Source organism: Paenibacillus sp. Y412MC10, assembly GCF_000024685.1.
Classification (GTDB): domain Bacteria; phylum Bacillota; class Bacilli; order Paenibacillales; family Paenibacillaceae; genus Paenibacillus_AQ; species Paenibacillus_AQ lautus_A.
In genome coordinates this window covers 2,128,358-2,186,028 of the sequence record NC_013406.1, presented here as the reverse complement: position 1 = coordinate 2,186,028, position 57,671 = coordinate 2,128,358, and the positions used below count along the sequence as shown (strand labels likewise).

At 52.2% G+C, this 57,671-nt stretch carries 55 protein-coding genes and 2 tRNA genes (2 of these 57 running past the window's edge); 4 read left to right on the top strand and 53 right to left on the bottom strand.

Annotated features, from left to right (window positions below; genetic code table 11):
* Positions 1-530, top strand: the 3' portion of a protein-coding gene (locus tag GYMC10_RS09330; RefSeq protein ID WP_009589588.1) for a TetR/AcrR family transcriptional regulator. Its footprint begins 70 nt before the window's first position; only the last 530 of its 600 coding nucleotides appear in the window; its start codon lies beyond the left edge, outside the window; it ends in the stop codon at positions 528-530.
* Positions 531-633: 103 nt separating this feature from the next.
* A complete protein-coding gene (locus GYMC10_RS09325; protein WP_015734266.1) occupies positions 634-1,839 on the top strand; it encodes an MFS transporter in 1,206 nt (401 codons plus the stop codon).
* Positions 1,840-1,937: 98 nt separating this feature from the next.
* On the opposite strand, the gene GYMC10_RS09320 is transcribed toward GYMC10_RS09325, so the two are convergent.
* Positions 1,938-2,126 (bottom strand): hypothetical protein, encoded by a 189-nt coding sequence (locus GYMC10_RS09320; RefSeq protein WP_228468767.1) that lies wholly within the window; start codon positions 2,124-2,126, stop codon positions 1,938-1,940.
* Positions 2,127-2,387: 261 nt separating this feature from the next.
* On the opposite strand from GYMC10_RS09320, the gene GYMC10_RS09315 reads away from it, so the two are divergent.
* Positions 2,388-3,998 (top strand): GMC family oxidoreductase, encoded by a 1,611-nt coding sequence (locus GYMC10_RS09315; RefSeq protein WP_015734264.1) that lies wholly within the window; start codon positions 2,388-2,390, stop codon positions 3,996-3,998.
* Between the two features lie 110 nt (positions 3,999-4,108).
* Here the strand turns inward: GYMC10_RS09315 and GYMC10_RS09310 are convergent, their stop codons facing one another.
* The 24 genes from GYMC10_RS09310 to lspA form a co-directional block, all read right to left on the bottom strand.
* Complete coding sequence (locus tag GYMC10_RS09310) at positions 4,109-4,696, bottom strand: hypothetical protein (protein WP_015734263.1); 588 nt, start codon at positions 4,694-4,696, stop codon at positions 4,109-4,111.
* Between the two features lie 394 nt (positions 4,697-5,090).
* On the bottom strand, positions 5,091-5,195 hold the full coding sequence (locus GYMC10_RS33270) for a YjcZ family sporulation protein (RefSeq protein WP_374705851.1): 105 nt from the start codon (positions 5,193-5,195) through the stop codon (positions 5,091-5,093).
* Between the two features lie 228 nt (positions 5,196-5,423).
* A complete protein-coding gene (locus tag GYMC10_RS09300; protein WP_015734261.1) occupies positions 5,424-6,134 on the bottom strand; it encodes a DUF421 domain-containing protein in 711 nt (236 codons plus the stop codon).
* Positions 6,135-6,313: 179 nt separating this feature from the next.
* Positions 6,314-6,387: transfer RNA gene (locus GYMC10_RS09295), tRNA-Ile, on the bottom strand.
* A gap of 55 nt (positions 6,388-6,442) precedes the next feature.
* Positions 6,443-6,519: transfer RNA gene (locus tag GYMC10_RS09290), tRNA-Met, on the bottom strand.
* A gap of 82 nt (positions 6,520-6,601) precedes the next feature.
* Positions 6,602-6,766 carry a hypothetical protein gene (locus tag GYMC10_RS32500; RefSeq protein ID WP_009589607.1) on the bottom strand — a complete coding sequence of 55 codons (165 nt, stop codon included), beginning with the start codon at positions 6,764-6,766 and terminating at the stop codon, positions 6,602-6,604.
* 182 nt (positions 6,767-6,948) lie between these two features.
* Positions 6,949-7,221: a WXG100 family type VII secretion target gene (locus tag GYMC10_RS09285; RefSeq protein ID WP_009589633.1), complete on the bottom strand. Its 273-nt coding sequence runs from the start codon at positions 7,219-7,221 to the stop codon at positions 6,949-6,951.
* A 37-nt stretch (positions 7,222-7,258) separates the two neighbouring features.
* Positions 7,259-7,534 carry a DUF4176 domain-containing protein gene (locus GYMC10_RS09280; protein WP_009589601.1) on the bottom strand — a complete coding sequence of 92 codons (276 nt, stop codon included), beginning with the start codon at positions 7,532-7,534 and terminating at the stop codon, positions 7,259-7,261.
* Complete coding sequence (locus tag GYMC10_RS09275; protein ID WP_015734260.1) at positions 7,534-8,301, bottom strand: membrane protein; 768 nt, start codon at positions 8,299-8,301, stop codon at positions 7,534-7,536. Before GYMC10_RS09275 ends, GYMC10_RS09280 begins: the two co-directional genes overlap by 1 nt.
* Positions 8,302-8,315: 14 nt before the next feature.
* Positions 8,316-9,389 (bottom strand): WXG100 family type VII secretion target, encoded by a 1,074-nt coding sequence (locus GYMC10_RS09270; protein ID WP_009589658.1) that lies wholly within the window; start codon positions 9,387-9,389, stop codon positions 8,316-8,318.
* 72 nt (positions 9,390-9,461) lie between these two features.
* Positions 9,462-10,247 carry a hypothetical protein gene (locus tag GYMC10_RS09265; RefSeq protein ID WP_015734259.1) on the bottom strand — a complete coding sequence of 262 codons (786 nt, stop codon included), beginning with the start codon at positions 10,245-10,247 and terminating at the stop codon, positions 9,462-9,464.
* Between the two features lie 217 nt (positions 10,248-10,464).
* Positions 10,465-11,049 carry a TetR/AcrR family transcriptional regulator gene (locus tag GYMC10_RS09260; protein WP_015734258.1) on the bottom strand — a complete coding sequence of 195 codons (585 nt, stop codon included), beginning with the start codon at positions 11,047-11,049 and terminating at the stop codon, positions 10,465-10,467.
* Positions 11,050-11,239: 190 nt separating this feature from the next.
* Positions 11,240-11,881 carry an orotate phosphoribosyltransferase gene (gene pyrE, locus GYMC10_RS09255; protein ID WP_015734257.1) on the bottom strand — a complete coding sequence of 214 codons (642 nt, stop codon included), beginning with the start codon at positions 11,879-11,881 and terminating at the stop codon, positions 11,240-11,242.
* Positions 11,878-12,615 carry an orotidine-5'-phosphate decarboxylase gene (gene pyrF, locus GYMC10_RS09250; protein WP_009589605.1) on the bottom strand — a complete coding sequence of 246 codons (738 nt, stop codon included), beginning with the start codon at positions 12,613-12,615 and terminating at the stop codon, positions 11,878-11,880. Before pyrF ends, pyrE begins: the two co-directional genes overlap by 4 nt.
* Before the next feature lie 21 nt (positions 12,616-12,636).
* Positions 12,637-15,843: a carbamoyl-phosphate synthase large subunit gene (gene carB / locus GYMC10_RS09245; protein ID WP_015734256.1), complete on the bottom strand. Its 3,207-nt coding sequence runs from the start codon at positions 15,841-15,843 to the stop codon at positions 12,637-12,639.
* Between the two features lies 1 nt (position 15,844).
* On the bottom strand, positions 15,845-16,981 hold the full coding sequence (locus GYMC10_RS09240) for a carbamoyl phosphate synthase small subunit (protein WP_015734255.1): 1,137 nt from the start codon (positions 16,979-16,981) through the stop codon (positions 15,845-15,847).
* A gap of 60 nt (positions 16,982-17,041) precedes the next feature.
* Complete coding sequence (locus tag GYMC10_RS09235) at positions 17,042-18,343, bottom strand: dihydroorotase (RefSeq protein ID WP_009589657.1); 1,302 nt, start codon at positions 18,341-18,343, stop codon at positions 17,042-17,044.
* A gap of 122 nt (positions 18,344-18,465) precedes the next feature.
* The gene (locus GYMC10_RS09230) at positions 18,466-19,377 is read right to left on the bottom strand and encodes an aspartate carbamoyltransferase catalytic subunit (RefSeq protein WP_315971980.1); all 912 of its coding nucleotides are present in this window, start codon (positions 19,375-19,377) and stop codon (positions 18,466-18,468) included.
* Positions 19,377-19,937: a bifunctional pyr operon transcriptional regulator/uracil phosphoribosyltransferase PyrR gene (pyrR, locus tag GYMC10_RS09225; protein ID WP_015734253.1), complete on the bottom strand. Its 561-nt coding sequence runs from the start codon at positions 19,935-19,937 to the stop codon at positions 19,377-19,379. The genes GYMC10_RS09230 and pyrR overlap by 1 nt, the downstream gene beginning before the upstream one ends.
* A 317-nt stretch (positions 19,938-20,254) precedes the next feature.
* On the bottom strand, positions 20,255-21,508 hold the full coding sequence (locus GYMC10_RS09220; RefSeq protein WP_015734252.1) for an LL-diaminopimelate aminotransferase: 1,254 nt from the start codon (positions 21,506-21,508) through the stop codon (positions 20,255-20,257).
* A 151-nt stretch (positions 21,509-21,659) separates the two neighbouring features.
* Positions 21,660-23,621 (bottom strand): ribosomal protection-like ABC-F family protein, encoded by a 1,962-nt coding sequence (abc-f, locus tag GYMC10_RS09215; RefSeq protein WP_015734251.1) that lies wholly within the window; start codon positions 23,619-23,621, stop codon positions 21,660-21,662.
* Positions 23,622-23,763: 142 nt separating this feature from the next.
* On the bottom strand, positions 23,764-23,919 hold the full coding sequence (locus tag GYMC10_RS32495; protein ID WP_015734250.1) for an RAxF-45 family protein: 156 nt from the start codon (positions 23,917-23,919) through the stop codon (positions 23,764-23,766).
* 152 nt (positions 23,920-24,071) lie between these two features.
* Positions 24,072-25,043: an RluA family pseudouridine synthase gene (locus GYMC10_RS09210; RefSeq protein WP_041621956.1), complete on the bottom strand. Its 972-nt coding sequence runs from the start codon at positions 25,041-25,043 to the stop codon at positions 24,072-24,074.
* Positions 25,043-25,543: a signal peptidase II gene (gene lspA, locus GYMC10_RS09205; protein ID WP_015734248.1), complete on the bottom strand. Its 501-nt coding sequence runs from the start codon at positions 25,541-25,543 to the stop codon at positions 25,043-25,045. The genes GYMC10_RS09210 and lspA overlap by 1 nt, the downstream gene beginning before the upstream one ends.
* A gap of 212 nt (positions 25,544-25,755) precedes the next feature.
* On the opposite strand from lspA, the gene GYMC10_RS09200 reads away from it, so the two are divergent.
* Positions 25,756-26,496, top strand: a complete 741-nt coding sequence (locus tag GYMC10_RS09200; RefSeq protein WP_015734247.1) for a TraR/DksA C4-type zinc finger protein — start codon at positions 25,756-25,758, stop codon at positions 26,494-26,496.
* Between the two features lie 60 nt (positions 26,497-26,556).
* Here GYMC10_RS09200 and GYMC10_RS09195 read toward each other — a convergent pair whose 3' ends face one another.
* From GYMC10_RS09195 to mraZ, 28 genes are all read right to left on the bottom strand, one after another.
* A complete protein-coding gene (locus tag GYMC10_RS09195) occupies positions 26,557-26,907 on the bottom strand; it encodes a DUF5665 domain-containing protein (RefSeq protein WP_015734246.1) in 351 nt (116 codons plus the stop codon).
* Positions 26,908-27,133: 226 nt separating this feature from the next.
* Entirely contained in the window at positions 27,134-30,223 is a 3,090-nt protein-coding gene (gene ileS, locus GYMC10_RS09190) for an isoleucine--tRNA ligase (RefSeq protein WP_015734245.1), read from the bottom strand.
* Positions 30,224-30,628: 405 nt separating this feature from the next.
* On the bottom strand, positions 30,629-31,123 hold the full coding sequence (locus tag GYMC10_RS09185) for a DivIVA domain-containing protein (RefSeq protein ID WP_009589591.1): 495 nt from the start codon (positions 31,121-31,123) through the stop codon (positions 30,629-30,631).
* 170 nt (positions 31,124-31,293) lie between these two features.
* Positions 31,294-32,079 (bottom strand): RNA-binding protein, encoded by a 786-nt coding sequence (locus tag GYMC10_RS09180; RefSeq protein WP_015734244.1) that lies wholly within the window; start codon positions 32,077-32,079, stop codon positions 31,294-31,296.
* A gap of 11 nt (positions 32,080-32,090) precedes the next feature.
* The gene (locus tag GYMC10_RS09175; protein WP_009589590.1) at positions 32,091-32,360 is read right to left on the bottom strand and encodes a YggT family protein; all 270 of its coding nucleotides are present in this window, start codon (positions 32,358-32,360) and stop codon (positions 32,091-32,093) included.
* Between the two features lie 8 nt (positions 32,361-32,368).
* On the bottom strand, positions 32,369-32,815 hold the full coding sequence (locus GYMC10_RS09170; protein WP_009589651.1) for a cell division protein SepF: 447 nt from the start codon (positions 32,813-32,815) through the stop codon (positions 32,369-32,371).
* Between the two features lie 2 nt (positions 32,816-32,817).
* Positions 32,818-33,507 carry a YggS family pyridoxal phosphate-dependent enzyme gene (locus tag GYMC10_RS09165; RefSeq protein ID WP_041621955.1) on the bottom strand — a complete coding sequence of 230 codons (690 nt, stop codon included), beginning with the start codon at positions 33,505-33,507 and terminating at the stop codon, positions 32,818-32,820.
* Positions 33,508-33,515: 8 nt separating this feature from the next.
* Positions 33,516-34,370 (bottom strand): peptidoglycan editing factor PgeF, encoded by an 855-nt coding sequence (pgeF, locus tag GYMC10_RS09160; protein ID WP_015734242.1) that lies wholly within the window; start codon positions 34,368-34,370, stop codon positions 33,516-33,518.
* Between the two features lie 67 nt (positions 34,371-34,437).
* Positions 34,438-34,770 (bottom strand): YlmC/YmxH family sporulation protein, encoded by a 333-nt coding sequence (locus GYMC10_RS09155; protein ID WP_009589579.1) that lies wholly within the window; start codon positions 34,768-34,770, stop codon positions 34,438-34,440.
* A gap of 163 nt (positions 34,771-34,933) precedes the next feature.
* On the bottom strand, positions 34,934-35,716 hold the full coding sequence (sigG, locus tag GYMC10_RS09150; RefSeq protein ID WP_006209087.1) for an RNA polymerase sporulation sigma factor SigG: 783 nt from the start codon (positions 35,714-35,716) through the stop codon (positions 34,934-34,936).
* A gap of 77 nt (positions 35,717-35,793) precedes the next feature.
* Positions 35,794-36,516: an RNA polymerase sporulation sigma factor SigE gene (gene sigE / locus GYMC10_RS09145; protein WP_009589674.1), complete on the bottom strand. Its 723-nt coding sequence runs from the start codon at positions 36,514-36,516 to the stop codon at positions 35,794-35,796.
* Positions 36,517-36,685: 169 nt separating this feature from the next.
* Positions 36,686-37,699, bottom strand: coding sequence for a sigma-E processing peptidase SpoIIGA (gene spoIIGA, locus GYMC10_RS09140; protein ID WP_049788794.1), 1,014 nt, complete (start codon positions 37,697-37,699; stop codon positions 36,686-36,688).
* A gap of 388 nt (positions 37,700-38,087) precedes the next feature.
* The gene (ftsZ, locus tag GYMC10_RS09135) at positions 38,088-39,215 is read right to left on the bottom strand and encodes a cell division protein FtsZ (protein WP_009589569.1); all 1,128 of its coding nucleotides are present in this window, start codon (positions 39,213-39,215) and stop codon (positions 38,088-38,090) included.
* Positions 39,216-39,272: 57 nt separating this feature from the next.
* Complete coding sequence (gene ftsA / locus GYMC10_RS09130) at positions 39,273-40,556, bottom strand: cell division protein FtsA (protein ID WP_009589690.1); 1,284 nt, start codon at positions 40,554-40,556, stop codon at positions 39,273-39,275.
* Positions 40,557-40,771: 215 nt separating this feature from the next.
* A complete protein-coding gene (locus GYMC10_RS09125; RefSeq protein WP_015734239.1) occupies positions 40,772-41,527 on the bottom strand; it encodes a cell division protein FtsQ/DivIB in 756 nt (251 codons plus the stop codon).
* 58 nt (positions 41,528-41,585) lie between these two features.
* Entirely contained in the window at positions 41,586-42,869 is a 1,284-nt protein-coding gene (gene murA, locus GYMC10_RS09120; protein ID WP_015734238.1) for a UDP-N-acetylglucosamine 1-carboxyvinyltransferase, read from the bottom strand.
* 16 nt (positions 42,870-42,885) lie between these two features.
* A complete protein-coding gene (gene murB, locus GYMC10_RS09115) occupies positions 42,886-43,791 on the bottom strand; it encodes a UDP-N-acetylmuramate dehydrogenase (RefSeq protein WP_015734237.1) in 906 nt (301 codons plus the stop codon).
* Positions 43,792-43,948: 157 nt separating this feature from the next.
* Entirely contained in the window at positions 43,949-45,058 is a 1,110-nt protein-coding gene (gene murG / locus GYMC10_RS09110) for an undecaprenyldiphospho-muramoylpentapeptide beta-N-acetylglucosaminyltransferase (protein ID WP_015734236.1), read from the bottom strand.
* A gap of 5 nt (positions 45,059-45,063) precedes the next feature.
* Positions 45,064-46,161, bottom strand: coding sequence for a stage V sporulation protein E (gene spoVE, locus GYMC10_RS09105; RefSeq protein WP_009589659.1), 1,098 nt, complete (start codon positions 46,159-46,161; stop codon positions 45,064-45,066).
* Positions 46,162-46,210: 49 nt separating this feature from the next.
* Positions 46,211-47,644 (bottom strand): UDP-N-acetylmuramoyl-L-alanine--D-glutamate ligase, encoded by a 1,434-nt coding sequence (gene murD / locus GYMC10_RS09100; RefSeq protein ID WP_015734235.1) that lies wholly within the window; start codon positions 47,642-47,644, stop codon positions 46,211-46,213.
* A gap of 3 nt (positions 47,645-47,647) precedes the next feature.
* Positions 47,648-48,613: a phospho-N-acetylmuramoyl-pentapeptide-transferase gene (gene mraY, locus GYMC10_RS09095; protein WP_009590845.1), complete on the bottom strand. Its 966-nt coding sequence runs from the start codon at positions 48,611-48,613 to the stop codon at positions 47,648-47,650.
* Positions 48,614-48,617: 4 nt separating this feature from the next.
* Positions 48,618-50,039 (bottom strand): UDP-N-acetylmuramoyl-tripeptide--D-alanyl-D-alanine ligase, encoded by a 1,422-nt coding sequence (gene murF, locus GYMC10_RS09090; protein ID WP_015734234.1) that lies wholly within the window; start codon positions 50,037-50,039, stop codon positions 48,618-48,620.
* Positions 50,039-51,523 carry a UDP-N-acetylmuramoyl-L-alanyl-D-glutamate--2,6-diaminopimelate ligase gene (locus GYMC10_RS09085; protein ID WP_015734233.1) on the bottom strand — a complete coding sequence of 495 codons (1,485 nt, stop codon included), beginning with the start codon at positions 51,521-51,523 and terminating at the stop codon, positions 50,039-50,041. Before GYMC10_RS09085 ends, murF begins: the two co-directional genes overlap by 1 nt.
* A gap of 61 nt (positions 51,524-51,584) precedes the next feature.
* On the bottom strand, positions 51,585-53,528 hold the full coding sequence (locus GYMC10_RS09080; RefSeq protein WP_015734232.1) for a stage V sporulation protein D: 1,944 nt from the start codon (positions 53,526-53,528) through the stop codon (positions 51,585-51,587).
* Positions 53,529-53,614: 86 nt separating this feature from the next.
* The gene (locus GYMC10_RS09075) at positions 53,615-55,921 is read right to left on the bottom strand and encodes a penicillin-binding transpeptidase domain-containing protein (RefSeq protein ID WP_015734231.1); all 2,307 of its coding nucleotides are present in this window, start codon (positions 55,919-55,921) and stop codon (positions 53,615-53,617) included.
* A gap of 18 nt (positions 55,922-55,939) precedes the next feature.
* Positions 55,940-56,353 carry a hypothetical protein gene (locus GYMC10_RS09070; RefSeq protein ID WP_015734230.1) on the bottom strand — a complete coding sequence of 138 codons (414 nt, stop codon included), beginning with the start codon at positions 56,351-56,353 and terminating at the stop codon, positions 55,940-55,942.
* Positions 56,354-56,386: 33 nt separating this feature from the next.
* On the bottom strand, positions 56,387-57,340 hold the full coding sequence (gene rsmH, locus GYMC10_RS09065; protein ID WP_015734229.1) for a 16S rRNA (cytosine(1402)-N(4))-methyltransferase RsmH: 954 nt from the start codon (positions 57,338-57,340) through the stop codon (positions 56,387-56,389).
* 79 nt (positions 57,341-57,419) lie between these two features.
* On the bottom strand, positions 57,420-57,671 hold the 3' portion of the coding sequence (gene mraZ / locus GYMC10_RS09060; RefSeq protein ID WP_009590832.1) for a division/cell wall cluster transcriptional repressor MraZ. 186 nt of this gene lie beyond the right edge of the window; the window shows 252 of its 438 coding nt (coding positions 187-438); the start codon falls outside the window, past its right edge — the gene reads right to left on this strand; its stop codon occupies positions 57,420-57,422.

Here is a 57,671-nt window from a genome sequence, read left to right as displayed (position 1 = left end):
TGCAGAAGGGATACAAATCAACGTCGATCGAGGAAATCGTGGAAGCCACCGGCAGCAGCAAAGGGAATATCTATTATCACTTTAAAAGCAAGGAAGGGCTGTTTCTGTATTTGATCGAGGAATGGGACCTCGAGTGGGAACAGAAATGGAGCAGTAAGGAGCAGCAATACACCACAACCGTTGATAAATTGTACGGAATTGCCGACCAACTGGTGTTTGATGATCTGAACCACCCCTTCTCCAAAGCTCTGGACGAATTCATGAACAACAATGGAGACGTGTCCGAGGAAGTAGAGCAGCGAATCGTCCGGATTATCCGAAGCCACCTGGAATTCAATCAGAAGTTGCTGCAGCAAGGGATTGATCAAGGGGAGTTTGAGAATCATAACGTGGAGCAGCTCTCCCTCATTTTTGAAAGCCTCATCGTAGGCTTAAGCCAGATGTCCCGCATTACGAAGGTAAAAAATCCGCTTGCCCTTTATCATACGGCCATTCAAGTATTCCTGCACGGCATCGAAAAGAAATCGTAAACGACCCGTTCTCTTTTTTATGCTCTATTATAAACCGAACGTTCAGTATAGAAAGAAAACCGTACAACATCATTAATCGTTTTTTATCTTTGGAGGAATCATCATGTCATTACTATTGCGAAACAATGGAGCCATTCTGCTCCTCATGTTCAATATATTCTTAGTTTTCACCGGCATCGGGCTTGTCATCCCCATTATGCCTACCTATATGACGGAGCTGCATATCAGCGGAAGCACCGTGGGCATGCTGGTTGCCGCCTTTTCATTAACGCAGCTGCTATTCTCGCCGCTTGCGGGAAGATTGTCCGATATCATGGGCCGCAAAAAAATCATCATCTCCGGCATGATTGTATTCGCCATATCGGAATGGTTATTCGGAGCGGCCAGCACGCCGACGCTGCTGTTCGCGGCAAGAATGCTGGGCGGCATCGGCGCCGCCCTCATCATGCCCGCCGTCATGGCCTACACGGCTGACGTCACTTCCAATGAGGAACGTGCCCGGGGGATGGGATTCATTAATGCAGCGATTACGACAGGCTTCATTATCGGACCCGGCATCGGGGGTTTCATTGCCGAGTTTGGCATTCGTGTTCCTTTCTACGCCGCAGCCGTAGCCGGGGGCATTGCCGCTCTAGTGACGCTGCTGCTGCTTCCGGAATCATCCGCCAAGCAAGAAGCACCTACCGTGCTGGGACGGAAACAGGAGAGCCTGGCAGTCCAGCTGGTCCGTTCGTTCAGGGAGCCGTATTTCCTTAGTCTGATCATCGTATTTGTTCTGTCGTTCGGTCTTGCCAATTATGAAACGGTGTTCGGCCTGTTCGTGGATCATAAATTCGGATTCACCCCTAAAGATATCGCCATGATCATTACGTTTGGCTCCATTGCGGGCGCTGTCGTGCAGGCAACGATATTCGGCTGGATCCTGAACCGGTTCGGCGAGAAAAGGGTCATTACGCTCAGCTTGCTCACAGCGGGAATCTGCATTCTGTTAACGCTGTTTGTGCATAAATATTGGCTAATCTTCCTTGTGACGTTCCTTGTCTTCCTGTCGATCGACATCCTGCGTCCTGCCATCGGCACGCAAATGTCCAAGCTGGCAAAGGATCAGCAAGGCTACGTCGCCGGCCTGAACTCGGCTTATACCAGTCTGGGGAACATCGCGGGGCCCCTTGTCGCAGGTTATCTGTTTGATTTGGACATCAACTTCCCATACATCTCTGCATCGATCGTCCTCATCCTCTGCTTTTTCTTGGCCATGCGTGCCGGCAGAGCCTGGGCTGCTACGGAAGCTGTCACGAATGAGCGGTAATCATACGCTGAAACAACATACTCTCTCGTCTTTGACAATGACAGAACAAGACCCTGCCGGAAACTTCCGGCAGGGTCTTTAGGTTTCGTTGTTATGTATTAATAAGCCACCAGGACAATAATCGCCAATAAAGCCACAAGCGCAAACAATAGGGCCCATCCCAGTTCAAAACGTCTTTTTTCTTGATATGCCTTAAAAGCCTTCCTTGACTCGAATACGAATACGATCACTAAGAAGGCAAGCAACACGGGCAGTCCCCAGGACTGATTCAATACCCACTCTGACACCTTGATCCCCCATCCTATGTACGAAAATGAGCTGCATCCCACCAGCCTCGGCGTTTGGAAGTACATGTCCCTAACGACTCCATTAAAATGTACCGTAAGTTGTTCCCGATTACAAATCTCGCTGATCGGGTCTTCTGATGGATCTTTTAGGCTCCTCTGGATTTGAGCATCACTTGAATCATGATCATATTGCAGAGTTAAGCACAGTTGTCAGAGCAAATTAATATTCTGAATTAGTTCATTTCCAAAAGGAGTGCTTTAATGGAGAAAAAATCAACTTATGATTACATCGTTGTAGGCACAGGTCCGGCTGGGGCCGTGATTGCGAAGACACTTACTGACGACATGCGAACCTCCGTGCTTGTTTTAGAATCGGGCGGAAACCATGACAAAGACAAACCGATTAAGGATTCAACCTTTGCACTTGAATTGGAAGAAAGTTTCTTTCCGAATTACTTTTGGCAGGGAGAAGGCATCCCCCAAGAGGAACTTGATGAACGCGCATTCGAATGGACAACAGGTCGACTCTCGGGAGGCGGTTCTTCAATCAACGGAGAACAATATGTAAGACCGACATCCGCCGTGCTCCGAAAGTGGGAACGGCTGCTTGGACCTCGCTGGTCACCTGATAAAGCGATTCGACGTTTCAAATCATTGGAGAATTATAACGGAGAAACCACAGATATCAATGCACGCGGGTATCGAGGAAGAATTAACATCCGGCAAGCACCCGAAACTCCAACGCCGATGGCTCACAAGCTGACAACTGCGATCGAGCGGGCAACAGGTTATCCGACCATTCTTGACTATAATGATCCGAATACTCCCATGGGACCGTTCACCCGTTGGCAATTATACCAACAGCCTGATGGCCGTAGGGAGAGCTCCTCCACAGCCTTCCTGTCTCGCGATATTATGACGGCAACTGGTCGGGGAGTGAATAACAGAAAACTAACTGTGAAGTTTCGAACAACGGTTCTCCGTATTCTTTTCTCCGGTAAGCGGGCCATTGGCGTTGAATATTTGAAGGATGGCAAGTGCTGCTATGCGTATTCCCGCAAAAAGGTTATTATTTCGGCGGGGATCAACAGCCCTCAGTTGTTGATGTTGTCAGGAATCGGACCCGCCAAAATGCTGAAAAAGGCTGGAATCCCTGTCATCTTCGACAATCCAAACGTAGGGCAAAGGTTAAAAAACCATACGTTAAATTTCGCAGTATTTGCTACCAATTCACAAGATCGTCCCCTCCCTCCCTTAGACCCCAACGCACTGTATACGGGAGGAGCTTTCTTGCCAGATCCATCTGGCATCGATCCGGATGAGCGGGCTGTTCAACTCGTTGGCATTGGATCCGATAGAGAATTGACCATAGCGATTCTGTACTTGCGACCCAAGAGCAATGGGACGATCCGCATACAAAGCAAAGATCCGCTAAATATCGTATTGGCAGATGAGGGATTTCTCTCAAATCCAGACGACATGGAGGCGGTAAAAAGAATTTATAGGACGTATATCAAAGATATTGCCATAGAGTTGGAACAGATTGATTCTTCATATCGTCTCTTATCCCCTACATTTGAAGTTATCGATGACGATGACAGGCTTGAAGAATTTATTAAGGAAAATTTCGATCACAATCACCATCAGCAAGGATTTCTGCGGATGGCTCCTTTATCCGCAGGAGGAGTCGTTAACCGTAAAGGAAAGGTACACGGGGTTCAAGATTTGATCGTTGCAGATGCGTCCTTAGTTCCATATACAGTCGACGGAAACACCTCTTCTGCTGCATATCTTATCGGCTACACCATCGCAAAGCAATTAAGTAAACGCAAAAAAAAGCAACGACCACATCCGGAATCGGGGGAAGAATGAAAACTTCCCCTCGCTTCCGTTATGATGGAATGCTAATATCGCGAAAGCAGCTCTATGCCGCGCTCGACGGGCCGCTACTCAGCCGGTGGATACTTTGAGCTACTACCGGACTAATCTTCTAGTTCAATCTCGATACGGGCAAGGACACCAGCTGGATTATCTCCGCTTCTGTTTGCATTTGACGGGAAGTTGAAAGCGGCGATCACGATATCGTTTGTACCTCTCCGAAGGAAGCGTCTGATATTAAAAGTTCTTCCCGGATTAAAGAATGAAACATTGCCCTGCGGGTTGTCGATAACTACCGACCGTCCATTGATTAAAACGATGGCAAAGTTATCCACGGACAGGAATAAGCTAGCTCTCTCAATATCGTCTCTAATCGTAAATCTTCTGGCGACCACAGCAGCAGGACCGTTAGGGTCATTTCTTCCCCAAACGTACGATTCACCAGCTTGCGGCGCTACCCACGCCGGATTTCGCTCGATTTCTAGTGCATTTACCCAATTTCGATTCGTACTTATTCTTCTGGTTCGTTGACTAATAACAACCGGATTTTGTGCACTCAATGATCTCTGTGCGGCAATCACCGTTCTCATTGCCTTTGCAACGCTACCCGCCCAAATTCCGCTATATCTTCTAGGCGTTTTCAGTTGTTTGACCGTATTTTTTGCCTTTCCTGATACTGTGCTTTTTTGCATTTGTGCTTCCTCCTTTTTATCAACGAAATCCTTAACATATATATGAGTCCATTGAACTAATGGATATGGACAATAGATTAGTCAAAATCACTCAATTTTCTCAAATGAAAATATCCCCCGGCATAGCCCTGATAACCCAGCGTATGAACCATAATCTTATACCGTTTATGACCTGTTGGCCTTTGCCACAATTTTTTTCAGTTCCTAAGACGACCACACTGATCTCTACGGTGTCGTTGTTTAATGTTCAGTTTAAGTACAATGAAAATGCTAAAAACGGGGACGGAAAGTTACCGTCCCCGTTTATCGTAATTGGGGATACCACATGGGTGCAGTATCGTAATTTGATGAATTAAATTAAATCAATGAATGAATGCTTCATTAAGGAGCTTCATTAAATCCAAAACGTTCCCAAGATAATAACCAAGAGAATAAATAAAACCAGAACAGTTCCTACTGGATTACCGTATCCGTTGTAACCACCTTTTTCGCAGCTCACCGATTTAACCTCCTTGCTTTGTGGAATGGTACAGTTTATGTACATAGACGGTCTTAGTCTGGACATTTCGGCAATCATGATCAGATTGTGCTAATGTTAAGGGTATTACCCATACTTTCAGTGTCTTCAGGCGTCTGCCAAACCGTCCTGTAAACAGCAAAAAACCCTTGCATCGCAAGGGTTTTAGCTTCTCCTATTATATAGATTCCGTATGTATGTGATGCGTCGTTACTCTACATCAACGGGATGCTGTATTTTATCCCGATAAAGATCGATGTACAGCTGACCGTCGGTTCCTTTCACTGCATAAAAAACATCTGCAATTTCTTTGTTCCGGACTTTTAATTTTTCTTTAATCCACTCTGGGGATAGATCATTAATTTTTAGATTATTTTCTAATAGTTGTCCATCCATGATAAGCTCAATCGGAAACTGCTGATTCCCTTTCAAGCCCTTTTTCATATCTTTTAAAGTTACATTCTGGTATTCCTTTTTCTTCATTACAGATATCTTTCCATTGATCTCTAATACGCCGTACTCCACTTCCGAGATGTCAAATATATCCTTTTGTCGCAACATCTGATTGATCGTATCTAAGGTTAACTTATTTTTCCTTAGATTCTCTTCCAGGATCTTGCCACCTTCTATAACTACGCTCGGCGTCCCTTCAGCCCACATGCGGAATTTACGATTCTTCACCACGATCTTTGATAAAAAATATGATGTAAATGTAAATACGGCAAGCGAGATTAGCAGGTGTATGACTTCCATTTTTTCATTGAAAGCAAAGTTCGCAGCAATTGCACCTAATATCACGGCCGTAACAAATTCATGAAAATTCATGTTAGACAACGTTTGTTTGCCCAAAAACCGCGTAATAATCAACAAAATAACGAATGCTGATATACTACGAAGTAAAATAATCATGTGCTCTAGCATGAAGACCCATACACTCCTTTCTACCGTATATCTTATGTATGGGCAATTTTTCTAAAAATAAACCGATAAGCTTAGATGCCTTCAGCAGCAATCTGACCTTATCGTAAAATCTCATATCGTTGGTCTAAACAGTCCTGTAAACAGCAAAAAACCCTTGCATCGCAAGGGTTTTCATAAAGTGGGCCCTGAGGGACTCGAACCCCCGACCAGTCGGTTATGAGCCGACCGCTCTAACCAACTGAGCTAAGGGCCCTGAACATACATGTACACATAAACATAAGGACGTCATACATACATCGTTTAAAAATTGGTTGCGGGGGCAGGATTTGAACCTGCGGCCTTCGGGTTATGAGCCCGACGAGCTACCGAACTGCTCCACCCCGCGTCAATGCTGTATCAAACAGCGACAAGAATAAATATACACCATTCCCCTGCATCAAGTCAAGTGCTGTTTTAATGGAATTTCCTCAAGGCAGGAATCGCACGCCATAACGCCCCTTCTTGGAACGATAAACCTCTACCATCCGCGGATCATGATACCCGAACAGCCAGCCATCCTGCTCCAGACGTTTAGCGAAGCACCCAGCCTGAAATTTGGTTGTATAGAGCTTTCCGTAATATACCCAGTTCATCCTATGCGGCTCCTTACCGAAATGATAATGTAATGCTGTCATATTATGTCCAAACTTCCACAAAAAAAACGCCGTCCCCCGAAGTTCTCCGTCCCTCCCCATAATAAAAACAATCAGCCATGCCGTATACCGTGCCGGGATACGTATATGCTGATTGTTGTCTTGGGTTATAACCCCTTCGCTTATTGGCCGTCGGCCTCTGCAAATCGGGCAGCGATGCTCATCAGCTCCTGTTCCATCGAATGCATCATCTGGATGAAATTCATCAGCTGCGCCTTCGTCTCTTCGGCCTCTGTGCGAAAACGCTGCTGGGAAACGCCTTCCCATTCGGCATTCAGCGTTTCAATGACCTGGGACAGCCTCGCGACCAATTCCCCGCCGTAGTCACTCCCGCTGCGAATGTCTGCCGCCGCGCGGCGCAGCTCCTCGGGCGATACCTCTATACGTCCTGACATAGATCCGCCTCACGCTCCTCCCTTAATCCCTGGCAAGCTAAGTAGCCTTCGTCTCAGCCAGTACGGCCTGAAATTGTTCTTCCTCTTCGTCCTGGTAACCCGTAAAAATAATCTCTTGGATATCCTCATGGTTAAACACGTAAGCAAACTCCGGGCTGACATACCCTTCCGGATACGGACAAGCCAGATAGTCGAACAATTGCGGCTGCTCAAGCGCCAAAATTTGCTTGCGTCCATAGATCACCAGCTTTTTCTCGCCTTCCTTCAAAATGACGATCGACCCGTTGGGCAGCAGCTGCTGTTGTTGCGTCATTACGATCCTCTCCTTTTCTTACTCTGACGATGCGGTGCCGCCGGCGTGCGGCCTTGATTCATTTTGTTCAGAAATGCGGCATTCCGCTGCTCCTTCGGCAATCCCAATACGGGATAATGAGCCCTCAGCTTATCCATATTGTTCTGGATGAACCGATATCGAGGGATGAACACAACGGCCAGGTACAGGCCGAGAATCAACAGGATGGAAAAAGCCGCCATGCCCATGACGAATCCGCCAAGGTCCCCGGTAACGGCAACCACGACGTAATACCCTGTGTAACCGATGCCTGCCAACAGCAAGGCCGCTTTGCCAGCTTTGCCGATGCCGCCTTTGCGTTCCATGGACTGGTACGTCCCTTGCCGCAGCGCTCTTGCATGCAGAACATAAAACGCAACGAGCAGCAGGAGCATCACCGCGATCGAGCTAAGCCCATATCCGATCGACTCGACACCGGCCATGTCATACATCATTTTCAAGATAGCCAGCTGGCAAGTGACCGCCAGCGCCAATCCGTAAATCCCCAAGTACAGCACAAAACCGACCTCAGACCGGTACGGATTAACGCTCAGGCCAATTCCCCACAGCAGCATGGCCGCCCACACTGCCGCCGCCGCATAAAAATACACCGACATCATCGGCGCCGCCAGCGTGACCAGCGCGGGGATGAGCATAATGAATAAAAAGCATACGATGCCGCCCCGAATTTGCTCGGCGGGGATTAGCCGGAAATGAAACTGTTCTTCCTCTGAAATCTTCGTGCTCATCTATGACACTCCCTTTATTTGAACCATCCGGCTATCGTAGAACCTATCTTCTCCGCCCCCATTTTCAATCCTTCGGTTACGGTATCTTTCTTCCCGTCCCCGTCAAAATCCGCGAACTTGATGCCGTCCATGACGTAGGAAGCGCCGACCGACACGCCGAAGCCGATGGCCGCACCCGCCAGGGTGCCGATCGGACCGCCCACCGCCGTCCCGATCAGCGCGCCGGCTTTAGCGCCAGCCGCTGCGGAAGCGACAACGGTTCCCACGCCGACACCCACGTCGACGACGGCGTCTCCGGCTATTTTCGCCCCGCTCTTGTTTTCATTGATATTCGTGACCAGATTTCCCACCGTTTGCATGGCGATGCCGGCATAACCAAGCTTGCCGCCCTTCCAGCTGAGCGAGTCCTTCACGGCTGCGCCGGGCAGGACGTATTTCGGAATTCGGGGGTGATTCCGCCAATTGTACTCGGCATAGGATTTTTTGCGGATATTGGCAAGCATGCCGTTCGTCACATTGGCACGCATGTTGCCGCGCTTGTCTTTTTCAAGCCATACGCCGAAGCCGTTCCGGTACATATCCCAGTATTTGTACATCGTGCCCGATGCGGTTACCGTTCCGAACAATACCCCTGCGGCCGCAAGCGGATTGCCCTTCCATTGATCCGCCGTGCCGCCGAATGGCGCGAGCGCATTGAATTCGACGCCCGCCGCCGTCACGGGCGGATCCGTCTTCTTATTTCCGTTCTGTGCCATACTCGCCTGAAGCAGCAGATGCGGACTCACCTGGGCGACCGATTGTTTGCCGAAATTCAGGTTGTTCCCCAGCGATTGGTCGGTCTGCGAAAAATCCCCCGCTTTCTTCACGAGCTGGCCGCGATTCTGCTCCAGACGGCCTACAACCGACTGGCACGCGGCCCGGCATTGCGCAAGGCGCTGCTCAACCTGGGCGCGATGGCGCGATTCCCAGGACATGCTCTGGATGCGCTGCTGCATCCGCTCCTGAAGCGCTTGGACTTCCCGTGCAATATCAGATACCGCTGCGCCCTGCTGGTTCAGCATTTCAGGTACCACACGTATTTTGGTCATAGCTAACAATCCTCCATGTCATTGATCGAGAAGGCAAAAATTACAGTATGCGGGATCAGGATGCAACGTCTCTCACTTAATACGCTCGATGACCGCGCCGAGTTCCCGGATGATCTCGGTTACCGTAGCGCCCCATATTTGGTCCTGTTCGCCTTCGTTGCGAATCAGCCAATTGGATTGCGCTCCTCGTAACAGCTCGATTCCCTGAATCCGGCAGTCCAGGTCCGGACAATAATATGCCGTGAAGGTGGCATATCTCTCCGGATGGCTTACGCAATCAGCCAAGTCATTAACGACCGATTCCGGATAGCCTTGAGCAAGCAAATGCTTCCGAGGCTCCTGCCCCCCTTGCTCGGCGTTCATCCATTGCTGGAACCAGCCCTTAGGCAAGGCCAGTGAGCCTGTATCGCGATTTTTTCGGTCCTCCAGCTGCAGGTAACCGATGATCTTCAGCCAAGCCTCCGAAGGGGTTCCCAGCTCTTCCAGCACATAAAGCCTATCGCCGCCTGGCCCGATTTCGATATCTGCCTTAACGACAAGGCCGGAACTGTAATAAATGAAGCACTCCTTCGACGTTTCCTCCGAACCGGCCACCCTCATATGAATCGTTAACAAGGTCCGGCTGCATACTTCTATGTATTCCAGGAGCTCCTGCACAAGAACCGGCTCGTTATCGGCCGTTTGAATCAAACCCTTCTCCAGCAGTTCCTGCTCAATCTTGGCTACTTCGACAGGCATCTCTTCCGTGAGCGTTCCGCGAAAAGGGTCCTCCAACCCGATGACAGCCCGCGCACCGACAATGCCGGTTAATACAAAGAATTGCTTGCCGGTCAGTTGGATCCTGGACGGAATTTCCAAAGATCTCTCCTCCTTACGGTCAGTCCCGCCTATTTTGTGTTTGTTTTCGAAGTTATCATTACTATTATAGGTGAGACGTATCCTTCCCCTCTACCAAATCCTGGCCCTAAATTTATAGGAACATATACCCAAATCAGACGGCTCCCAAACCATCAAGCGGCAAAATATAAAAAAACATTCCCGGGCTTTGGCAATCACCTCTGGAATGTTTGAGCGGTTATGTTGGATTAAGCGGCTCATCCTTTCGGATAATGCCGTGATATAGAATCGTCATCAGTTGTTCGCTGACCGCATGCAGGCTGCCCAGACCATGGTACCATTCCGTTCGCGCCGTAAATTCCTTGATGAAAGTCAAAAACGCGACCAGTACCTGCGGGGAAATGTCTTTGCGGATCTGTCCCAGCTGCTGGCCTTTAAAAATCAGCATTTCGAATTCCGGCACAACGTATTTCTGATTGAACTCTAGCAGCTTGTCCATCTGTTCCGGAAACTTGGCCAGATCCGACACAAATTGCTGCGAGACGAGCGCCGAAAACTTCTCCTGATCCCTGTAGAACATGGTTAAGGCCTCCAGCGGATCTTTGGCCTGCTCCATGATCCCGCGATAGATCGCCATCATTTCCTCGACCATGCGATCCACCACATGATCCAGTAAGCCCTCTTTGCTCTGATAATAGTTATAGATCGTCATCTTGGAAACGGGGACAGCTTCGGCAATCTGCTCCATGCTGGTTTGCACAATCCCATGCTCCAGAAACAACCGCTTTCCGGCCTCAAGCACCGCTTCTTTTTTTGCGTTCATCGGTAGATTAGATCCCTTCTATTCTGCTTCAGGATGTCTATGGCTAAATCAGCCGCTTACAGTCCTAATGTAACGATCCGTCCTTCGACTGTCAACCCGCGGCCGATATTACGTTATCTTGTTTCAGGGAACCAAAAAAAGCCGCCTCTGTGTCAGTTCACAGAGACGGCGGCCTGAGGATGAAGAATATCTATACGCCAAAGGAGGTTGGATTCGATCTCCAGGATTGAAGGAGCTCCACGTCCTCTGCTTGAATCCGGTTCTCCGATAACGCTACGTCAATGAGTGCACCGTAATTGGACAGGCTCTGCAGCGGAATTCCCGCTTCGGCGAAGGCTTGTACCGCTTTATCCAACTGATAGCTGAATATGGCGAGCACCGCGAGCGGCTCTGCTCCTGCGTCCCTTACCGCTTGCGCCGCCTTCAGGGAGCTGCCGCCCGTGGAGATCAGATCCTCGATGACAACGACCTTCTGGCCGGGCTTGATCAAACCTTCGATCAGGTTTTCCTTGCCGTGGCCTTTGGCTTTGTCCCGAATATAGGACATCGGCAGGTTCATCTTCTGGGATACGAAGGCCGCGTGCGGGATCCCTGCGGTGGCCGTTCCGGCAATGGCCTCGGCTTCCGGATACTGCTCCCGAATGACGGCCGCGAACGATTCAGCAATGTAATCGCGAATGTCGGGATAGGACATGGTCAGGCGATTGTCGCAGTAGATCGGAGACTTGATGCCCGACGTCCATGTAAACGGCTGATGAGGTCTTAGGGAAACGGCCTCGATCTTAAGCAAATAAGATGCGATCTGATGCGGAATATTCGCGATGGTACTCATGCTTGAATCATCTCCTCAATAATCTGTTCTGCAGCTTGTCTCGGGTTATGGGACTCGGTGATCGGGCGGCCGACAACCAGGTAATGACTCCCCTTGCGGATCGCTTCCCCAGGTGTAAGCACCCGCGCTTGGTCACCAATATCCGCACCGGCAGGGCGGATCCCCGGAATGACGGTTTTGAAATCCTTGCCGCAGGCGGATCGAATGGCTTCCACTTCCAGGGAGGATGCCACGACGCCGTGAAGTCCGGACTGCCGGGCCAACTCAGCATAACGCACGACGGTATCCTCCACCTGGCCGGGAATGCCGATTTCGTTATTCATGACATCCTGATTCGTGCTGGTCAACTGCGTTACCGCAATGATCGTAGGCATGGCAAGACCCGGGGTGTCCGCCACTGCGGCTTCCGCCCCGGCCTTTGCCGCCTGCATCATGAGCGCGCCGCCGCCGGCATGGACATTAAACATGTCCACGCCCAGCCGCGTTACGCTGTGCGAGCCGCCTTTGACCGTGTTCGGAATATCATGCATCTTCACATCCAGGAACACGGAATAGCCTTTCGCTTTCAATTCTTTCACAAAGTCAGGACCGGCCGCATAGAACAGCTGCATGCCGACCTTCATATAACACGGGATGCCCTCCAGCTGACGTACCAATGCTTGTGCACGCTCGGCATCCGGGTAATCCAGGGCCACCATCAGGCGGCCCGCCATTTCATTGTAGCTGGCGTTCATCTGTACCCCTCCTTCTCGATTTTAAACCGGCATCGCTTCAGAGGAGAAGTTGATGGTCTCCAGCATCGTCAGAAGCTCACGAACCGTATCGAGCGAGGTCATGCATACAACGCCGTTCTCTACCGCTTCACGGCGAATGCGGAATCCGTCGCGCTGTGGTGTTTTACCTTTGGTCAATGTGTTAAAGACGAAATTCGCTTCACCTGTGCGGATCATATCCAGAATGTTCGGCGTGCCTTCGGACAGCTTGTTGATGGTCGTCACGTCAAGGCCCGCTTCTTTCAATGATGCTGCAGTACCGCCTGTTGCGATGATTTTATAACCTAGCTTATGGAAGCCTTTCAGCAGCGCTGCAGCTTCGGCTTTATCTTTATCTGCAATGGTAGCGATGATTGCGCCAGTTGAAGGAATCTTCATGCCTGCACCGATGAGGCCTTTATACAGCGCCTTGGCATACTTCACGTCACGGCCCATAACCTCGCCGGTCGATTTCATTTCCGGTCCGAGAGTCGGCTCAACGCGGCGAAGCTTCGCGAAGGAGAAGACCGGTACTTTAACCGATACATGCTCGCTTTCCGGCCACATGCCTTCCTCGTATCCGAGATCCTTCAGCTTGCCGCCCATAATGGCTTGCGTTGCCAGGTTGGCCATCGGGATGCCTGTAACCTTGCTAAGGAACGGAACCGTCCGGGAAGAACGCGGATTCACTTCAATCACGTACACTTCATTTTTATAGATAACGAACTGGATGTTGACAAGTCCGCGTGTATTCAGCTCTTTGGCAATCTTGATCGTAATTTCCGCAATCTTGTCTTTCAGATCCTGGGACAAGTACTGAGGAGGATATACCGCAATCGAGTCTCCGGAGTGAACGCCTGCACGTTCTACATGCTCCATGATGCCTGGAATCAGCACCGTCTCGCCATCACAAATCGCGTCTACCTCCACTTCTTTACCCATCATGTAGCGGTCGATCAGAACCGGATGATCCGGGTTGATCTTAACCGCCTCTTTCATGTAGCTCAGAAGCTCGCTGTCGGAGTATACAATCTCCATGGCGCGTCCACCCAGTACATACGAAGGTCTTACGAGCACGGGGTAGCCCAGCGATTGTGCCGTTTCTACGGCATCATCGACCGACGTTACGGTTTTACCTTTCGGCTGGGCGATCTCCAATCGGGACAGAAGCGCTTCGAATTTCTTGCGGTCCTCGGCTTCGTCAATGCTCTCCAGGCTTGTGCCCAGAATCTTCACGCCCGCTTTGCTGAGCGGCTCCGCGAGGTTGATCGCCGTCTGCCCGCCGAACTGCACGATGACGCCGATCGGCTTCTCCTGCTCGATGACATTCATGACATCTTCGAAGAACAGAGGTTCGAAGTAGAGACGGTCCGACGTATTAAAGTCGGTGGATACGGTCTCCGGGTTGTTGTTGATGATAACCGCTTCATATCCCGCCTTCTGGATGGCCCATACGGCATGCACCGTGGAGTAGTCGAATTCGATCCCTTGACCGATCCGAATCGGACCGGAGCCGAGCACAATGACTTTCTCCTTCGCGGATTCGATGACTTCATTCTCCGTTTCGTAGGTGGAGTAGTAGTACGGCGTCGTTGCTTCAAACTCCGCTGCGCAGGTATCCACCATTTTGTAAACCGGACGCAATCCGTGCTCGCGGCGGAGGAATCCGATCGACTCCTCAGTCGTGTGCGTGCTGGCCTTGCCTTCTGCGCGGAGCTCGGCGATGGCACGATCCGTAAAGCCGAGACGCTTCGCTTCGTACAGCGTTTCGTAAGTCAGCGACGCTTCGCTGCGAATATGGTCTTCATACTTGATCAGGCGTTCGATTTTGTCCAGGAACCACCAGTCGATCTTCGTCAGGTCCTGAATCTGCTGCAGATCATAGCCCCGGCGGAACGCTTCCGCGATCAGGAACATCCGCTCATCGTCGGCTTTGATCAGGCGCTGCTGGAGAACTTCATCGCTCAGCTCGTTCGCGCCTTTCAGGTATAGACGGTGCACGCCGATTTCCAGGGAGCGGACCGCTTTATGGATCGATTCTTCGAAGGTGCGGCCGATTGCCATCACTTCGCCGGTTGCTTTCATCTGGGTGCCCAGCTTCCGGTTGGCATGGATGAACTTGTCGAACGGCCAGCGCGGAATTTTGCTGACGATGTAATCCAGCGTAGGCTCGAAGCAAGCATACGTCTGGCCCGTTACCGGGTTAACGATCTCGTCCAGGGTGTAACCCATCGCGATTTTTGCTGCCATCTTCGCGATCGGATAGCCCGTTGCTTTGGAAGCCAGCGCGGATGAGCGGCTGACCCGAGGGTTTACCTCGATGACGTAATATTGATAGCTGTTCGGATCCAGCGCGAACTGCACGTTGCATCCGCCTTCGATGTTCAGGGCGCGGATGATTTTCAGCGATGCGGATCTGAGCATTTGATATTCGCGGTCAGATAGCGTTTGGCTTGGCGCCACGACGATGCTGTCGCCGGTATGAACGCCGACCGGATCGAAGTTCTCCATGTTACATACCACGATGCAGTTATCGTTGGCGTCGCGCATAACCTCGTACTCGACTTCTTTCATTCCCGCAATGCTCTTCTCGATCAGGCACTGCGTGATCGGGCTGTAGCGAAGTCCGGAGCTGACCGTTTCGCGCAGCTCCTCTTCGGTTGCGCAAATGCCGCCGCCGGTGCCGCCAAGCGTGTAGGCCGGACGCACGATCACCGGATAACCGATCTCATTCGCGAACTCAAGCGCCTCTTCCAGGGTCGTTACGATCGTGCTCTCCGGCACGGGCTGATCCAATTCGCGCATCAGCTCACGGAACAAGTCGCGGTCTTCGGCTTTTTCGATCGATTCCAGCTGCGTTCCGAGCAGTTTGACGTTTTCCTGCTCCAGAATTCCGGCGCGGGCAAGCTCAACCGCCATGTTCAGCCCTGTTTGTCCTCCAAGCGTCGGGAGCAGTCCGTCCGGACGCTCTTGACGGATGATCTGGGTAACGAAGTCCAGCGTGATCGGCTCGATGTATACTTTATCCGCCATGTTGGTGTCGGTCATGATGGTCGCCGGGTTGCTGTTGATCAGCACGACCTCCATGCCTTCTTCTTTCAGTGCCTGGCAGGCTTGAGTTCCAGCGTAGTCGAATTCCGCTGCTTGCCCGATGACGATCGGACCGGAGCCGATGACGAGTATTTTTTTCAATGTATCATGTTTAGGCATATTATTGAGCTCCTTTCACGGCTGCGGCCAGAACCGCCTGGCGCGGTTTCCGGATTTCATTCTGTTTATGGTCTCTTATCATTTTAAGGAATTGATCGAACAGATAGCTGCTGTCGTGCGGGCCAGGCGCAGCTTCAGGATGGTATTGCACCGAGAAGGCCGGGAATTTCGAGTGCTTCAAGCCTTCGATCGTTTTATCGTTGTTGTTGATATGCGTAACTTCCAGCTCCGTCCCTTTGACGGATTCTTCGTTTACGGTGTATCCGTGGTTTTGGGAAGTGATGTAGCAGCGTCCGCTGGCAAGCTCTTTTACCGGATGGTTTCCGCCGCGGTGTCCGAATTTCAGCTTCTCGGTGTCCGCGCCCGCAGCCAGCGCAAACAATTGGTGGCCAAGGCAGATGCCGAAGATCGGATATTCGCCGAGCAGTTCTTTGACCATGTTGACTGCGTAAGGCACGTCTTTCGGGTCCCCAGGGCCGTTGGACAACTGAATGCCGTCCGGGTGAAGTCTGCGGATTTCATCGGCCGTCGTGTCATGCGGAACGACCATGACGTCACACCCGCGGGACGTCAATTCGCGCAGAATCCCGCTTTTTGCACCGAAGTCGACCAGAACGATCCGTTCCTTCGAACCTGGACTCGTAAACATTTGCGGCGTTGAGGTTTTTGCCACCTGGTTGCGGAGTTCGGCGATCGTCGTATCGCCGAGCATCTCCTTAAGCTCTTCCACCGGTTTGTTGGAAGTGGTCAGAATGCCCTTCATCGTACCGTAATGACGGATGATACGGGTTAACATCCGCGTATCGATCTCGCTGATCCCCGGAATTCCGTATTCCTTCAACAGGCTGTCAACGCTGTATTCTGCACGCCAGTTGCTGGGAACAGGCTCATGACGACGAACGACGAATCCGTGAACGAACGGCCGAATGGATTCAAAGTCATCCCGCGTGATGCCGTAGTTGCCGATCAAAGGGTACGTCATGGTTACGATCTGTCCGCAATAGGACGGGTCGCTCAGCACCTCTTGATATCCTGTAATCCCTGTATTGAAAACAACCTCTCCGGTCATTTCAGCATCCGCGCCGAAGGATTTTCCGCTGAACAGCGTTCCGTCCTCCAGTAACAATCTTGCCTGCATCCCGATCACTCCTGTCATCTATGTGTAATTTATTTTATAAGTCTTTTGCCTATTTGTTACTTAGAATCCGTTTTGTTCGGACCATTTCACTTCGCCGTCCACCCAAGTCATCACGGGCCAGCCTTTCAGCTTCCAGCCTGTAAATGGCGTGTTGCGGCCTTTTGTTGCGAACTCTTCCGGGTTCACTTCTTTCTCCGCTTCGAGATCGATCATGGTCAGGTCCGCTGCTTTACCGGCTTCCAGGACACCCGTTGCAAGACCGAATACTCTTGCCGGATCGCTTGTCATCCGTTTTACGAGCAGGGCGAGATCCCATTTTCCTGTGGCGACAAACTTGGTGTAGAGCAGCGGGAACGCCGTTTCGAATCCCACGATGCCGAAGGGAGCCAGCTCCATGCCTTTTGCTTTCTCTTCCGCGCTATGCGGTGCATGATCCGTTACGATCATATCAAGCGTTCCATCCAGCAGACCTTCTATACAAGCCTCCACATCACGCGGTGTGCGCAGCGGCGGGTTCATCTTCCAGTTTGCATCAAGGCCGGGAATGTCTTCGTCGGAGAGAACCAGATGATGCGGGCATACCTCGGCCGTTACCGAGATGCCGATCGCTTTTGCCTGGCGGATCAATCTTACGGACTGCTCCGTGCTCACATGGCATACATGGTAATGCACGCCGGTGGCTTCGGTCAGCAGAATGTCGCGCCCGACATGGATCGCTTCCGACTCGTTCGGTATTCCTTTCAGGCCGTGCTGCTGAGCGAATTTGCCCTCGGTCACGCAAGCTCCTTTTACCAGCGAGTCATCCTCGCAGTGCGCAATGACCGGCATGCCCAGCGCTTTCGCTTTATTCATGGCATCTTTCATCATCTGTGCGTTCTGCACACCGACGCCGTCGTCCGTAAATCCGATCGCACCCGCGGCCTTCAAGGCCTCAAAGTCCGTCAGTTCGCGGCCCAGCTCGTTCTTCGTAATGGCTGCATATGGCAGCACCTTCGCAAGATTCGCCTCGCTGGCTTTATCCAGCACGAGCTTCACCGTTTCCGGCGTATCGGTCACCGGTCTTGTGTTCGGCATGCAGGCGATGGTGGTGAAACCGCCTTTGACTGCCGAGCGGCTGCCGCTCTCGATGGTTTCCTTGTGCTCATAACCCGGCTCTCTCAAGTGCACATGCATATCGATGAATCCCGGCGTGACCAGCTTGCCCTCGGCATCGATGATCTGAACGTGATCGCCCGGTTCCGGCAAGGCTGCGATATCGCTCGCAACCGACTGAATCAATCCGTCTGCAATGACGATATGTTTATCTTCGAGCTGTCCTTGTTCATTGATCACTTTGGCATTCTTTATCACTTGCATTTGCATCTTGGTTCCCCTCCGCAGCAGAAGCACCGTTCGCTTCTTTGTATATTGTATAATAAAAATTCATGTTTGTGTATAATTATTAATATTTATTCATTCTGTAAACCGTATTCCGCATGTTCGAATCAGACCATCGCCCGTTCCATGACCGCCATGCGAATGGGCACTCCGTTCGCCATCTGCTTGAATATCATCGATCTCGGGCTTTCCACGACCGCGTCGTCGATTTCAACGTTGCGGTTCACCGGTGCCGGATGCATAATCATGGTGTGACCCGACAGCTTGGCCGCCCGCTCTTCCGTCAAGCCGTACTGCTCCCGGTACTCCGCGCTGGATTTGAACACCCCTTCGTTATGGCGTTCCAGCTGAACTCTCAGCATCATCACCACATCGGCCTTGAGCGCCTTTTCCATCGATACGTAAGGCGCATACTGAGCCAGCTCCGGAGCCTGCATCGTTTCCGGCGCGCAGAACTGCACATGGGCTCCGAACTTCTGCAGGGCCCACAGATCCGAACGAGCAACCCGGCTGTGCTTGATGTCCCCGATGATGGATACCGTTAATCCCTTAAGCTCGCCGAAGCTTTTCTTCATCGTGTATAGATCAAGCAGCGCCTGCGTGGGATGCTCATTGTTGCCGTCGCCCGCATTGACCAGCGGAATCGAGATCCGCTCCGCCAGCTCCTGCAGCACGCCGGCTGGCTTCAGCCGGATGACGCCCGCGTCGATTCCCATGGATTCCAGCGTTCTGACGGTATCGTAGATCGACTCGCCTTTCTCGACGCTGGATGCTGCCGCCGCAAAGTTCATGACCTGGGCACCGAGTCTTTTCTCAGCCATTTCAAACGAGAATCTCGTTCTGGTGCTGTTCTCGAAGAACATATTAACCGCAAATTTCGATTGAAGTACCGGCACCACTTTCTCGGACTGCGCTTCCCAATATGCCGCCCGATTCAGGATGGATCCGATTTCGTCTCTGCTAATATCCTTCAAACCTAAGAGGCTGCGTTCTTTCAATGAAATGGCTGTTGTCATGATTATCGTTCCTCTCTTTGGCTAATGGTCACTTCGTCCTTGCCGTCGATTTCGGTTAATGCCACCGTAATTTCCTCTTGTTTGGAGGTAGGAACGTTCTTTCCTATATAATCCGGCCGGATCGGCAGCTCGCGATGCCCCCGGTCTGCCAAAACCGCAAGCTGTATCATTCTAGGCCGTCCGCAGTCCATCAGGGCGTCCATCGCTGCCCGAATCGTCCGGCCGGTGTACAGCACGTCATCAAACAAAATAACCTTCTTGTCATGGATGTTCAGGTGCGCTAGGCTGTGCTTCGCTCCCTCTCCCCGTTCCGCAGCGGCTCCCTTGCTGTCCCGGTCATCGCGGTAGGAGGTCACGTCGATCTCTCCCCAAGGAATCGGAGTACCTTCGATCTCGTTCATTCGCTCCGCGATTCTCTGGGCCAGAAACACGCCGCGCGTGCGGATCCCGACCAATACGCAATCCTCGATCCCTTTATTTTTTTCCAATATTTCATGGGCAATTCTCGTTAGCGCGCGGCGGATGGCCGTCTCGTCCATTATCACATGCTGTTCGTTGCTCATCCTCTTGTCCTCCTTCTAAACGTTTGATTAGCCCTTTATCGTTCCTGACGATCCGTGGATTCATTCCACACAAAAAAACTCCTTGCCCGGCTGGACAAGGAGTTGATCTCATAGAGATGGTGTGGAAAGCGCAGCATCTATCCGCAGACAGAGCCATGCCTCCTGTTAATGAACCTCGGTTCACGTTACCTTGCCAGCCTCACGGGACTGATTTAAAGGTGCTATTCGATTGATCCCATTATGACAGACCCTACAAGAGATGTCAACAGCAATCATGTCGAACGTTGTCGCGTTCCAAGCATGTTCATAGCCTTGAATTAAAACTCGAATTCCACATCGCTGAGTCTTCTGCGAATTTCGGAAATGACGCGTTTCTCTTCCTCCTCGCCGTCGGCAATGAAGGTAACGGAGAAACGAACGAAGTGTCCTGCATCATCCCAAGGAACGGTGGAGATCAATTTCTCGCGAATCAGGTACTGGGAGAAGTCTTCCCCAGATTCAAAACGGCGTCCGCCTTTGACGCCTTTCGGAGCCTCCACATACAGGAAGAAGGAGCCTTTGGGCTTCTCCGCCGTAAAACCGAGTCCGTTCAGCACGTCGACCAGCATGTTGTGGCGGCGGGAATACTTCTCGGCGATCTTCTCCGTAATTTCCGGATGATCCAGACCGTAAGCGGCAGCCTTTTGGATGGCGATGAATTGTCCGGAATCGTTGTTGTCCTTCACGTCGCCAAACGCTTTAACCACCAGCGGGTTGCCGGCGATGAAGCCAATGCGCCACCCCGTCATGTTGTAGGATTTCGACAGGGAGTGAAGCTCCACGCCGACATCCTTCGCTCCAGGAACGGACAGGAAGCTCAGCGGCTTCAAGCCATCGTAAGTGAGCGCAGCATAAGGTGCGTCATGAACAACCACCACGCCATATTTGCGGGCCCACTCGACAACCTCGGCGAAGAATTCGGCCGTTGCGCTGGCCCCCGTCGGGTTGTTCGGATAGTTCAGGTAGAGCAGTTTGGCACGGCGGGCAATGTCCTCAGGGATCGAGCCGAGATCCGGCAGAAATGCATTCTCTTTTTTCAGCTCCACATTGTAGACTTCGCCGCCCAAATACTTGGTATGCGTGCCGAGCACAGGATATCCGGGAACCGTCATGATCGTGATGTCGCCCGGGTTGATGAAGCAGGACGGCAGCATGGCCAGCGCCGGCTTGGAGCCGATGGAGTGCAGCACTTCCGTGGACGCATCGATGCCTTCGACGCCGAATACATTGCTCAAATAGCGAACAGCCGCTTCCTTGAACTCCGGAATCCCGTTATCCGCATATCCGCGGTTTTCCCGCTTCGCCGCCTCTTCCGCCAGCTTTGCCACGATGCCTGCATCCGCCATCTCATCCGGCTCGCCAACTCCCATATCGATCAATTCGGTATCAGGATGCTCCTGCTTCGCAGCCGCCTTTGCTCTCTTGATCTTCTCGAATTTATAAATGGCCGTATCTTTACCGTAATTAGCACCGCCGATCCGATCGGCAAAGCTCTGTTGAATGTACGTTTCCTGATATTTATCCATGCTCATGATTTGTATTCATCTCCTACTCTAGCTTTGTTACACATCCTAAATATGCAGGAAAATCACGACTGGAGCCATGCATTATATATCAGATGATTTGTACTTTTTAGGTTGAGTCGGAGCTGATACACACCATGGCCTCCCTGCACGAAGTCGGTTAAGACAGCTCCAGCCATTCCGCTAGGAGCTCGTCGCGGCTTGCTGCCAGCGACTCCCGCTCGTTCCAACGCTCTTCGAGCAGCGACATGTCCGAATTGCCGCTTATCGAGCCTTCCGTTTCAAGCCAACCGTCCAGCTGCCGGATGCGGGTCTCCAAACGGGCGATCTCCTCTTCCAGCCATTTGGATCTTTCCGCGGCAGAGCGATCAGGATGGTTGCGTTCGAATTTCTGGCCGGGCTTTTCGTTGGCTTTGGACGGCGGCGTCTCCCTTGGTAAAGAAACGGCATTCGTACCAGCTGAGAGTTCTCTTGACTGCAATGCGGCTTCAAGCTGGTCTTTCTTGGCCCGGAAATCATCATAATTTCCATGAAAGACGGTCAGCGTCCCTTGGTTCAAATCCCACACCTTGCCTGACACTTGGTTTACGAAATAACGGTCGTGGGAAATGGCAAGAACGGTCCCCTGATACCCCTGCAGCGCATCCTCCAAGGCCTCCCGGGAAGCAATATCCAGATGGTTCGTAGGTTCATCCAGGAGCAGCAGGTTCGGCTTTTGATGGATAAGGAGCGCCAGCCTCAATCGTGTCCATTCACCGCCTGACAGCTGGCCCACCGATCGGAACACGGCCGCGCCATAGAACAGATATCTTGCCAAAATCCCCCGGGCCTCTCCCTCTTCAACCCCGGCGTTCTCCCGAAAATATTGGAGCACCGTTTCCTTCGGAATTTTCGGCTCCTCCTGCTGGGCCAGATATCCCACGTCGACTCGCGCGCCCCATTCAAGGGACCCGGAGTCGGGCATAAGCTCGCCCACCATCACTTTGAACAGCGTCGTTTTTCCGCTGCCGTTCGGACCCATCAGCGCAATTTTTTCGCCGAATTCGATAAGACCGGAAGCCCCTCCCAGCACCGCCTGATTCCCATAGCGAACCTCAACTTGTTCAAAGTATGCCACACGGCGGCCGGAACGATCCTGAGGATGAAGCTCGAAATCGGCCTGCCTTCGTTCCAGCACAGGTCGCTTGACCTTCTCCATCCGTTCCAGCGCTCGCCGCATGGAAGCCGCCCGCTTAAAAAATTTCTCGTTGCCGCCGATCCGGCCGAATTCCTCCAGCTGCTTGATGGATTCCTTCATCTTCTTGATCACTTTCTGCTGCTCCTGGTAATCGGCGAACTGCTGCAGCAGCCGTTCTTCCTTGTCTTTCATGAATGCGGTATAACCACCCTGGGCAGAGAATGCCTCTCCGTCCTCGAGCTCTACCGTCTTGGTCACCACCCGATCGAGAAAATACCGGTCGTGAGAAATAATGACGCAGGTACCCGGGTATTCCCGCAAAAATTCCTCCAGCCATTCCGTGCGAGCCAAATCCAGATGATTCGTCGGTTCATCGAGCAGGAGCAGATCCGGCTGTACGATCAGCTGCGATGCCAGCACGACGCGGGTTTGCTCTCCTCCCGACAACGAGCCGAATGCCAGTCCGTACTCGCTCTTGGGTATTTGCAGCCCGGTAGCGATTTTGTCGATGCTGGCTTCCAGCTCATAACCGCCTTCCGCTTCAAACCGTTCCTGGAGCGCCGAGTAACGACGCAGCACACGATCAAGCAGCTCTGCATTCCCGGCGATGCCCGGATCACTCATTCTCTTCTCCAGTTCCGTCATCTCCGCGCGGTATTCCTTCAAGTGAATCAACCCATGGGACAGTACATCCAGCACCGTCCAGGAATCCATATGGCTCGGTATCTGCTCCACATACCCGATCACTGTATCCTTCTTGATGGCAAGCTGCCCTTCGTTCGGCTGATCCAATCCGGCAAGCAGGCGCATCAGCGTGGACTTGCCGCTTCCGTTTCTGCCGATAAGCGCTACCTTCTCGCCTTCCTGTATTTCAAACGTTATCCCGTCCAATACAAGCTGGGCCCCGTGGTATTGCGTCAGTTTCTGTACATTGATCATATTCATTCTTGGTTCCTCCTGTATGCTGCGAACAATACCAAATCTCTGTTCGAGCGCATGAATTAGGGAGAAGAACCGGACTGCAACGCAAAAAGGGTCCACAGAGCAAGCTCCGCGGACCCTTAAGAATCGTAAGCCTTAAATTGGCTTAATCCGTGCAGGCAGGCAGGTGACTTCTCGCGATGGTACAACTCGTATCATTAAAATTGGACAGACCTCTCCCGTTGTTGAGAAATGCATGAACAATGCCAGCTATAGCGATAGGCAGCTGGCTAATACGGTTGTTGACCATCTCGATATTCATCCTGCTCACCTCCTTCATCAAAGTTATCGTCACTATACCATATCCATGGTTTGGAAGGCAAGACAAATAGCCCAGCAAAGTGGAGCCCATGCTTTGATGCTTACTCTAAATCCTTTGTGGGACCCCATGCTTAAACATGCGAAAAGGGACCGCTAGCGGCCCCTTAAAATCGTCAACAGCTCATTCATATCGCTCGGCATCGGTGCCGAAAACTCCTTATATTCCCCGGTCGAAGGATGGACGAAACCCAATACGGCCGCATGAAGCGCTTGTCCGTTCAATTTGATCCCCTTGCTCTTGCCGTAAACGGGATCCCCTACGAGAGGATGCCCGATATATTTCATGTGCACGCGAATTTGATGGGTACGACCCGTCTCCAGCTTCAGCTCGAGGAGACTGTAATCTCCGAACCGTTCCACCACGGTAAAATGCGTCACCGCATGTTTGCTGTTCCGGTCCGTGACGGTATACAGTTTGCGATCCTGGGCGTCCCGGCCGATCGGTGCGTCAATGGTTCCCTGATCATGGCTGATATTGCCGTGCACCAACGCCAAATAACGGCGGTTCACGCTGTGCTCCTTCAACTGGGCGGCCAGCGAAGCATGGGCTTTATCATTCTTCGCGGCCATGATCAGGCCCGTAGTATCCTTATCGATCCGATGGACGATGCCGGGGCGAAGCTCTCCATTGATTCCCGATAAATCCTTGCAGTGAAACATCAATGCATTCACTAGCGTGCCGGACGAATGTCCCGGAGCCGGATGGACAACCATTCCTCTCGGCTTGTTTACGACAATCACGTCCCCGTCTTCAAACGCGATCTCAAGCGGGATGTCCTCGGGAATGATCTCGACGGCCGATGGCTCGGGAACCTTCAGCACGATGCGGTCACCCTGACTCACTTTGTAATTCGACTTGATTGGGCCATCGTTCACGCTCACATGTCCGTCCGCAATCCATAACTGAACTTGGGAACGCGACACATCTTCCCCAAGATTTTCCGTTAGGTATTTATCGATACGGGTTTTGGCAGCGTCGGCATCCACCGTCCATTCGCTGGCTTCCGTTTCCTGACCGTTCTCATCTGTCCAATCCGTATCTGTATCCTTACCGTCTTGCACCATCATTCAGTCCCTTCTGTGCCAGAAACTTCACTTGTTGTCTGCATCTTCTCGCGTCTTCCTTCCAGAAGCGTGTCCAATATGATCAATCCCACGCCAATCACGATGCAAGAATCGGCAATATTGAAGATCGGGAAGGTGTAGCTGCCAAAATTAAACTGCAGGAAATCGACGACCTCTCCCATTATCAATCGATCGATGAAGTTTCCGAGTGCCCCTCCAAGTACAAGCGCAAGCGCGGTAGGCAGCAGCTTGCGTCCTTCTTTGGATACCTTCTGGAGATACCAGACGATTCCGCCCACAACGATTAGCGTAACAACGATGAAAAACCATAACTGATCCTGGAGTATGCCGAACGCGGCTCCCCGGTTTCGGCTGGACGTAATCAGGAAGAAATCCCCGATAACCGGTATTTGTTCATAAAGCTCGAGCCTGGTAGCAATCAAGTACTTGGTTCCCTGATCGATAAGAAATAAAACAAATGCAATCAAATAATATACCACTTGTTTATGTCACTCCGTTCTTGTCTTCTCCAATCAGGCGAACTCCTTCGCTGATCGGTCCGTAACTCGTCTTATTGTAGCACAGCGGCTCAGAAACCGTCCATTCCTGTCCAGCGGCGAGAACATTTTCCGTCAGTAAAACCTTATCGAAGGGTGCACTCTATACCTATGAACCAAGAAGGTCAACTTCGGGACCATGAAAGGAGCCTGACATGTCGCATCTCACTCAGGAGCAACTTCATAATTTGCAACAAAAGCTGATGGATCGAAAGGTTGAACTTGAACGGCGCATGGTCAATAACGACCAACACGGGCTGGGAGAATCGGAGCGAGATATGACCGGCGAGCTGTCCCATATTGATAATCACCCTGGCGATGTGGGAACCGAGGTGTTTGAAAGAGGAAAAGACCTCGCGCTTCAGGATAGGGTGGATCAGGAGCTGCAGCGGGTTATTTTTTCGCTGGAAGCCATTCATCATGGCCGTTACGGCGTGTGCCTTACCTGCAGCCAGCCCATTCCGTACGAGCGGTTGGAGGTTATCCCGGATACGCAATATTGCGTAGAACATACGCCTCGGGAGCGCGTGTCCCGCGACCGTCCGATCGAGGAGGACGTTCTAGCTCCCGCTTTCGGAAAATCCAGTATGGATGAGCACGAATATGCTGCATTTGACGGCGAGGACGCCTGGCAGATCGTTGAAAGCTGGGGGAACTCCAACTCCCCAGCTTTGGCGGAAGGTAACGAAATGGACAGCTATAACGAAATGGATATCGAGAATGGCGACGATCAAGGCGGGTTCGTGGAGGTGTACGAAAACTTCGTTGCCACCAATATCGATGGCTCGGAAGTGTTTATCGTACGCAGTCCCCAATATGTCGATTACCTGAACCGGGGCGAAGGAAGTTATCTCCTTGACCCCAATGGCGACCCGGATGATGAATCATTCAGCTGATTAAGCGTCTTACCCGGCAGCATATGACTTGCAGCGGCTGCCGGGCATTACATAATCCCATTACGTCAGTTCAAGCTGCCGCTGAACAATCCGGACAATATCCGCGATGTAATCGCCGATAATAGGCAAATTCAGCGCGCCAAGCGCCTGAAGGGCATATATGATGGTTGCCGCAAAAAAAGTAAACCCGATCGCGATTCCCACGCCGCGTGCCGACCCGGCCAGCAGATTGGTCCATATCAATTTCCAGGGGCGGTTCAACAGCTGGGTGTATTCCGCGATCCTGGCCTTCTCCAGCTGCTGCGCGATGTCCGTGGTCATGCGGTGTATGGCGCCCAATTGGTCCCGCTCTGCTTCCACAAGCGATTTATTCTTTTCGGTTGATAACGCATTTTCCGGCTTCTCTGCCATATTCACCGCCCCCTTGCCACTATACTAGGCAGACTCTGGAAAAAACAGATCAGGATCCGCTTTCTTCCTGCTTGAAACCTTGCATAACATGCATGAGAATTCGCTGATTATTATGCATCTGTTGGAAGCATCTCATTCGCACGGAATCCTCCGAACAAAGCCGGTGCTGGGGACAGCAAAAAACCACCGCCATTTCATGGCGGTGGTTTAATAATATCAACGATTCTCAGACGATATGGATGCCAATGGTTTTGCCGCCAAGCTCAACCCGCTCCATGCCTTCGCTTTGTCCGTATTTCAAATCGTTAACCAGAACGTTTTCGCGCAGCACATCTTCAAATGCGGTGATCGCAGCTTGAAGCTCATCATCCGTATCGAGGGTCAGATTGACCCGCTTCTCGATCGGGAGGTCCAGCTTCTTGCGCGTATCCTGCACGGCACGCACCACTTCGCGAACCCAGCCTTCCTGCTCCAGCTCCGGCGTGATATCCGTATTAAGCGCAACGGTTAACCCGTAACCCGAAGCGGATGCAAAGCCTTCCTTCGCCTTCTTCTCTACCAGCAGCTCTTCGGACGTGATCTGCAATTCTTCGCCTTCCGGTGAAGTTACGTTCACGCCGCCCGATTGGACCACCTTGCGGGTCTCGTCACTGCTCATTCCCTTTAGGAAACCTTGCAGGAAGCCGATATTTTTACCGTATTTCTTGCCTGCGACCTTCAGGTTCATTTTCAGCGTGAAATCAACGAACCCGCTGTCGCTGGTCTCCACCTCAATCGCTTTGACGTTGATCTCGTCCTTGATGATGTCTTCATACCCCGCGAGATCGAACTCGCGATCCATGGATACGATGAGGTTGGACAGCGGCTGACGCGTCTTGATTCCTGTCTCATTGCGGACGTTCCGCGCAAGCTCTACGATCTGTCTTGCCGTCTCCATGTCCTGCTCGAGCGCTTTGTCGATCAACGCTTCGTCGGCTTGCGGGAAGTCGGCCAGATGCACGCTCTCGCCGCCGCCCAGGTTGACGAAGATATCTTCGGACAGCATCGGCGTGAATGGTGCCATCAGCTTGGATAGCGTCAACAGCACGTGCGTAAGCGTCCCGTAAGCGGCCAGCTTATCTTCACCGAGTCCGCTGCCCCAGAAACGATCGCGCGAACGACGGATATACCAGTTGCTCAGCTCATCCACATAAGCTTCGATCGCCTTGGCCGCGTTAAGGAAATCATTGACGGCCAATCCCTTGTCAACCACTTGAATCAAGCTGTTCAAGCGGGAGAGAATCCAGCGGTCCAGCTTGTGGTTCGATCCCTTGAAGTCATGCTCCTTCGGATCATAGCCGTCGATGCCGGCATACAATGTCAGGAACGCATGGGTGTTCACCAGCGTATCCACAACCTTGGATTTGGCTTCGCCGACAATTCCTTTCGAGAAACGTTTGCTGTTCCATGGCGCACTGTCGGCGAGCAGCGCCCAACGGAACGCATCCGTGCCGTACTCCTCGATGATTTCCCAAGGATCGATGACGTTGCCCTTGGACTTGGACATCTTCTGTCCGTTCTCATCGAGAATATGGCCCGTGGCCATGACCGCTTTATAAGGCGCTTTACCGGTGAAGAGGGTCGATACGGCGAGCAAGCTGTAGAACCATCCGCGCGTCTGGTCAATCCCTTCGCAGATCATATCGGCAGGATACTGCTGTTCGAACTTCTCCTTGTCCTCGAATGGATAATGGTATTGCGCATACGGCATCGATCCGCTGTCAAACCATACGTCGATGACTTCCGAGGTCCGTTCCATCACGCCGCCTTCACAGTGCGGGCATTTGACTTTCACTTCATCCACATAGGGCTTGTGCAGCTCCAGATCCTCCGCCATCTCGCCTACGGCGTTAGCCCGAAGCTCCGCAATGCTGTGCGGCGAGAACTGCCCTTCGCAAGAATCGCAGACCCATACGTTAAGCGGCGTTCCCCAGTAACGGTTCCGGCTGATATTCCAGTCGACCAGGTCTTCAAGGAATTTGCCGAAGCGTCCCTCCCGTACATGGCCCGGATACCAGGTCACCTCGTTGTTGTTCGCGATCAGCTGATCCTTAACCGCCGTCGTTTCGATAAACCAGCTCTCCATCGCATAATAGAGCAGCGGGGATTTACAGCGCCAGCAGAACGGGTAGCTGTGCTCGTATTTCTCTTTGCTGTACAGAAGTCCTTTTTCGGACAATGCCTTCACGATGTCCAGATCGCAATCCTTGACGAAACGTCCGGCAAAATCCGTCACTTCATCGGTATAACGGCCGTGGCCGTTCACGACGCTCACGAAGCTGATGCCATTCTCGCGGCATACGCGGTAGTCGTCTTCGCCGTGCGCAGGAGCCATGTGTACAATTCCCGTACCGCTTGCATCGGTAACAAAGGATGCGCCGACAACGATGTTCGATTTTTCCGCTTTTACATACGGGAACGGAGGATCGTAAGTCTTGCCGACCAGCTCGGAACCTTTCAGCGTCGATAGAACGGTGAAGTCGCCTTTCATAACATCCTCTACCAAATTCTTAGCCACGATATAGATGCCGTCCTCCTGCTCGACGCGCGCGTAATCCATATCCGGATTCACGGCGAGCGCCACGTGGGATGGCAGCGTCCAAGGCGTCGTCGTCCATGCCAGCACATACTCTCCGCTGTCATGCAGCTTAAACTTCGCCGTTGCGCTCAGGTCTTTAACATCCTCATACCCCTGTGCCACTTCGTGGGAGCTCAGTGTCGTCTGACAGCAAGGGCAGTACGGGCTTACGCGGTGGCCGCGGTACAGAAGGCCCTTGTCATGAATCGTCGCCAAAATGTTCCATACGCTCTCGATGTAGTTGTTCTCAAGCGTGATGTACGGATGATCCAGATCGGTCCAATACGCAATCGCTTCGGTCAGCTCGCGCCATTTATGCTCATATTCAAATACGCTGGCTTTACACTTTTTGATAAAGGCCTCCACGCCATAATTCTCGATTTCCTGCTTGCCGGAGATGCCCAGCTGCTTCTCTACGCCCAGCTCAACCGGAAGCCCGTGCGTATCCCAGCCCGCTTTACGAACGACATGGTAGCCCTTCATCGTCTGGTAGCGGCCTACAAAATCCTTGATGACGCGGCCGAGCACGTGACCGATATGAGGCGCACCGTTCGCGGTCGGCGGACCTTCGTAAAATACATAATTCGGCTTGCCGGCCCGCAGCTCGATTGATTTCTTGAACGTGTTCTCCTCGTTCCATTTGTTCAAGATGCGCAGCTCTCTTGCCCGCGCCTTCTCCTTGACGTCTACTCTGTTCATGCAGATCTTCCTTTCACCTTATTCGTAAATGTTCTGTGAACATAAAAAAAGGCCCCGTCCCCCAAGGGACGAGAACCTGTTCTCGCGTTACCACCCTAATTTCGCCCGGCCGACTTCTAATGGAAGCCTGCGCAAGCGACACCTCAATGTCCATGCCCTGTTCGTAAGGCAAGGTCCGATATAACGTTCGGCAGACGGCTTAGCTTACGCACGCGGTCACAGCGCTTCAGCTTCACTTCTCCGGGATGATCTTCTGCTAGGCCTGAACGCCGGGCTTTCAGCAACTGCCGGCTCTCTGGGGGACAGATCCTTCGCGTACTATTCCCATCAACGAATTACGGTATGAATCAACAATATGTTATTAGTTATAGACGACTTCGCGGAAAAAGTCAACCGGATACCCGCCTAGTATACCTCTTTCGGCTCCAGACTCGGTTCGCGGTTCTCCAGCGTCTCCCAGCCTTCCTGCTTCAGAAGCTCCAGCTGAGCCTCTACCAAGGAGCGGAAACGGGTGCGGTAGATGGAGGCCTGCTTCTTCAGCTCTTCAACCTCCAGCGCGATTTTGCGGGATTTCCCGAGCGCATCGTTAATGATCCGGTCCGCATTCTTCTCGGATTCCTTAACGATCAGCTGAGCCTCCTTCTTCGCGTTGTTCTTCAGCTCATCCGCCGCCTCCTGGGCGACAATGATGGTCTTCGATAAGGTTTCCTCAATATTCGAAAAATGATCCAGTCTTTCTTGCATCGCCATCAGCTGGTTGCCTAATTCTTTATTCTCCCGGATCACACTTTCATAATCCTTAATAATCTGATCCAAAAACTCGTTGACCTCGTCCTCATCATAACCGCGAATTCGACGGGCGAATTCCTTGTTATGTATATCAAGCGGTGTCAATGGCATGGTGTGCACCTCCTAAATATATGGGCCTTACAGGACGGTCCGTCCGCTGTGTTAGCCAAACCACCGTCCGTGAAGACAATAGCGGTCATTTACGATTTATCGGCAAATCCATTGTCATTTTGAATGTTCCCTGTATGGTTTCGACAAAAAAACGGCAATTCCTTCAAAGGTCAAGCATATTTCCCAACCTTGATACGGTACCGCCCTTTTTTCGTCAGGCCGCCCGTCTCCAGTACTTTAAAACGTCCAAATCCTTGGATGGAGACGACATCGCCTTCTTTTAAATTCGTGGAGGGATCCTCTTCCACTTTCCAGTTGACGCGGCACCTGCCAGCCTTGATCGGCACGATGATTTTTGTGCGGCTGATCCGGTAGGCATCGCTGGCGATTCCGTCCAGTCTCATGGAAGATACCGTAATGTCCATCGCTTCAAAATTCGTTCGGGCCACCTGAAGCTTGTCCAGCGGCAGCAGATCCGTCATGACATGCACCCGGTGGACCTGGCTGAGATTCAGATGCAGGAAGGCGCTGATATCGTCGGCAACGACCGCATGGCAGCCGTCCGCAAGCACATGGATATCACCGATCTTGGATCTCTTAATGCCCAGACCCAGTATCGACCCCATATAATCGCCATGCTCCAGCTCCAGAAACTTCTGATCTCCGGAAGAGATGCTGAGCACCTTCATCTTCAGATCCTCGCCTTCAAGCGCCCGGTAATCCGGAGCAATCATCGCCCGCACGCGTTCGGCATCAGCATGTCCGCCATCAAACAGGGCATGCACGTCCGGATGACGATTCACGAGCGATTCCAGAATGAACCGCTGCCTGGGATCCAGGAAATCCGTCAGCTTGGTTTCATGATATTGTCCGGCATTGACCACCCATTCCCAAGCCCGGTCCACAAATTCCCGTTCGTCCTTGTGAAAATGATCGTAGATGTCCAGTTTCATCATTCATTCACCTGCTACAGGATATATCCGAGAATGGCGTATACGCCGCGCTCTGCCAGCTGCAGCACAAACAGCGCGATAATCGGGGAAATATCGATCATGCCCATAATCGGCGGAATGAACCGGCGGAAAGGCGCAAGATATGGCTCTACCAGCTTGCCAAGCAGCTCCCCGACAAAGCTTTCCCTCACATTCGGAAGCCAGGACATCAGGACATAAACCAAAATCATGTAGAAGTAAATACGGAATAGCGTGCTAACAACGCTAATAATTTCGTAGGTCAAAGCCTAAATCACCTCATTCTGTTATATTCATGCTCGTCTGCTAGAATCTCCGAGATCGAACCTTGGATCTCAACGGTATCCGGCGTGCATAGGAAGATGTTCCCGCCCACCTTCGAGATTCCGCCGCTAAGCGCATAAACGGTTCCGCTAAGAAAATCGATAATGCGCAACGCCTGATCATTCCTCACGCGCTGAAGGTTGACCACAACCGTTCGGAATGACCGCAGATGATCTGCAATCTCCTGTGCTTCATCATATGAACGAGGCTCGACTAATACAACCTTAACGTTCTTCTGCGAATGAATGCTAACGATATTGCCGCTCTTTTGGTTTTTCCGATGATCAAACGGCGTTGCCTCCACCGGCTCTTCCTGCGAGGCCAGAACCTCGCGTTCCACAACTTCTTCTTCCTCTTGCAGTCCCAAGAAATTCATAAACCGGTTCATCACGCCCATCGTCAATCCTCCTCTTTCCCTACTAAAATTGAGCCGAGACGCACCCAGGTCGCCCCTTCCTCTATGGCAACTTCAAAGTCATTGGACATGCCCATGGACAATTCGGTCAATGGCTCCGCCGTAAGCGCCTGCTCGTTCAGCTCATCTCTTAGTTGTCTTAAACCACGAAATACAGGACGCGTCTGCTCCGCCGACGATTCGTATGGAGCCATGGTCATGAGTCCGGTTACCTTTACGTGCGAAAGACTGTTGATTTCCTTCAAAAACTCGGCTGCTTGCTCGGGAGGCAAGCCGTACTTGGATTCCTCACCGGAGATATTGACCTGCATCAAGGCGGATACCTGCAGATTCAGCGCAGCCGCCCGCTTCTCCAGCTCATGGGCCAAAGACAAGCGGTCGAGCGAATGAATATATTGAAATTTATCAATGACATCCCGGACCTTATTGGTCTGAAGATGGCCGATGAAATGCCATGTGCCGCGGTTGCCGAGTGCATTCCACTTCGCCTGGGCATCCTGCCAGCGGTTCTCGCCGATATGCAAAAGTCCGTGATCCAGTACCGAAGCCGTCATATCCAAGGAGACATATTTCGTGACCGCAATCATATTCACATCATTCCGGTCCCTGCCGCTTCTTGCGCAAGCCTCCGTTATTCGCTGTTCCACTTGATCGATACGTTCCTTCAAACTCAAGGGACGACTCACCTCTTTCTCATCCCGATCCAACTCGCCATCCGACCCGTAGTCCCTCCATCTTTGCGATAGGAGAAGAACCGATCGTGATTGCAGCTTGTACACCATGATGTACATTCGATATGTTCCGCCAATATTCCTGCTTTAATCATAATGTGTCTGTTTATTTCTTTCAAGTTCAGCATGTATTTCCCGTGTCCCTTGTCGATATAAAAAGCTGAATTTGTAACTTTATCGCCTGAGAATCCTTCGATTCCGAGTTCGCGGACACGCTCCATGACCCGATCGTCCACCTCGTAACAGCATTCGCCGATCGACGGACCGATGGCTGCATGGAGGTTCCGAGGCAAGCTTCCGTATTCCGCAGACATCCTGACCACCATTTGTTCGGCTATGCCGCCCACGGTGCCTTTCCAGCCCGCGTGGGCCAGACCGACGGCGCCCGTGACCGGGTCCCAGAAATACAGCGGCACGCAATCCGCGTAGAAGGAAGTCAGCAACACGCCGGGAACATCGGTTACAAGCCCGTCCGTATCTTGATAGGCCGAGGCCCGGTCCAAGCTCCCTCTGCCCCTGTCCTTATCATGAACGACGCCAATCCGGATGCCGTGCACCTGCTCGCCGCACGTCCAGTCTTCGAGAGAAAAGCCGAGCGCCGCGGCGACCCGCTTCCGGTTCTCGACAATGTCGCCCGGCTCGTCTCCGACATGAAAGGCCAAATTCAAACTGTCATAGGGTATCCGGCTCACGCCGCCATGCCGGCCCGTGAACCCGGCCGTGAGTGCGGCCGCTGACTTCCCTTCCCATTTTTGGATCACAAACAGACTCGGTGTCTGCCGATCTTGACTAACAAACGGTTCCATGAACATTCACCTCTATGATCAGTGTAACAGAAAACATACGCCGGAGACATATGAACCCGCCGTTTGGTTAGAAGGATCGACGGTCAGGACGATCCAGATACTCCACCGGTTCCTGATCATCCGGCGTTCTCCGCAGTTCCTCCATTTTGACAAGGACCACGTCCGAGCCGATCTTGACGATATTCCGCCACGGTATGATCAGATCGCTTCCGCCGCCGAACAGCCCCATGAATTTGCCGTAGCTCGGCACCACGATCGCTTCAATCCGGCCCTGCCGCAAATCCAGCTCCAAATCGCTGATTTGCCCGAGCCGCTTGCCGTCGATGATATTAATAACATCCTTTGTTTGAAAATCGGAAATTTTCATCTTTTTCCCCACCATTTGATTATCAGGTATCATGAGCATCACACCTTAGATGTATTTGAAGGTTATCCGTCCATCCCTGTTCAATCCGCATCCCTCTGTTCAATATATGATCCCTTTGGGTAAAATAGCTTATTTAAAACGAAAAAAACGACCCCATAAAAGGGATCGTTGTCTGTTCGTTTGATTGCTGGCCTTCTTAAGTTTTGACGTGTTTCTGCATCTGCTTGATCGCCGACTTCTCCAGGCGCGACACTTGGGCTTGGGAGATACCGATTTCATCGGCAACTTCCATCTGGGTTTTGCCTTCGTAAAACCGCATGGACAGAATCATTTTTTCGCGCTGCCCGAGCTTGTGCATCGCTTCCCGGAGAGCGATTTCCTCAATCCAGGACACATCCTTGTTCTTGTCATCACTGATTTGATCCATCACATATATCGGATCGCCACCGTCATGATAAATCGGCTCAAACAGCGAAACGGGATCTTGAATGGCATCGAGTGCAAAAACAACGTCTTCCTTGGGCACATTCAGCGCTTCGGAAATTTCAAAAATCGTTGGTTCACGCGAATTCGCATTGGTCAGCTGATCCCGGACCTGAAGTGCCTTGTAGGCAATATCGCGCAGTGATCGGGAGACGCGAATCGGGTTATTGTCCCTTAAGTATCGACGTATTTCTCCGATAATCATCGGTACGGCATAAGTGGAAAATTTAACATTTTGCGATAAATCAAAATTGTCGATGGCCTTCATCAATCCGATGCAGCCTACCTGAAACAGATCATCAACGAACTCTCCCCGATTGTTAAACCTTTGGATGACGCTGAGCACCAGTCTCAGGTTGCCGTTCACCAATTTTTCTCGGGCAGACCGTTCATTGTTCTGCTGCAGATTATGAAACAGCTCCCTCATTTCCACGTTCGTCAGAACAGGCAGTTTTGACGTATCCACACCACAAATTTCAACTTTGTTTCGCGTCATGATGACTAACCTCCCAAGGAGAAACATTACTGTACATTATCTCCGAGGGGGGTTATTTTATTCCTTGCGATTTCCAGTTACACCATCTTGTTGAATTCTTTGCGGAGCCGTTTAATGATTCTCTTCTCCAATCGGGAAATGTAGGATTGCGAGATTCCAAGCAGGTCTGCCACGTCTTTTTGCGTCTTTTCTTCCCCGTCCTGCAGGCCGAAACGAAGCTCCATAATCATGCGTTCCCGGTCGCTCAATTTATCGAGTGCTTTTTGCAGCAGCTTCCGGTCGACCTGCTCCTCGATGTTGCGGTAGATGGTGTCGTTCTCGGTGCCCAATACGTCGGACAGGAGCAATTCATTGCCGTCCCAATCGATATTCAGCGGCTCGTCGAAAGAGACCTCGCTTCGCGTTTTGTTATTCCGGCGCAGGTACATCAAAATTTCGTTTTCAATGCAGCGCGAGGCATACGTGGCCAGCTTGATTTTTTTCTCGGGGTCAAACGTATTCACCGCCTTAATCAATCCGATGGCACCGATCGATACCAAATCTTCGATGTTAATGCCGGTGTTCTCGAATTTGCGGGCGATATAAACGACCAGACGCAGATTACGTTCGATCAGCATGGCCCGGGTGGCCGCATCGCCGGTAGGTAGCTTTTTGAGCAAGAACTCCTCTTCCTCTTTCGTTAGCGGAGGCGGAAGCGCCTCGCTTCCTCCGATATAGTAGATTTCCTGACTCTTCAAACCCAGCATAAAAAGTACGCGGTAATACTGCAGCTGCAACGCTAATCTCCATTTAACGGGCATCTCTTATCCTCCTAATGCGTTTTCCCGAAGGTTTAACTGACTTCATAAAGATCATCTTTAGGCTTCTAATCCGGAAAGGATGGATTTTCATGAAGATTTTCAAAGACTTATCCATCGCTCGAACGTTGGGTCACAGACTCGAACACTATGAAAATGGCTTCACCTGTCATTATCCTGCAGACTTGGCTTCGCCTGATTTCAGACCGGTCGCCTCATGATTCTGCGAATCGCCCGTTATGGCAGGTTGTGCATTCTTCGGCGTCCCCTCACCTTCCGTCAACGCCGGATGGATGATGGCCCTGTATGCCCTGTCTCCCGAAAGAGTCCCGCCGTCAAGACCAATCAGCACCTTGGATGCCGTGTATTCAAATCCCCCCAGCTCGACTCGTACCATGTCAGGCTTCAGCGCAAGCATAAATGCAGCCCCCCGGTTGACGCCGCGATACGGAACAAGCCGCAGGCGGTCCTGCCATTCGAATTCCTCTGCCGCCAGCCCCATGATTAATTTGTCCGGTTCCCCCTCCATCAGCTGTTTGCTCCATCCCTGGGGCAGGTAGGCTTCCCATAGTTCTGCTTCCATCACCATAACCGGCGTGCGTGTCAAGGGATCGCTCAATTGGTTACCAGTATCAAGCAGACCCACACAGCCTATTTTGGCGCTGCCGATCCATACGGACACTTCTCCCAACAAGGCTTCCCGGTTCTCGGTTTTTCGTTTCGTGGTCTGAACGGCTTTAAACGCGAATACAACTACAAAAAAGGTAATGCACGCAAACCAGAATCCCACCTTCAATTCAAAGGATAGCCCGCCCGATGTCGTATACCATATCCCGCTGAACAACTCTCCCGAATTTTGGACCAAGTAATGAAAACCGATAATGCCACCGGCAGCGGCAAAATTCACCATGTAAAAAGCTCCCAAATTCCGAAGATAACTCTGCAAGCTCACAAAGCCGAAAGCCACCCACAGCATGATCAACGATAGTCCAAACTTGATGAGAAAGGTAAACAAAAACGACAATTGCGGGACAAACATCATGACGACATACAGAGCGCCGATCACAGAGGATAATGCAAGCCTCCACCATGTTGGCTTCACTCTCCGCATCCAGGCGGTCAAAGCCAGCAAAACGGCGTCAATGACGAGGTTTGCCAAAAATATGAGATCAATATAAACAACCAGGTTGTTCACCTGCCTAGTCGAAGAATCCTCTACCGTTATCCTTCTGTTGAATTCTGGGCTATGGGAGATGTTACTAGTATAAGAAGAATAGAATTCAAAGTCTGTCTAAACCTGTGGGCGGATTTCGGACTTTTTTTGTCGATGAAGGGCAGTTTTTAGAGACCTGTACCAAGAGCAGCCTCTTAGCGTTATCGGCGATCTCTATCTTGGCAGGAAGGCTCGGGGAATATCCGTAATTTCCCCAGTAATTGCTGATTGGGCTTTCATTCGTGAAAGTGTGACAGCATCAGCTGTTGGCCTTGTAAATGAAACAAAAGGAAGATGACGAGGCTTGGTTATAAAAATAAGCCTGTCTTCATCATGATGACGAAGCACAGGCTTACCGTTATTAATCATTATTACGGGTACGATTGCGAAGAAAAGTAGGAATATCAAGCTGATCATTGCTCTGATTGCCAAACGGCTTCAGATTCACATTACTCTTGTCCGTTTCCGGCTGCTGTTGTTGCTGTTGTTCCCCTTGCGGCATTGCAGGACGACGTCCCGGCGGGATTGGAGAAGGCTTGCTCTCAAAGCCGGTAGCGATAACCGTGACCTTGATTTCATCCTTCATGCTTTCCTCAATGATCGCACCGAAGATCATGTTCACTTCCGGATCGGAAGCAGATGTTACAATCTCGGCCGCTTCATTCACTTCATACAAGGAAAGATTGGTTCCTCCCGTGATATTCATGATCACACCGCGGGCACCTTCGATTGAGGTTTCAAGCAGCGGGCTCATGATCGCCTTGCGGGCAGCCTCGGAGGCACGGTTTTCACCAGTAGCCAGTCCAATACCCATCAGAGCCGAGCCGCGTTCTGTCATGATCGTTTTCACGTCGGCAAAGTCAAGGTTGATCAGACCCGGCACTTGGATCAGATCAGAAATGCCCTGAACGGCCTGACGCAATACGTTATCTGCTTCTCGGAACGCTTCCAGCATCGGTGTCTTCTTATCCACGATCTCCAGCAAGCGATCATTCGGAATGACGATGAGTGTGTCCACTTTCTCTTTCAATGCTTCGATGCCAAGCTCCGCTTGGGAAGCACGCTTGCGTCCTTCGAACGTAAACGGACGAGTGACAACCCCAACCGTTAATGCCCCGCACTCTTTAGCAATTTCAGCGATGACTGGCGCAGCTCCAGTACCTGTACCGCCACCCATACCGGCTGTAACGAATACCATATCGGCACCCTTCAGGGTGTTCATGATCAAATCACGGGATTCTTCCGCAGCCTTCTTGCCTACGTCAGGATTGGCGCCGGCACCAAGACCGCGAGTGAGCTTGTCCCCGATTTGCAGTTTATGTTCGGATTTTGCAAGGTGGAGTGCCTGAGCATCCGTATTGACCGTAATGAATTCAACGCCCTGCACACCATTTTCAATCATTCGGTTAACGGCGTTGCTTCCGCCGCCGCCTACTCCGATTACTTTTATTTGAGCTAAGCTCTCCATTTCAAAATCAAATTCCAACATCTAATCCATCTCCCCCTCAATGTGCGTGGATGGCACGTCCACAGTCGAATGAATCCGCTATATAAACTCGCTGAACATCTTTTTCAGGCGTTCAATAAATCCCGGCTTCTGGCTGGTCTCCTGAGTTGCTGCGACAGGATTTTGCTGCTTAGCGCGGTTCACCGGTTTCTTGCTATTTCCGCTGCTGTTGTTGCTTCCTCCTGTATTCCGTACGCGTACGTTCCGGATTGCATTATGGAGGATGCCGACTCCGCTGCAGTATCCCGGATCACGAACACCGATAAAATCGGGAACCGCAATCCGTACGGAAGTCGCCAGCTCATTTTGTGCCACCTGCAGCACACCAGGCATGGACATAGTGCCCCCAGTAAGTATATAACCACCAGGAAGCTCACTGTAACCCAAGCGCTTGATTTCTTGGCGCACTAATTGGAATATTTCCTGAACGCGAGGTTCTATGATAGCTGCCAGATCCTCTTGAGTGAACTCCTTGTCCACATTGCTTCCAATTCTCGTTACCTTGAACGTTACTTCGTGTGCGGCACTCTCGATCAGCGCGCACCCGTACTTCAGTTTAACCTTCTCTGCTTGATCCGTCAGCGTTCGCAGGCCGTATGCGATATCATTCGTCACGAAATCTCCGCCTACCGGAAGCGTGGAGGTTGCGGCAATGCTGCCTCCCTCGAACACAGCCAGCGTGGTTGAGCCCGCTCCGACGTCGACCAGCACGGACCCCATCGTTTTCTCGTCCTTGGACAAGGCCAGCTGGCCCGCACCAAGCGGAATCAGCACCAGATCCTTCACTTTCAGACCTGATTTCTCCACGCAGCGTAACAGGTTATGTATTGCCGTTTTGGCGCCAGTTATAATCGTCGCTTCCACTTCCAGCCTTACGCCGATCATTCCTCGCGGATCAGAGATTCCTTCCAAACCGTCAACTACAAACTGTTTAGCAACCACATCGATAATTTCACGATCGGGAGGAAGCGCAACGACTTCCGCTGCCTTCAGCACGCGGTCAATGTCCTCTTCACCAATTTCGCGATCCTCGTTCGATACTGCCACAACGCCGTGGCTGGATTGAAGTCCGATATGATTTCCAGATATGCCGACATAAACTTCGGATATTTGAATACCGACCATACGCTCCGCATGATCAACAGCGCTGCGAATGGATTGTACGGTCTGGTCGATATCTACAATTGCACCTTTGCGAATTCCCTCCGAGTCGGCAGATCCAACTCCAATAATATTAAAGGTTCCATTATTAACTTCCCCAATAATAGCACGAACTTTGGATGTACCGATGTCCAAACTAACAATGATGTCATTGTTGCTCAAGCCCTGGCACCTCCTGTTTTTAGCAAATTAATTTTGATTATAAAGAATACATTTCTACTTATTCAACACTCGCGGGTCTTTCCCTCTTTTTTCAACATTTTTTTTACTGCCAACATTTGCTATAACAGGCCGTAAAAGTCATTCAAAAAAGAAGAGCCGAAACAAGTTGTCAATACTTTCAATTGTACCATTTATTCCTATGCCTGAGTAGGGGTTTATTGCCCTTCCTCGGCGTCTTCTCCAACTTCTTCTTCAAACGGCACGTAAGAATCGGCTTCCAGCATCGTAATCACACCCGGCCGCTCTATTTCGGTAACCTGATTCAAGTACTCTACCTTGTCACGGAGCAAGGAAACCGAAGTAATGACCTCGAATTTGGAACGCGTATACATCTTGATCCGATCCGGAAAAGATAACGTTGGCGATGGCATGATCTCCGAAATGTCCGAAGTCAGGCTGCCCGGAATCTCGGCAAGTACTTTGCTGAGCTTGGCCTTGTTGGGGTCGTTCGCTTCCCAATTAGTCAGAATCGGCTTCTCCACGGCAATGCCGCTGGCCGTGACGGGAACCGAGGTACCGCTCGACAGAATCGCTTGGAGCTCTCCGCTATCGGACAGCTCATAGGCAACCGTAGGATGTTCCGTCACCACGATACTGACTTCGCCGGGAAAGCTCTTGACCACTTCGGCTGTCTTAATCGTGCCCAGCTCCATCAGGCGCTCCTGCACGAGTGTTGGGTCGACGCCAAAGTATTGGTCTCCGATGTGAAGTCCGCTTTGCTTGGTAAGCTGCTCATTTGTATTAAACGTATTGCCTGTAAAATGAATCTCGGTAACTTGGCTGACCGACGACCGGAAAAACAAGATCGTCAGCAGAGCTGCAAACAGCAGCAAAAGAATCCATATGATTTTTTTGGCCGTTTTCGGTTTGGGCTTGTCCTGCTTCAGGACAGGCATATGTGTCTTGGACATATCCACTCTCTCCATAAAGACCTGTTATCCCCTCCTCTTGGAGGGGATGCTCAGGACCTCAATTGGCTAAATCTAGCGGCTTTGGCACCGGCGTCTGACGATAGATCCGTGCGCCTAAACCTTGGAACATGTTTTCAATACGATCATAACCGCGATCAATATGGTGAACTTGCTCCACCACGGTCGTTCCCTGCGCGGCCAAACCGGCAATGACGAGCGCCGCTCCAGCCCGAAGATCGGTTGCTTCCACGGTGGCTCCGTAAATTCTCTGAACGCCGCGTATGAACGCATAGTTCAGATCCGTAGAAATGTCCGCCCCCATGCGGGAGAGTTCCTCCACATGCTTGAACCGTCCTTCGAATACCGTCTCTTTCATCACGCTAAACCCGTCCGCCAAGGACAGCAAGACCATGACCTGGGATTGCAAATCAGTCGGGAAAGAAGGATACGGCGAAGTCACGATTCGTTCCACAGCTTTAGGACGGCTCATGCAGCTTATATTTATTATATCATTGCATATACTGGTTTGAACACCGGCGCGCTTCAGCACATGTATAAGGGAAGTTAAATGGGACGGATTGGTCTTTGTAAGCGTTACGCTGCCGCGGGTAACCGCTGCTGCGATCATGACAGTTCCGGCTACGATCCTGTCCGGAATGATCTCATACTCGCAAGGCTCCAGGCGCTCCACGCCATGGATCGTTATGGTATCCGTTCCTGCCCCGATAATGTTCGCTCCCATTTTGTTCAGGAAATGCTGAAGGTCCTGAATTTCAGGTTCTCTCGCGGCATTGGTGAGCACCGTCGTGCCGAGCGCCGTTGCAGCTGCCATCATGATATTCTCCGTCGCCCCCACGCTGGCAAAATCCAGATGAATATCGGTTCCGATCAAACGGCTGGCCCTGCAATGGATCTTATCGTTGCTCTCCTCGATTTCCGCACCAAGCGCCTGCAATCCTTTAAGATGGAGGTCGATCTTGCGTTCTCCGATCGCGCAGCCTCCGGGCTGGTAGATCGTCACTTCGCCAAAACGGGCCAGCAGAGGTCCCATCAAAAAGATGGAGGATCGCATCTGCTTCATTAAATCTTCCGGGACATGAAACGAATTGGCCGACGAGGTATCCACGGTCACCGTCTCCAGCTCATGCTTGCATTTGGAGCCGAGACGGCCGAGAATGCTGAGCATCACTTCAATATCCAGCAGATGCGGGACATTGCTTAATCTTACAGTCCCTTCTGCAAGAAGACTTGCTGCTAGAATAGGTAAAGCTGCATTTTTTGCTCCATGGATACGTATGGTTCCTGATAGGGGCCTTCCGCCCTCAATCACCAATTTGTCCAATGTATCACCTCCGAGTTTACCGCTCGCCCAGAACGTACACCTCAGGCACCATTTGAATTCCGTTCTTCTCCGATATGGTCTCCTTGATGCGTTCCATCAAAGCGAGCACGTCCTCTGCTGTCGCTTGACCGGTGTTCTCGATGAAATTGGCATGCTGTAAAGAAACTTCCGCGCCTCCGATCCGCAGGCCCTTGAGACCGGCAGCCTCGATCAACCTCGCCGCATGGTCGCCGGGCGGGTTTCGAAATACGCTGCCTGCCGTTGCGGATTGGAGTGGCTGCGTACGCCGGCGACGGTCCTTATAGGAGGCCATAACGGCTGTAATCTCCTTGCGGTCTCCTTGACGGAGCTCAAATACCGCTTCAGTCACAATCCCTTTTCGTTCATGCAGAATGGAGTGTCGGTAATCAAACGCCATATCTTTCGCAGCATACGTAACCAATTCCCCTGTTTCCAGTACAATGTCAGCGGACTTGAATATGCGTGACACATCAGACCCATGGGCACCCGCATTCATGTAGACGGCCCCTCCGACCGATCCAGGAATGCCTCCGGCAAATTCGAGCCCGGATAATCCTTGTTTTCCGGCCAGAACACTAAGTTTGACAAAAGACAGACTGCCGCCTGCAGTTACCGTCTCTCCGTCAAAACGAAGCTCCTCAAAACCCTGGCCCAGCTTGATGACCGCTCCCCGAATTCCTTTATCGGCAACCAGCATGTTTGAACCGCGGCCCAGCTGTGTCCAAGGTATGTGATGGGCATGGAGAAGAGTGACCAGTTCCTTGAGCTGTTCCTTGTTCTCAGGAACAATCAGGCAATCGGCTGGTCCGCCTATTTTCCATGTCGTATATTTTGCCAGCGGTTCATTCCATAACACTGCTCCGACATTGGCCTCTGATAGTAGCGATTTCCACTGCTGCATTTTAAATAAACCTCCCTTGACTTTCAAAACCAAAAGGCCATTCCTTCAACTGGATGAAGAGATGGCCGCTGTCAGTAATGCCGGCCTCATGGGTGTGTCACGATTATAGAGTATCTTATGTCAGGCTCCATAGGTGTGTGACAATCGCCCAGCCGTTTTAGCGTTTGCCGGTTAACCGGCGGATTTCTTGGGTTATGACGGCCGCCGAGTCCGGTTTGCCGAGCTTTTTCGAAGCCGCAGACATCAACTCTCTTGCAGAGCGGTTGGTCATGATCTCCTCAAGCTTTCGGAACAGCGATTCAGCCGTCAAGTCCTTTTCCAAAATCATGCTGGATGCTCCCGCTTCCTCCAATTGCCTCGCATTCGCCTCCTGGTGGTTATTGGTGACGTTAGGTGATGGTATAAGGACGGATGGGATGCCAAGCGATGTAATTTCCGCCAGGAATGAGGCTCCCGCACGGTTTACGATCAGCGAAGTAGCCGCAAGCACTTCCGGCATATTATGAATATAGGGCAAAATATGAAGATGATTCGGCATGGTGCCGAGCTGGGACCGAATGGATTCCCGCGTATTCTCGAAATACGTATCGCCCGTAACAAATACAAAATGGACGTTCGGCAGCTTGTGAATGAACGGCGCCATCCCGATCATCGCGTTATTGATCGCCTTGGCTCCCCGGCTTCCGCCGACGATCAGAACGACCTGGCTGTCCACCGGAATGCCGAGCGTAGCAAATCCACGTTCACGATTGGCGGATAAAACCGTTGTCGCACGTGGATTTCCTGTATATACCGTTCTTTTGGCTTTAGGAAAAGAAGACTCCGTTCCTTCAAAACTGACGGCAACCGTATCCGCATATCGGCTGAGGAATTGGTTGGTCAGGCCCGGAATCGCGTTCTGCTCATGAATCATGGTCGGTATTCCCAGCTTGGCGGCGGCGTAAACGACAGGGCCGCACACATATCCGCCCGTCCCGATCACGACATCGGGCTTAAACTCCTTCAGAAGGGCCTTCGATCGCTTCACGCCTTTGAAAAAACGCATGATCGTCTTCACGTTGTCCATCGACAGCTTGCGCCGGAACCCCGTGATATCGATGCTCTCGAACGGCAGCTTCTCTTGGGGCACCAGCTTGCTTTCGAGGCCTCGCTCGCCTCCGATATATAAAAACTCCGACTTCGGATCTTCCTTCTCACATTGTCTTGCTATGGCAACGGCGGGGTAAATATGCCCCCCCGTTCCGCCGCCGGTCAAAACGACACGCATACCCTTCACCTCGCATAACGGGAAATATTTAATAGAATGCCGAGCGCCGTCAGCATCAGCGTCAGCGAGCTGCCTCCATAACTGATGAGCGGCAGCGTAATCCCTGTCACCGGCATCAAACCGATAACGACGCCGATATTGATGACGACCTGGATGGCGACCATGCCTACGATCCCTACGGCCAGCAGACTGCCAAAGCCGTCGGTAACCGTCATGGCCACCCTCATGCCCCGCCACACCAAGGCGGCGAACAAGAGCAGTACAATCAAGCCGCCGATGAACCCCAGCTCTTCGGCCAGGATCGAAAAAATAAAATCAGTCTGCGGTTCAGGCACATAAGCGTACTTCTGACGGCTCATGCCTAGTCCGAGTCCGCCGAGTCCGCCCGGCCCTATCGCATAGAGGGATTGGATGATCTGGTAGCCTGCGCCGAGCGGATCGGACCATGGATCGAGAAAGCCGGTTATCCGCTTCAGCCTGTAGGGCGCTGTCAGAATCAAGCCTATGAATCCGGCTATCCCGCCTAAAGCGAGAAAGCCCAGATGCTTCATCCGTGCTCCTGCCGTAAATACGATCATCATCGCAGCACCGAGCATAACGGCGCCCGTACCCAAATCAGGCTGGAGCATGATCAGCCCGAATGCCAGTCCGATCAAACCTAGCGGCGGCATCAGCCCCCTGGTAAATGATGTAATATCATAGTCTTGCTTGCTAAGCCAGCGCGATAGAAACAGAATCATGCCCAGCTTCATGAACTCGGAGGGCTGAATGCCGAACGAGCTGATGCCGAGCCAGCTTCTGGCTCCGCCGCGAACAACGCCGATGCCTGGAATTAGTACGATAATCAGCAAAAAAAAGCAGACCAGCAGCGCAATCTTGCTGTATTTCTTCCAAACCCGAAAATCGATCCTCGATGTGAAGTACATGGCAGCAAGCCCCAGACAGGCAAAAAACAGCTGACGCTTCACAAAATAAAACTTATCGCCATAGTCATGAAAAGCGAGGACGGAGCCTGCACTGTATACCATGACGATTCCGATGGCCAGCAGGGCCAAAATACAGATAAGCAGCCACAGATCGGGCGCCTGGCGGTTCTTGTTCATGGAAAGGCCACCTCGTACATCCTTAGTAGGGGCTTTTCCACCCCCCTACTTAAAGGTTATGCACCGCCTCTTTAAAAATGCGTCCTCGCGTCTCATAGGAAGGAAACATGTCCCAGCTCGCGCACGCGGGGGACAGGAGAACGATGTCTCCGCTCTCCGCCAGCCCGGCGGCCTTCCGGACAGCCGAGGTCAATGTCGAAGCGGCGTCCTCCCCATTATCGACGAGGATGATGTCCTTTAATCCGGCCTTGGCGGCAGCGTTCGCGATTTTCTCCCTGGTTTCGCCAAGAAGCACGACCGCTTTCACCCGCCCTTGCATGGATGGAATCAGCTCCTCGTAATCTGAGCCCCGGTCAAGCCCCCCCGCGATCAAAACGACAGGTTCTTTGAACGAGGTCAAAGCCATGTGCGTCGCTTTGGAGTTGGTTGCCTTGGAATTGTTGTAATAGGATACGCCTTGAAGCTCCGCCACAAATTCCAGGCGGTGCTCAACGCCGCGGAAGCTGGACAAAGCTTCCTCCAGCTTATCGGGGGCAACGCCCGCCGCTATGGCGATGGCACAAGCGGCCATTGCGTTCCCCACATTGAATCTTCCCGGCAGTCCGATGTTCTCCACACGGATGATCTCATGGGTAAACCCTTCGCCGTCTGTATAAATGATTCTGCGCCCCTGACAGTCTTCGTCCGAATCCTGGGCACCGGGAGCATATGGCGGCGTGATGTGAACCCCTTCACGAAGGCTCTCGCTCATCGAAAAAGGCACGATGTGCGCCTTGATATACGGGACAAGGTTTCTGCACACGGGATCATCCCAATTGAGCACAGCGGTATCCTCCGAAGTCTGGTTGGCAAACAGCTTGGCTTTGGATGCCACATAATCATCCATTCCGCCATGGTAATCCAGATGCGTTTCCGTCACGTTGAGGAGGCAGGAAATGCGCGGCCGGAACGCCTCCGTTCCTTTTAGCTGAAAACTGCTCAGCTCCACGACCATCCAGTCATGTTCGGTGGCTGTCGCAGCGGCCTCGGATAGGGGCGTGCCGATATTGCCGGCAACGATCGGAGAAAGGCCGGCGTTTTCCAGCAGCTTGCCTACCCAAGTCGTCGTGGTTGTTTTGCCGTTCGAGCCCGTGATGCCGATCATCGGAGCTTCACACAAGCGATAGGCGATTTCAACTTCGGTCACGATAGGAATTTCAAGCTCGATCGCCTTTTGGACAGGCGGGACCGAATATGGAATTCCCGGGTTTTTGACAAGGAGCGCCACGCCGGGATGAATGAGTTCATCGGGATGCCCGCCGCAAATAACAGAAATACCCAAAGCCTCGAGCTCCGAGGCTTCAGGACACTGTTCTCTTTCCTTTCGATCATTCACGATGACGTAGGCGCCGGCTTGATGCAGCACCTTGGCTACCTGCACTCCGCTTTTGGCAAGACCCAACACCACGATATGCTTACCCCGATAATCATCTAGCTGCTTCATATGTTACAACCCCTTGTTGATATAGAGTCCGAGTCCCGCAAGTACCAGTCCCACGGCCCAAAATGTAAAAACAACGCGCCACTCCGACCACCCGGACAATTCGTAATGGTGGTGGATCGGGCTCATTTTGAATATTCGTTTGCCCCGGGTTTTGAAGGAGATCACCTGAAGCACAACAGATAGCATCTCGATGACGAAGACCCCTCCAATGATCAGGAACAGCAGCTCGCTCTTGGTTACGATGGCAATGGCGCCGATGGCACCGCCGATGCCTAAAGAACCCGTATCTCCCATGAACACCTTCGCGGGATGAGCGTTAAATACCAGAAACCCGAGCACCGCGCCGATCATGGCAGCCGCGCAGAACGCCGCCGCGAACGAGGTGGACTGGATCGCGACGATGGCATAGGCGCCAAAGGCAATCGCGCTGACGCCGGACAGCAGGCCGTCCAATCCGTCGGTGAAATTGACCGCGTTGCTGATTGCAAGCATCATGACCACGATGAACGGATAATAGAACCATGGGCCCCAATCAAAGGACCAATCCATGCCGGGTACGCTGATTGCCGTGCTGTGGCCGTTGGAAATCAACAGCCAGCACATAATACCGGAAAACAGAAGCTGTCCAAACAGCTTCTGCCGGGCCGTAAGTCCTAATGATCTGCGAAACACGATCTTGATGTAATCGTCAAGAAAGCCGATCAAACCGAAACCGAGCGTGGCTACGATCAGCACGTAGAAATCGGTATCGACAGGCGAAAATTTAATATAAGTCAGCGTAAAAGCTAGAAGAATGACGACGCCGCCCATCGTTGGCGTCCCGGCTTTTTTCAAGTGGCTCTGCGGACCGTCGTTCCTGACCTGCTGGCCGAACTTCATACGCCGCAGCAGCGGAATGAGCAGCGGAGCCGATATCACCGCAAGCACAAACGCTACACCGATTGTCAATAACAGCAATTGAAAGTCCATCCGCTCACCCCCTCACTCCGTTGTTGCTGCCCGGCAGTGCCTTCAAGGCATCAACCACGTGCTCCAGCCTCATGCCGCGCGAGGCTTTCACCAATACGATATCCTTCTCCGTAACCTGCTCCAGCAGGGCTTCGATCAGCTTTTCTTTATCCGTAAAAGAAAGCACGGCCCCTTCCGGGAAGCGGGCTTTCGCTTTATTCGCCGTATGAAGAGACAACGGACCGTAGGTGAATACCAGATCCGCATTGTCCGGAGATAAATACTCTCCGATTTCGGCATGGAATGACTCTTCCCGCTGACCAAGTTCCAGCATGTCCCCGAGCACGGCGATCCGGCGGCGGTAACCCTTCATATCGCCAAGCACGTCTACAGCCGCCTTCACCGCCGTCGGGCTGGAATTGTAGGCATCGTTCAGCACGGTTACCCCGAACGCGGTCTCTACGGCTTCGATCCGCATGCTCGACAGCTTCAGATGGGCGAACCCGCTGCGAATGGCTTCATCGCCGATGCCCAGATGGGTCGCCACGGCCATGGCTGCCAGGGCGTTTACCACATTGTGGCGGCCGAGGAGCGGCAGGCTGAAGCCTTCGCCTGCATGCCGGCTCGAAGTAAATATGATTCCTCTGGCATGGAACATGAGTCCCGTCGGATAATCGTCATTGGTATCTTGATTTCCGAACGTAAACGTACGCAGCCCCTCCGGCTTCACCGTTGCCTCTTCAGCAAGCACCTGGCGGATCAGCGGTTCGTCCCCATGATAGATCAGCAAACCCCCGGGCTTCATGCCGCTGATAATTTCAAGCTTGGCCCGTGCGATTTCTTCCCGGGAACCGAGCTGCAGCAAATGCGCTTCCCCGACATTGGTGATCACGGTCAAATCCGGGCGGGCTATGTTCGAGAGCAGCTCGATCTCATGACGTCCGCTCATGCCCATCTCAAGCACGATAATGTCGGTGTCTTCCTTCATGGCCAGCACGGTTAACGGAAGCCCGATATGATTATTATAATTGCCTTGCGTTTTGTGAACGTTATACGTGGTTTCAAGCAGTGCCGAGACCATGTCCTTCACGGTGGTTTTGCCGTTGCTGCCGGTTATGCCCACCACCTTGGCTCTGCTCTCGGACAAATAGGCCGCCGCAAGCGACTGGAGCGCCTTTAATGTATCCTCCACGAAAATGAGCGGAAGGTCGGCGGGAACCGGCTGATGATCCCTCTGCCAGAATGCCGCGCCGGCTCCGCCGGCGAGCACGCTCTCCACGAATTCATGCCCGTCAAACTTCTCGCCGACAATCGGAACAAACAGGTTGCCCGGCTGTATGGTTCGGGAGTCGGTGCCGACTCCTTGAATGATGATGTTGTCATCTTGGTTACGTGAGAGCGTTCCGCCGCACATGTCGGCGATGCTCTTTAATGATTTATGGATCACTATTGTCTGCCCCTTATCGCGTCTTTGGCTACGATGCGGTCGTCAAAATCAAGCACTTCGCCCGCAATCAGCTGATAGGTCTCATGACCTTTCCCCGCAATCAATACTACATCGCCCGGGCTTGCCATTTCAATAGCCTTTTCGATCGCTTTCCGGCGATCGACGATGAGCTTGTAGCTTTCGGTTGCCACACCGTCCTCAACCAATCCGGCCTCGATATCCTTCAATATCAACTCCGGATCCTCGGTACGGGGATTATCGGAAGTTACGAATACAACGTCGCTGTATTTCGCAGCGATTTTACCCATGATCGGCCGTTTGGTCCGGTCCCGGTCGCCCCCGCAGCCGAAAACGGTGAGCACCCGGCCTTCCGCGAATTCATTGACGGTGCGGAGCACATTTTCAAGTCCGTCCGGCGTATGGGCATAATCCACGATCACGGCATACGGCTGGCCTTCATCCACGACCTCTACGCGGCCATCGACTCCGGGAACGGATTCCAGGCTGTTCTTGATATCTTCGAGCGGCACACCTTCCAGGAGCGCTGCCGCGATCGCAGCCATGGCGTTATACACGTTGAATTTCCCTACCATTCGAATCGAAATGTCCGCACTGCCGCGGAACGTATCCACATGGAACGAGGTGCCTTGCGCGGTGATCGATATATTGCTCGCCCGCACATCCGCATCTTCACCCAAACCGTAGGTAATCACTTCCGCCGCGGTCTGCTTGGCGAAATATGCCGAAGCATCGTCATCCGCATTCAGGACGGCATATTTGCGCGCGGATTCATCCTTGGCAAAAGCGTTGCCCAGCCGGGAGAAAAATAACCCTTTTGCGCCGCGGTATTCTTCCATCGTGTGATGATAGTCCAGATGGTCCTGGGTCAGGTTCGTGAAGATGGCCGTCCGGAAATCCGTTCCCTTCACGCGCCCCTGTTCGAGCGCATGCGAGGATACCTCCATCACGCAGCACTCGGTGCCTGCATTGGCCATATCGTTCAAGTAACGCTGAAGCTCCAGCGCCTCGGGCGTCGTTCTCGGCATCGGGAAGGACTGGCCGCCGTATTTCATCTGAATCGTGCCGATCAATCCGGTTTTCAACCCGAAATCGTTCATGATCGTCTCGATCAAATACGTTGTCGTTGTCTTGCCGTTCGTACCGGTTACGCCGATCATCTTCATGCGGGAGCTCGGCTGATGATAAAAGGCATTCGCCAAACCCGCCATCGCGAAGCGGCTGTCTTTCACGATCACCTGCGGGAGGTCAACCTCCAGCTTGCGTTCAACGACCAGCGCCGCGGCGCCTTTGCCGGCGGCCTGGGCTGCAAACTGGTGTCCATCCACCGTATGGCCCGGCAGGCAAATGAACAAATCCCCCGGTTTTACTTGTCTTGAGTCTGTTTCTATCCCCGTAATTTCAACATCTCCGGATCCCTCGATAACAGCAGCGGCCAATACGGATGATAATTGCTTTAAGTTCATTGTTATCCCTCTCTCTATATATCTGCATCATCCGCCCTTCGCTTGCCGACCGGATGATGCCTTAGTGTTCGTGCTTGGATTCCCCCGGGTCTTCGCCCATGTAAATCCGAATGGTGGACCCTCGCTCCACCCGGCTTCCCGGCTTCGGCGCCTGGGAAATTACCGTATTGCCGGTTCCGGACTTGGCCAGCATGAAGTTCATATTCAAGTCCTCATACAGATCCTGAACGGTTGCACCGACCAGGTTCGGTACGGTCACGGTCGGCGTCTCGCCGTACTTGTATTCGCGGGCAAGCTGATCTTTGCGCGGCGGGACGTTCATATAGTGCAGCGCATCCTCCAGGATATTCTGCACGATCGGGGCTGCCACGACGCCGCCGAACTGTATGCCTTTCGGGTTATCCACCGCCGTGTACACCACGATTTCCGGATCATCGGCCGGCGCGAATCCGATGAAGGAGACGATATGCTCGGTTGACGAGTAACGGCCGTTAATCACCTTCTGGGCGGTACCGGTCTTCCCTCCCACACGATAGCCGTCGATGAAGGCCGGACGTCCGGTTCCTTTGGCGACGACGCTTTCGAGTGCCTCGCGCACTTGCTTGGAGGTTTCCTCCGAGATTACTTGTCTGACGAGCTCCGGTTTGATTTCCTCCACCGTCTCGCCCGTCTCCGGATTGACCCAAGCCTTGGCGACGTGCGGCTTGAACAGCTTACCGCCGTTAATGGCGGCGGACACGGCCGCAACCTGCTGGATCGGCGTAACCGATACGCCTTGGCCAAACGCCGTTGTGGCCAGCTCGACAGGGCCAACGTTATCGAGTTTGAACAGAATGCCGTTCTCTTCCCCGTTCAAATCGATGCCCGTCTTCGCACCAAAGCCGAAATCCCGGATATACTGGAACAGGCTTTCCTTGCCCAGCTTCTGGCCCAATGCCACAAAGCCCGGGTTGCAGGAGTTCTGCACAACCTCCATGAAGGTTTGACTGCCATGGCCGCCTTTCTTCCAGCAGCGCAGCCTGGCTCCGCCGACCTCTACCGCCCCGCTGTCGAAGAAATGGTCGTTCTTCAGATCGACCTTGTCCTCTTCGAGGGCAGCGGCAAGCGTAATAATCTTGAACGTCGAGCCCGGCTCATAGGTCATCCAGATCGGCAAGTTGCGATTGTATGTCTCCGCTGAAAATTCCTGATAGTTGGCAGGGGAGTACCCCGGCCTGCTGGCCATCGCCAAAATCTCGCCCGTCTTCGGATTCATGGCAATCGACCATGCTCCATTCGCCTGGTACTTCACCATGGCCTGGTCAAGCTCCCGCTCCATGATGGACTGGATCGATTTATCGATTGTCAGCTCCAGATTCAGACCGTCGCGGGGCTCTACGTATTTCTCCGAGGAGCCCGGCATGATTCTTCCGCCCGCATCGGACAAATAGGATATTCCGCCTTCGAAGCCCTTCAGCTTGTCGTCATGCATGGCTTCCAGGCCGGTGAGTCCCTGGCTGTAGGCTCCCGTAAACCCCAAAATATGGGCCGCGAGATCGCCGTAGGGATAATACCGTTTGTTATCCTCAGCAACAACGATACCCGGCAGCTTCAAATCACGAATTTCCTGAGCCAGCTCCATCGTAATTTTTCGTCCACCGGGATTTATCCGTTCCAACCTGGAACGTTTCGTAATGATCTTCTTGATATCGGCCTTGTCCATGCTGATCAGCCCGGCCAACGTCTCGGCTGTATGGTCCGGATCTTTGATTTGTACAGGAATCGCCCAAATGGTCGGTGTCGTTATATTCGTAACCAATGCGGTTCCGTTACGGTCCAGAATTTCACCCCGCTGTGCCGCGAACGGAATGTCGCGGCGCCAGAGATCCTCCGCCTTTGCCGACAACTCCGCGCCTTTCCCGATCTGCACATAGGCCAGTCTAATGATCAGCGCAGAGAACAGCAGGAGCAGCAGCAGCAGGCTCCAGAGCAGCCTTCTCCGCTGCGATACCTTGGATACTTTCACCTAAGCTTCCCTCCCTGTTTGAACCCGAAAGCTCATGATATGCGTTCTTCACATGAGTATTCGGGACAAACCCGGGTTAGAACAAGCTATTCCCCCTCGGTATCGCCTTGTCCTTGGTCGGTTGCTTCGGCTTCGTTATCGGCGGTTCCTTCAGTCTCATTGTCGCCGGTTTCTTCCCCGTTCGCATTTGCGCTGCCAGCGGAGGAGGTTTCATCGGAACCGCTACTGCCCGTTATCAGCTCTTGAGCCGATTTCAGCGTTAATTGCACGATCCGCTGGCCATTCTCTTTGGCTTCCAATTGCGATACAACGAAACCCTCGCCCTGAACGTTCACCTTTACTTTCATCAAGGTGAGCACCTCCATGGCATCCCTAAGCGATTCTCCCTCTAAATTCGGGATTTTCATCGATGGGCTGTCCTCTGTAAGAAGATAAATGCGCTGTCCAACGTTAATGATCGAATTTGCGGGCGGATACTGCTCCTTCACGGTGCTTCCATTGCCCAATGTCTCAAACGCAACCCCGTCCTTCAACAGCTTGGCCTTTACTTCGCTGAGCTTCATTCCCGTAAAGTCCGGTGCTTTAAGGGCATCCTTCGGCGCCGTTCCCGGATTCGATTTTTCTTTATCCTGAGTTTCAGTCGTTTTGGGAACGCCCCAATAATTCAAGGTCTTGGAGACGATTTCCTTGAAGATCGGTGCCGCCAGCGCGCCGCCGCCCTTCTCCACGTTCGGCTCGTCGATAATGACCAGCACGGCAATCTTCGGATTTTCGACGGGTGCGTACCCGATGAACGAAACCACCTGTTTCGAACGGTCTTTATATCCGCCGCCGGATTTAATGGCGGTACCGGTTTTGCCCGCAACGCGGTAGCCGTCGATATACGCAAGCTTGCCTGTGCCGTTTAATTGGTCGGCTACAACTTGCTCAAGGTAAGTCCCTGTTTCTCTTGCGGCTTCGGGAGATATGACCTGGCGCACGACTTTCGGCTCGATTTTCTGAACCTCGCCCGTGTTGGGGTCCTCGATCTCCTTCACCATATGCGGCTCCATGAGCTTGCCGCCGTTGGCAACGGCGGAAATGGCCGCAATCTGTTGTATAGGCGTTACCGATACGGCGTAACCATAGGTCATGGTTGAAATATCGGAATCATAGGTCATGTTCAAGGTACCGAGAATTTCCCCCGGCAGGTCAATATTCGTTTTCTCGGTAAACCCGAACTCCCGAATATAATTGGTAAACCGCTCCTTGCCGAGCATCTCGTATCCGAGTTTAACAAAAGCAACGTTACTCGACTTTTTCACGCCTTCCAGGTAGGTGATCGGTCCCCACCCTACGCTGTTTATGTCCCGGTGGGTTCTTCCCCCCGCCCTTATGGAACCGGATTGATAAATAGCACCCGGGTTAAACAGCTTTTCCTGCACTGCGCTGGCCAGGGTTACAATTTTGAAGGTCGATCCCGGCTCATAGATGGACCGCACGGCATGATTGATAAAATTCTTTTGATTCCATTTCGAATATGTATTGGGATCAAAAGTCGGCATGTTGGCCATCCCCAGTATTTCCATCGTGTTCGGATCCGCCGCGATCACCGTCATGCTGATTGGTTTATATTGGTTATACGTGTCGCGCATCGCTTCCTCGATATAATACTGGATTGTATCGTCGGTCGTCAGTACTAAATTTTTCCCATTTATTGCAGGCTGGTATAATTCATCCTCGCTGGGCAGCTTGACTCCCTTCTTGTCGCTCTTGTAAGAAGCGAATCCGTCGGTCCCCTTCAGCATCTCGTCATAGTATTGCTCAATGCCTCCGATCCCCTGTCCTTGACGATCGGTATAACCCAGCATATGTGCAGCCAATGTCTCTTTGGGATAGAAGCGTTTTTGCTCGCGTTGAAAGCCGATGCCCGAATCGGGAACTTTGCCTGCGGCCTTCAATCGATCATTCAAGCTTTCGCTGAACACTTTGACCTCTTCCATTTTCTCCTGGCTGATCTTCCATCCTTCGTTGCGGACTTCCACGCCCTTGAGGTATTCCCCATCCTTGCCTTTAGCTTGAACCATTTCACGAAGCTTGTCCTCATCCTTGCCGAGAGTTTCGTGCAGCCCTTTAACGACCTCGTTCTCCAAGCCGTTAGCCTGGATGACCGCAGGGTTTACAATGACCGTGAAGGCAGGGGCGTCCATGGCCAGGATGTCGCCGTCCCGGTCCATGATCGTACCGCGGGAGGCCGGCAAATCTTGGGTTCTGGACCACTTCTTCAAAGCTTCGGCCTTCCAGAAGTCGTTATCGATCACCTGCAGCCAAAACACCCGACCAATCAATAAAGCAAAAAAGAGGGTTATACATCCCCCTATTAGCACGGTACGCAGTTTGATTTTTTTTATCATCGGTCAAAACCTCACACTTCAATCATTTTGTCCCGAGTCTGAATCCTGTGTCCCGGTTGATCCCGAGACAGGTGATAGATGGATCGTGTTATCGTCCTCAATCGGCACATAACCGAGCTCTTTCGCCTTGTCCAATACCTGCATCTCCAGCGTTTGCTTCTCTACCTGAAGTTGATTGATATTCCGCTTCGCATCCAATATCTTGTTCTCCGTCGCCTGGATCTGCCGGTTCAGGTCATAGGAATGAACATGACTCATGCCGATGACGCCCATGACGGCAACCACGAACACCACGGACAACAAATACAGCAGCTTTTCTTTTTGCGGAAGCTGGGAACGACGTTTAACGACTTTGGTCTTCTCGAGATAAGCGGACTGCTGCGTTTCCTTCTGTCTCTCCTGTACGGCTAAATTGCCGCGCGTGTAAGCCATGGCTGATTCTCCTTCTTCATGGATTTGATGTTTCTACAGTTTCTCCGCAATCCGCAGCTTCGCCGAACGCGCCCTTGGATTACTCTCAATTTCTTCCGCCGACGGGATAAGCGGTTTACGGTTTACCAGTTTCAGATCGCCTTGGCCGCCTCCGCATACGCACATCGGAAAGTCTGGAGGGCACGTGCACTTGGGAATGTAACTGTTAAAAATCTGCTTGCATATCCGGTCTTCGAGCGAGTGGAAGGTAATCACCGAGATCCTTCCTCCCGGTGCTAGACATCTTACGGCTTGATGAAGCGCATCCTCGAAAGCGCCCAGCTCATCGTTTACCGCGATGCGAAATGCTTGAAAGCTTCGCTTCGCCGGGTGGCCGCCTGTTCTTCGAGCCGCGGCCGGTATCCCTTCCTTAATCATTTCGACAAGCTCTCCGGTTGTCTGAATAGGACTCTGTGCCCTTCTTTCAACGATGACCTTGGCAATCCGCCTTGAAAACTTCTCTTCGCCGTATTGGTACAATATCCGCGCGATTTCCTGTTCCGGCCATTCGTTTACAATCTTGGCTGCTGTAAGCTCGGCGGATTGATCCATCCGCATATCCAGCGGGGCATCATGATTGTAGCTAAACCCTCTCTCCCCTTCATCAAATTGCGGAGAAGATACGCCCAAATCGAACAGTATACCGTCAACTTGCGGCTGCCCGTTCTCGCCAGCCCCCACTTCGCGTCGGAGCACCTCCTCCAAATCGCGAAAATTGGTCTTAACGAGGCTGATCCGGTCCGCATAAGGCTTCATGGCCTCCCGGGCGTTATTCAATGCCCAGTCGTCCTGATCCAAAGCGATCAACCGGCCTTCCGAACTTAGTTGGGAAGCAATGAGCGAGCTGTGCCCCGCCCCCCCGAGCGTACAGTCAACATATATACCGTCTGGTTTGATGCGCAGCCCTTCTGTCGCTTCTTGCTTAAGCACTGTGATGTGATGGAACAAAGCTGCAGCCCTCCATTGTGTCTCTTACATGATTTTTAGTGTAACTTGTCCATTTCGATTACGGGATTTTCTTAGCTGGTCATAAGTCAAAATCAAAGTCTACCAGCTTCTCAGCAATGTCGTTGAACGCTTCCTCCGACTGCTGATAGTAATTCTGCCATTGCTCCTTGCTCCAGATCTCCACGCGGCTCGATACGCCGATGACGACGCATTCCTTCTCGAGCTTGGCGAACTCGCGCAAATTGCCCGGCAAATTTACCCTTCCCTGTTTATCCCATTCACATTCCGTCGCTCCGGAGAAAAAAAACCGGGTGAATGCGCGTGCATCCGA

Coding starts and splice junctions, on each gene's coding strand:
- GYMC10_RS09325 (WP_015734266.1), top strand. CDS start 634: ATGTCATTACTATTGCGAAACAATGGAGCCATTCTGCTCCTCATGTTC.
- GYMC10_RS09315 (WP_015734264.1), top strand. CDS start 2,388: ATGGAGAAAAAATCAACTTATGATTACATCGTTGTAGGCACAGGTCCG.
- GYMC10_RS09310 (WP_015734263.1), bottom strand. CDS start 4,696: ATGCAAAAAAGCACAGTATCAGGAAAGGCAAAAAATACGGTCAAACAA.
- GYMC10_RS09300 (WP_015734261.1), bottom strand. CDS start 6,134: ATGCTAGAGCACATGATTATTTTACTTCGTAGTATATCAGCATTCGTT.
- GYMC10_RS32500 (WP_009589607.1), bottom strand. CDS start 6,766: ATGAACTGGGTATATTACGGAAAGCTCTATACAACCAAATTTCAGGCT.
- GYMC10_RS09285 (WP_009589633.1), bottom strand. CDS start 7,221: ATGTCAGGACGTATAGAGGTATCGCCCGAGGAGCTGCGCCGCGCGGCG.
- GYMC10_RS09280 (WP_009589601.1), bottom strand. CDS start 7,534: ATGACGCAACAACAGCAGCTGCTGCCCAACGGGTCGATCGTCATTTTG.
- GYMC10_RS09275 (WP_015734260.1), bottom strand. CDS start 8,301: ATGAGCACGAAGATTTCAGAGGAAGAACAGTTTCATTTCCGGCTAATC.
- GYMC10_RS09270 (WP_009589658.1), bottom strand. CDS start 9,389: ATGACCAAAATACGTGTGGTACCTGAAATGCTGAACCAGCAGGGCGCA.
- GYMC10_RS09260 (WP_015734258.1), bottom strand. CDS start 11,049: ATGAACGCAAAAAAAGAAGCGGTGCTTGAGGCCGGAAAGCGGTTGTTT.
- pyrE (WP_015734257.1), bottom strand. CDS start 11,881: ATGAGTACCATCGCGAATATTCCGCATCAGATCGCATCTTATTTGCTT.
- pyrF (WP_009589605.1), bottom strand. CDS start 12,615: ATGAACGCCAGCTACAATGAAATGGCGGGCCGCCTGATGGTGGCCCTG.
- carB (WP_015734256.1), bottom strand. CDS start 15,843: ATGCCTAAACATGATACATTGAAAAAAATACTCGTCATCGGCTCCGGT.
- GYMC10_RS09240 (WP_015734255.1), bottom strand. CDS start 16,981: ATGCAGGCAAGATTGTTACTGGAGGACGGAACGCTGTTCAGCGGAAAA.
- GYMC10_RS09235 (WP_009589657.1), bottom strand. CDS start 18,343: ATGCAAATGCAAGTGATAAAGAATGCCAAAGTGATCAATGAACAAGGA.
- pyrR (WP_015734253.1), bottom strand. CDS start 19,937: ATGAGCAACGAACAGCATGTGATAATGGACGAGACGGCCATCCGCCGC.
- GYMC10_RS09220 (WP_015734252.1), bottom strand. CDS start 21,508: ATGAGCATGGATAAATATCAGGAAACGTACATTCAACAGAGCTTTGCC.
- abc-f (WP_015734251.1), bottom strand. CDS start 23,621: ATGAATATGATCAATGTACAGAAACTGACGCAATACCACGGGGCCCAG.
- GYMC10_RS32495 (WP_015734250.1), bottom strand. CDS start 23,919: ATGAATATCGAGATGGTCAACAACCGTATTAGCCAGCTGCCTATCGCT.
- GYMC10_RS09210 (WP_041621956.1), bottom strand. CDS start 25,043: ATGGTGCAAGACGGTAAGGATACAGATACGGATTGGACAGATGAGAAC.
- GYMC10_RS09200 (WP_015734247.1), top strand. CDS start 25,756: ATGTCGCATCTCACTCAGGAGCAACTTCATAATTTGCAACAAAAGCTG.
- GYMC10_RS09195 (WP_015734246.1), bottom strand. CDS start 26,907: ATGGCAGAGAAGCCGGAAAATGCGTTATCAACCGAAAAGAATAAATCG.
- ileS (WP_015734245.1), bottom strand. CDS start 30,223: ATGAACAGAGTAGACGTCAAGGAGAAGGCGCGGGCAAGAGAGCTGCGC.
- GYMC10_RS09185 (WP_009589591.1), bottom strand. CDS start 31,123: ATGCCATTGACACCGCTTGATATACATAACAAGGAATTCGCCCGTCGA.
- GYMC10_RS09180 (WP_015734244.1), bottom strand. CDS start 32,079: ATGATGAAACTGGACATCTACGATCATTTTCACAAGGACGAACGGGAA.
- GYMC10_RS09170 (WP_009589651.1), bottom strand. CDS start 32,815: ATGGGCGTGATGAACCGGTTTATGAATTTCTTGGGACTGCAAGAGGAA.
- pgeF (WP_015734242.1), bottom strand. CDS start 34,370: ATGGAACCGTTTGTTAGTCAAGATCGGCAGACACCGAGTCTGTTTGTG.
- GYMC10_RS09155 (WP_009589579.1), bottom strand. CDS start 34,770: ATGATACCTGATAATCAAATGGTGGGGAAAAAGATGAAAATTTCCGAT.
- sigG (WP_006209087.1), bottom strand. CDS start 35,716: ATGACGCGAAACAAAGTTGAAATTTGTGGTGTGGATACGTCAAAACTG.
- sigE (WP_009589674.1), bottom strand. CDS start 36,516: ATGCCCGTTAAATGGAGATTAGCGTTGCAGCTGCAGTATTACCGCGTA.
- ftsZ (WP_009589569.1), bottom strand. CDS start 39,215: ATGTTGGAATTTGATTTTGAAATGGAGAGCTTAGCTCAAATAAAAGTA.
- GYMC10_RS09125 (WP_015734239.1), bottom strand. CDS start 41,527: ATGTCCAAGACACATATGCCTGTCCTGAAGCAGGACAAGCCCAAACCG.
- murB (WP_015734237.1), bottom strand. CDS start 43,791: ATGCAGCAGTGGAAATCGCTACTATCAGAGGCCAATGTCGGAGCAGTG.
- murG (WP_015734236.1), bottom strand. CDS start 45,058: ATGCGTGTCGTTTTGACCGGCGGCGGAACGGGGGGGCATATTTACCCC.
- spoVE (WP_009589659.1), bottom strand. CDS start 46,161: ATGAACAAGAACCGCCAGGCGCCCGATCTGTGGCTGCTTATCTGTATT.
- murD (WP_015734235.1), bottom strand. CDS start 47,644: ATGAAGCAGCTAGATGATTATCGGGGTAAGCATATCGTGGTGTTGGGT.
- mraY (WP_009590845.1), bottom strand. CDS start 48,613: ATGGACTTTCAATTGCTGTTATTGACAATCGGTGTAGCGTTTGTGCTT.
- GYMC10_RS09085 (WP_015734233.1), bottom strand. CDS start 51,523: ATGAACTTAAAGCAATTATCATCCGTATTGGCCGCTGCTGTTATCGAG.
- GYMC10_RS09075 (WP_015734231.1), bottom strand. CDS start 55,921: ATGATAAAAAAAATCAAACTGCGTACCGTGCTAATAGGGGGATGTATA.
- GYMC10_RS09070 (WP_015734230.1), bottom strand. CDS start 56,353: ATGGCTTACACGCGCGGCAATTTAGCCGTACAGGAGAGACAGAAGGAA.